51 protein-coding genes, 1 tRNA gene and 1 riboswitch (1 of these 53 only partly in view) are annotated in these 56634 nt (G+C 69.2%); of the genes, 27 read left to right on the forward strand and 25 right to left on the reverse strand.

Going from position 1 to position 56634, the window contains the following annotated elements; genetic code table 11:
- The first annotated feature begins 46 nt into the window (after nucleotides 1–46).
- From ACIRON_RS12150 to ACIRON_RS12170, 5 genes are all read left to right on the forward strand, one after another.
- Nucleotides 47–1081 carry a LacI family DNA-binding transcriptional regulator gene (locus ACIRON_RS12150; RefSeq protein WP_402992559.1) on the forward strand — a complete coding sequence of 345 codons (1035 nt, stop codon included), beginning with the start codon at nucleotides 47–49 and terminating at the stop codon, nucleotides 1079–1081.
- A 145-nt stretch (nucleotides 1082–1226) separates the two neighbouring features.
- On the forward strand, nucleotides 1227–2378 hold the full coding sequence (locus ACIRON_RS12155; protein ID WP_402992560.1) for a Gfo/Idh/MocA family protein: 1152 nt from the start codon (nucleotides 1227–1229) through the stop codon (nucleotides 2376–2378).
- A complete protein-coding gene (locus ACIRON_RS12160; RefSeq protein WP_402992561.1) occupies nucleotides 2375–3559 on the forward strand; it encodes a dihydrodipicolinate synthase family protein in 1185 nt (394 codons plus the stop codon). The genes ACIRON_RS12155 and ACIRON_RS12160 overlap by 4 nt, the downstream gene beginning before the upstream one ends.
- Nucleotides 3556–4404, forward strand: coding sequence for a sugar phosphate isomerase/epimerase family protein (locus ACIRON_RS12165; RefSeq protein ID WP_402992562.1), 849 nt, complete (start codon nucleotides 3556–3558; stop codon nucleotides 4402–4404). The genes ACIRON_RS12160 and ACIRON_RS12165 overlap by 4 nt, the downstream gene beginning before the upstream one ends.
- Nucleotides 4404–5540, forward strand: a complete 1137-nt coding sequence (locus ACIRON_RS12170; RefSeq protein WP_402992563.1) for a glycerate kinase — start codon at nucleotides 4404–4406, stop codon at nucleotides 5538–5540. Before ACIRON_RS12165 ends, ACIRON_RS12170 begins: the two co-directional genes overlap by 1 nt.
- 79 nt (nucleotides 5541–5619) lie before the next feature.
- Here the strand turns inward: ACIRON_RS12170 and rhaS are convergent, their stop codons facing one another.
- From rhaS to ACIRON_RS12190, 4 genes are read right to left on the reverse strand one after another with little or no spacing between them, the layout of a single operon-like run.
- Entirely contained in the window at nucleotides 5620–6651 is a 1032-nt protein-coding gene (gene rhaS, locus ACIRON_RS12175) for a rhamnose ABC transporter substrate-binding protein (protein ID WP_402992564.1), read from the reverse strand.
- Between the two features lie 5 nt (nucleotides 6652–6656).
- A complete protein-coding gene (locus ACIRON_RS12180; RefSeq protein WP_402992565.1) occupies nucleotides 6657–7727 on the reverse strand; it encodes an ABC transporter permease in 1071 nt (356 codons plus the stop codon).
- Entirely contained in the window at nucleotides 7724–8767 is a 1044-nt protein-coding gene (locus tag ACIRON_RS12185; RefSeq protein ID WP_402992566.1) for an ABC transporter permease, read from the reverse strand. Before ACIRON_RS12185 ends, ACIRON_RS12180 begins: the two co-directional genes overlap by 4 nt.
- Nucleotides 8764–10290, reverse strand: a complete 1527-nt coding sequence (locus tag ACIRON_RS12190; protein WP_402992567.1) for a sugar ABC transporter ATP-binding protein — start codon at nucleotides 10288–10290, stop codon at nucleotides 8764–8766. The genes ACIRON_RS12185 and ACIRON_RS12190 overlap by 4 nt, the downstream gene beginning before the upstream one ends.
- A 178-nt stretch (nucleotides 10291–10468) precedes the next feature.
- On the opposite strand from ACIRON_RS12190, the gene ACIRON_RS12195 reads away from it, so the two are divergent.
- The 5 genes from ACIRON_RS12195 to ACIRON_RS12215 all read left to right on the forward strand — a co-directional run bounded on the left by ACIRON_RS12195 (nucleotide 10469) and on the right by ACIRON_RS12215 (nucleotide 15049).
- Complete coding sequence (locus ACIRON_RS12195) at nucleotides 10469–11167, forward strand: NAD(P)H-dependent oxidoreductase (RefSeq protein ID WP_402992568.1); 699 nt, start codon at nucleotides 10469–10471, stop codon at nucleotides 11165–11167.
- A 9-nt stretch (nucleotides 11168–11176) separates the two neighbouring features.
- Nucleotides 11177–11364: riboswitch (cobalamin riboswitch) on the forward strand.
- Between the two features lie 53 nt (nucleotides 11365–11417).
- Nucleotides 11418–12452, forward strand: a complete 1035-nt coding sequence (locus tag ACIRON_RS12200) for an ABC transporter substrate-binding protein (RefSeq protein WP_402992569.1) — start codon at nucleotides 11418–11420, stop codon at nucleotides 12450–12452.
- A complete protein-coding gene (locus ACIRON_RS12205; protein ID WP_402992570.1) occupies nucleotides 12449–13723 on the forward strand; it encodes a FecCD family ABC transporter permease in 1275 nt (424 codons plus the stop codon). Before ACIRON_RS12200 ends, ACIRON_RS12205 begins: the two co-directional genes overlap by 4 nt.
- A 79-nt stretch (nucleotides 13724–13802) precedes the next feature.
- The gene (locus ACIRON_RS12210; RefSeq protein WP_402992571.1) at nucleotides 13803–14564 is read left to right on the forward strand and encodes an ABC transporter ATP-binding protein; all 762 of its coding nucleotides are present in this window, start codon (nucleotides 13803–13805) and stop codon (nucleotides 14562–14564) included.
- Between the two features lie 38 nt (nucleotides 14565–14602).
- Nucleotides 14603–15049 carry a hypothetical protein gene (locus ACIRON_RS12215; RefSeq protein WP_402992572.1) on the forward strand — a complete coding sequence of 149 codons (447 nt, stop codon included), beginning with the start codon at nucleotides 14603–14605 and terminating at the stop codon, nucleotides 15047–15049.
- A gap of 15 nt (nucleotides 15050–15064) precedes the next feature.
- On the opposite strand, the gene ACIRON_RS12220 is transcribed toward ACIRON_RS12215, so the two are convergent.
- Nucleotides 15065–15934: a family 16 glycosylhydrolase gene (locus ACIRON_RS12220; protein WP_091048708.1), complete on the reverse strand. Its 870-nt coding sequence runs from the start codon at nucleotides 15932–15934 to the stop codon at nucleotides 15065–15067.
- Nucleotides 15935–16142: 208 nt separating this feature from the next.
- On the opposite strand from ACIRON_RS12220, the gene ACIRON_RS12225 reads away from it, so the two are divergent.
- Together ACIRON_RS12225 and ACIRON_RS12230 are read left to right on the forward strand one after the other, a co-directional pair.
- Nucleotides 16143–16316, forward strand: coding sequence for a hypothetical protein (locus tag ACIRON_RS12225; protein ID WP_091048707.1), 174 nt, complete (start codon nucleotides 16143–16145; stop codon nucleotides 16314–16316).
- Nucleotides 16313–17827, forward strand: coding sequence for an amino acid permease (locus tag ACIRON_RS12230; RefSeq protein WP_402992573.1), 1515 nt, complete (start codon nucleotides 16313–16315; stop codon nucleotides 17825–17827). Before ACIRON_RS12225 ends, ACIRON_RS12230 begins: the two co-directional genes overlap by 4 nt.
- A 3-nt stretch (nucleotides 17828–17830) precedes the next feature.
- Here the strand turns inward: ACIRON_RS12230 and ACIRON_RS12235 are convergent, their stop codons facing one another.
- Complete coding sequence (locus tag ACIRON_RS12235; RefSeq protein WP_402992574.1) at nucleotides 17831–18979, reverse strand: S1C family serine protease; 1149 nt, start codon at nucleotides 18977–18979, stop codon at nucleotides 17831–17833.
- Nucleotides 18980–19170: 191 nt separating this feature from the next.
- A complete protein-coding gene (locus tag ACIRON_RS12240) occupies nucleotides 19171–19995 on the reverse strand; it encodes a class II glutamine amidotransferase (protein ID WP_402992575.1) in 825 nt (274 codons plus the stop codon).
- A 35-nt stretch (nucleotides 19996–20030) separates the two neighbouring features.
- Here ACIRON_RS12240 and ACIRON_RS12245 point away from each other — a divergent pair, with 35 nt between their 5' ends.
- Genes ACIRON_RS12245 through ACIRON_RS12265 form a run of 5 tightly spaced genes read left to right on the forward strand, consistent with a single transcriptional unit; the run spans nucleotide 20031 to nucleotide 24047 of the window.
- Entirely contained in the window at nucleotides 20031–21170 is a 1140-nt protein-coding gene (locus ACIRON_RS12245) for a glutamate--cysteine ligase (protein ID WP_402992576.1), read from the forward strand.
- A gap of 32 nt (nucleotides 21171–21202) precedes the next feature.
- The gene (locus ACIRON_RS12250) at nucleotides 21203–21853 is read left to right on the forward strand and encodes a methyltransferase (RefSeq protein ID WP_402992577.1); all 651 of its coding nucleotides are present in this window, start codon (nucleotides 21203–21205) and stop codon (nucleotides 21851–21853) included.
- A 17-nt stretch (nucleotides 21854–21870) separates the two neighbouring features.
- Entirely contained in the window at nucleotides 21871–22806 is a 936-nt protein-coding gene (locus ACIRON_RS12255; RefSeq protein WP_402992578.1) for an iron-containing redox enzyme family protein, read from the forward strand.
- The gene (locus ACIRON_RS12260) at nucleotides 22803–23021 is read left to right on the forward strand and encodes a CDGSH iron-sulfur domain-containing protein (protein ID WP_402992579.1); all 219 of its coding nucleotides are present in this window, start codon (nucleotides 22803–22805) and stop codon (nucleotides 23019–23021) included. Before ACIRON_RS12255 ends, ACIRON_RS12260 begins: the two co-directional genes overlap by 4 nt.
- Before the next feature lie 9 nt (nucleotides 23022–23030).
- A complete protein-coding gene (locus tag ACIRON_RS12265; protein WP_402992580.1) occupies nucleotides 23031–24047 on the forward strand; it encodes a DNA topoisomerase IB in 1017 nt (338 codons plus the stop codon).
- Between the two features lie 24 nt (nucleotides 24048–24071).
- On the opposite strand, the gene ACIRON_RS12270 is transcribed toward ACIRON_RS12265, so the two are convergent.
- The 3 genes from ACIRON_RS12270 to ACIRON_RS12280 all read right to left on the reverse strand — a co-directional run bounded on the left by ACIRON_RS12270 (nucleotide 24072) and on the right by ACIRON_RS12280 (nucleotide 25800).
- Nucleotides 24072–24746, reverse strand: a complete 675-nt coding sequence (locus ACIRON_RS12270) for a DUF6766 family protein (protein ID WP_402992581.1) — start codon at nucleotides 24744–24746, stop codon at nucleotides 24072–24074.
- Between the two features lie 94 nt (nucleotides 24747–24840).
- The gene (locus ACIRON_RS12275; protein WP_402992582.1) at nucleotides 24841–25236 is read right to left on the reverse strand and encodes a hypothetical protein; all 396 of its coding nucleotides are present in this window, start codon (nucleotides 25234–25236) and stop codon (nucleotides 24841–24843) included.
- Nucleotides 25237–25245: 9 nt separating this feature from the next.
- Nucleotides 25246–25800 (reverse strand): Dps family protein, encoded by a 555-nt coding sequence (locus ACIRON_RS12280; protein ID WP_402992583.1) that lies wholly within the window; start codon nucleotides 25798–25800, stop codon nucleotides 25246–25248.
- A 405-nt stretch (nucleotides 25801–26205) separates the two neighbouring features.
- On the opposite strand from ACIRON_RS12280, the gene ACIRON_RS12285 reads away from it, so the two are divergent.
- Complete coding sequence (locus ACIRON_RS12285; RefSeq protein ID WP_402992584.1) at nucleotides 26206–26667, forward strand: DUF3817 domain-containing protein; 462 nt, start codon at nucleotides 26206–26208, stop codon at nucleotides 26665–26667.
- Nucleotides 26668–26738: 71 nt separating this feature from the next.
- Here ACIRON_RS12285 and ACIRON_RS12290 read toward each other — a convergent pair whose 3' ends face one another.
- The 3 genes from ACIRON_RS12290 to ACIRON_RS12300 all read right to left on the reverse strand — a co-directional run bounded on the left by ACIRON_RS12290 (nucleotide 26739) and on the right by ACIRON_RS12300 (nucleotide 32650).
- Nucleotides 26739–29405, reverse strand: a complete 2667-nt coding sequence (locus ACIRON_RS12290; protein WP_402992585.1) for a hypothetical protein — start codon at nucleotides 29403–29405, stop codon at nucleotides 26739–26741.
- 154 nt (nucleotides 29406–29559) lie between these two features.
- Entirely contained in the window at nucleotides 29560–31992 is a 2433-nt protein-coding gene (locus ACIRON_RS12295) for an amylo-alpha-1,6-glucosidase (protein WP_402992586.1), read from the reverse strand.
- Between the two features lie 223 nt (nucleotides 31993–32215).
- Nucleotides 32216–32650 carry a winged helix-turn-helix transcriptional regulator gene (locus ACIRON_RS12300; RefSeq protein WP_402992587.1) on the reverse strand — a complete coding sequence of 145 codons (435 nt, stop codon included), beginning with the start codon at nucleotides 32648–32650 and terminating at the stop codon, nucleotides 32216–32218.
- A 100-nt stretch (nucleotides 32651–32750) separates the two neighbouring features.
- On the opposite strand from ACIRON_RS12300, the gene ACIRON_RS12305 reads away from it, so the two are divergent.
- From ACIRON_RS12305 to ACIRON_RS12315, 3 genes are all read left to right on the forward strand, one after another.
- The gene (locus ACIRON_RS12305; RefSeq protein ID WP_402992588.1) at nucleotides 32751–33446 is read left to right on the forward strand and encodes an SDR family oxidoreductase; all 696 of its coding nucleotides are present in this window, start codon (nucleotides 32751–32753) and stop codon (nucleotides 33444–33446) included.
- A gap of 47 nt (nucleotides 33447–33493) precedes the next feature.
- Complete coding sequence (locus tag ACIRON_RS12310) at nucleotides 33494–34261, forward strand: thioesterase family protein (protein WP_402992917.1); 768 nt, start codon at nucleotides 33494–33496, stop codon at nucleotides 34259–34261.
- Nucleotides 34262–34324: 63 nt separating this feature from the next.
- Nucleotides 34325–34858, forward strand: a complete 534-nt coding sequence (locus ACIRON_RS12315; RefSeq protein ID WP_402992589.1) for a PaaI family thioesterase — start codon at nucleotides 34325–34327, stop codon at nucleotides 34856–34858.
- Nucleotides 34859–34877: 19 nt separating this feature from the next.
- On the opposite strand, the gene ACIRON_RS12320 is transcribed toward ACIRON_RS12315, so the two are convergent.
- Together ACIRON_RS12320 and ACIRON_RS12325 are read right to left on the reverse strand one after the other, a co-directional pair.
- Nucleotides 34878–35432: a hemerythrin domain-containing protein gene (locus ACIRON_RS12320; protein WP_402992590.1), complete on the reverse strand. Its 555-nt coding sequence runs from the start codon at nucleotides 35430–35432 to the stop codon at nucleotides 34878–34880.
- Between the two features lie 70 nt (nucleotides 35433–35502).
- Nucleotides 35503–35901: a DUF5709 domain-containing protein gene (locus tag ACIRON_RS12325; RefSeq protein ID WP_402992591.1), complete on the reverse strand. Its 399-nt coding sequence runs from the start codon at nucleotides 35899–35901 to the stop codon at nucleotides 35503–35505.
- 201 nt (nucleotides 35902–36102) lie between these two features.
- Between ACIRON_RS12325 and ACIRON_RS12330 the strand changes: the two genes are divergently transcribed.
- Nucleotides 36103–37602: an MFS transporter gene (locus tag ACIRON_RS12330; protein ID WP_402992592.1), complete on the forward strand. Its 1500-nt coding sequence runs from the start codon at nucleotides 36103–36105 to the stop codon at nucleotides 37600–37602.
- Nucleotides 37603–37633: 31 nt separating this feature from the next.
- On the opposite strand, the gene ACIRON_RS12335 is transcribed toward ACIRON_RS12330, so the two are convergent.
- From ACIRON_RS12335 to ACIRON_RS12360, 6 genes are read right to left on the reverse strand one after another with little or no spacing between them, the layout of a single operon-like run.
- Complete coding sequence (locus ACIRON_RS12335; RefSeq protein WP_402992593.1) at nucleotides 37634–38995, reverse strand: MFS transporter; 1362 nt, start codon at nucleotides 38993–38995, stop codon at nucleotides 37634–37636.
- Between the two features lie 38 nt (nucleotides 38996–39033).
- On the reverse strand, nucleotides 39034–40935 hold the full coding sequence (locus ACIRON_RS12340; RefSeq protein ID WP_402992594.1) for an alkyl/aryl-sulfatase: 1902 nt from the start codon (nucleotides 40933–40935) through the stop codon (nucleotides 39034–39036).
- Nucleotides 40936–40972: 37 nt separating this feature from the next.
- Nucleotides 40973–41263 carry a DUF202 domain-containing protein gene (locus ACIRON_RS12345; protein WP_402992595.1) on the reverse strand — a complete coding sequence of 97 codons (291 nt, stop codon included), beginning with the start codon at nucleotides 41261–41263 and terminating at the stop codon, nucleotides 40973–40975.
- The gene (locus ACIRON_RS12350; protein ID WP_402992596.1) at nucleotides 41260–41628 is read right to left on the reverse strand and encodes a YidH family protein; all 369 of its coding nucleotides are present in this window, start codon (nucleotides 41626–41628) and stop codon (nucleotides 41260–41262) included. The genes ACIRON_RS12345 and ACIRON_RS12350 overlap by 4 nt, the downstream gene beginning before the upstream one ends.
- Nucleotides 41625–43346: an aldehyde dehydrogenase family protein gene (locus tag ACIRON_RS12355; protein ID WP_402992597.1), complete on the reverse strand. Its 1722-nt coding sequence runs from the start codon at nucleotides 43344–43346 to the stop codon at nucleotides 41625–41627. The genes ACIRON_RS12350 and ACIRON_RS12355 overlap by 4 nt, the downstream gene beginning before the upstream one ends.
- A gap of 8 nt (nucleotides 43347–43354) precedes the next feature.
- On the reverse strand, nucleotides 43355–44932 hold the full coding sequence (locus ACIRON_RS12360; protein ID WP_402992598.1) for a GMC family oxidoreductase: 1578 nt from the start codon (nucleotides 44930–44932) through the stop codon (nucleotides 43355–43357).
- A 59-nt stretch (nucleotides 44933–44991) separates the two neighbouring features.
- Here ACIRON_RS12360 and ACIRON_RS12365 point away from each other — a divergent pair, with 59 nt between their 5' ends.
- The 3 genes from ACIRON_RS12365 to ACIRON_RS12375 all read left to right on the forward strand — a co-directional run bounded on the left by ACIRON_RS12365 (nucleotide 44992) and on the right by ACIRON_RS12375 (nucleotide 49212).
- The gene (locus ACIRON_RS12365) at nucleotides 44992–46323 is read left to right on the forward strand and encodes a PucR family transcriptional regulator (protein ID WP_402992599.1); all 1332 of its coding nucleotides are present in this window, start codon (nucleotides 44992–44994) and stop codon (nucleotides 46321–46323) included.
- Nucleotides 46324–46411: 88 nt separating this feature from the next.
- Nucleotides 46412–47914, forward strand: coding sequence for a long-chain fatty acid--CoA ligase (locus tag ACIRON_RS12370; RefSeq protein ID WP_402992600.1), 1503 nt, complete (start codon nucleotides 46412–46414; stop codon nucleotides 47912–47914).
- 65 nt (nucleotides 47915–47979) lie between these two features.
- Nucleotides 47980–49212 carry a PucR family transcriptional regulator gene (locus tag ACIRON_RS12375; protein ID WP_402992601.1) on the forward strand — a complete coding sequence of 411 codons (1233 nt, stop codon included), beginning with the start codon at nucleotides 47980–47982 and terminating at the stop codon, nucleotides 49210–49212.
- A 113-nt stretch (nucleotides 49213–49325) separates the two neighbouring features.
- On the opposite strand, the gene ACIRON_RS12380 is transcribed toward ACIRON_RS12375, so the two are convergent.
- Both ACIRON_RS12380 and ACIRON_RS12385 read right to left on the reverse strand, forming a co-directional pair.
- Nucleotides 49326–51095 carry a GMC family oxidoreductase N-terminal domain-containing protein gene (locus ACIRON_RS12380; RefSeq protein WP_402992602.1) on the reverse strand — a complete coding sequence of 590 codons (1770 nt, stop codon included), beginning with the start codon at nucleotides 51093–51095 and terminating at the stop codon, nucleotides 49326–49328.
- The gene (locus ACIRON_RS12385) at nucleotides 51092–51826 is read right to left on the reverse strand and encodes a hypothetical protein (RefSeq protein ID WP_402992603.1); all 735 of its coding nucleotides are present in this window, start codon (nucleotides 51824–51826) and stop codon (nucleotides 51092–51094) included. The genes ACIRON_RS12380 and ACIRON_RS12385 overlap by 4 nt, the downstream gene beginning before the upstream one ends.
- 315 nt (nucleotides 51827–52141) lie before the next feature.
- On the opposite strand from ACIRON_RS12385, the gene ACIRON_RS12390 reads away from it, so the two are divergent.
- The gene (locus ACIRON_RS12390) at nucleotides 52142–54466 is read left to right on the forward strand and encodes a molybdopterin cofactor-binding domain-containing protein (RefSeq protein ID WP_402992604.1); all 2325 of its coding nucleotides are present in this window, start codon (nucleotides 52142–52144) and stop codon (nucleotides 54464–54466) included.
- Between the two features lie 19 nt (nucleotides 54467–54485).
- Nucleotides 54486–54965: a (2Fe-2S)-binding protein gene (locus ACIRON_RS12395; protein WP_402992605.1), complete on the forward strand. Its 480-nt coding sequence runs from the start codon at nucleotides 54486–54488 to the stop codon at nucleotides 54963–54965.
- Nucleotides 54966–55182: 217 nt separating this feature from the next.
- On the opposite strand, the gene ACIRON_RS12400 is transcribed toward ACIRON_RS12395, so the two are convergent.
- Nucleotides 55183–55255 (reverse strand) — tRNA-Asn (locus ACIRON_RS12400).
- A 66-nt stretch (nucleotides 55256–55321) separates the two neighbouring features.
- Nucleotides 55322–56634 carry the 3' portion of a DNA primase gene (gene dnaG / locus ACIRON_RS12405; RefSeq protein WP_402992606.1) on the reverse strand. It continues 571 nt past the right edge of the window, so only the last 1313 of its 1884 coding nucleotides appear in the window; the start codon falls outside the window, past its right edge; it ends in the stop codon at nucleotides 55322–55324.

Consider the following 56634-nt stretch of genomic DNA (forward strand, 5'->3'; position numbering starts at 1 on the left):
CGGTGGATGCCTTAGGCTCCTGAGGCGGAAGCCGAAGGAGAGTCAGTTGGCCGGAGAACGCGCAGCGACGCTGAGCGATGTCGCCCGTGAGGCAGGGGTCTCGCTGGCCACCGCGTCGCGCGCGCTGAACGGGAGCGACCGGGTGGTGCGCCCCGAGCTGCAGGAGAAGGTCCTGGCGGCGGCGAACAAGCTCGGCTACATGCCCAACGCCAACGCCCAGGCGATGGCGCGCGGCTCGACCGAGACGGTAGGGCTGCTGGTGAAGGACATCTCCGACCCCTACTTCTCCACCATCGCCGGCGGCCTGGCCGACGAGGCCGAGAAGCACGGCCTGCTGGTGATGCTGTGCAACACCGGCGGCCAGCCCGAACGTGAGCAGAAGTTCCTGGCCGCGCTGCGGCGCCAGCGCAGCCGGGCGATCGTGATGGCGGGAAGCGACACGGCCGACGTACGCCACACCAGCGAGGTCGCCGACCTGCTGACGTCCTACCTGGACGGCGGCGGCCGGGCGGCCGCGATCAGCCAGCCGCGCCTGCCGGTCGACACCGTCGTGATCGACAACCACGGCGGCGCCAAGGCGCTGGCCGAGCGGCTGGTCGGCCTCGGCTACCGCCGCGCCGCGGTGCTCACCGGCCCCGAGGACCTGCTGGTCTCGGCCGAACGGCACGCCGGCTTCGCTGAGGGGTGGCTGGAGGCGACCGGCTCGGAGCCGGCGTACGTCTCCGACGAGTTCAGCCGCGACGGTGGCCGCCGGGCGATGACCCGGCTGCTCGAGGAGGGCCAAGACGACGGCGCCGCGGTGGACTGCGTCTTCGCGGTCAACGACCTGATGGCGGTCGGCGCCCTGGCCGCCTGCCGGCAGGCCGGCGTCGAGGTCGGACCCGACCTGGCCGTCGCCGGCTTCGACGACATCGCCACGCTGCGCGACGTGACGCCGGGGCTGACCACCGTACGCCTCCCCCTGGCCGACATCGGTCGACTCGCGCTCGAGCTCGTGCTCGGCAAGCCGTCGGCGGAGCTCCGCAAGCGGTCCGTCCACGGTGAGGTCGTCCTGCGGGAGAGCACTCCCCCGCGTTCCTGACGGTCCCAGACAGGCCCTGACAGGCCCCCAAAGGCCTCCTTCGTCCGGCATCACGGAACGCCCTCTTGCGACGGGCGTCACATCTGTCCTACCGTACTGGAAAGCGCTTTCCCCCATCGCTCTCCAGCAGACGAGGAACGATCACATGGTCACACGACGGCTCGGCATCATCATGAACGGCGTCACCGGACGCATGGGCTACCGCCAGCACCTGGTGCGCAGCATCCTGGCGATCCAGGAGCAGGGCGGTGTCGAGCTCTCCGACGGCACCCGGATCCTGCCCGACCCGATCCTGGTCGGACGCAATGCCGAGAAGCTCCAGGACATCGCCAAGGAGCATGGCCTGGACCGTTGGACCACCGACCTCGACGAGGCCCTCGGCGACGCCGAGGACACCGTCTACTTCGACTCGCAGCTGACCAACGTCCGCGAGGTCGCCATCACCAAGGCGGTCGCGGCCGGCAAGCACGTCTACACCGAGAAGCCGATCGCCGACGACGTCGAGGGCTCGCTGCGCCTGGCCCGCCTGGCGGCCGACGCGGGGGTGAAGAGCGGCGTCGTCCACGACAAGCTCTACCTGCCGGGCCTGCTCAAGCTGAAGCGGCTCGTCGAGTCCGGGTTCTTCGGCCGCATCCTGAGCGTGCGCGGCGAGTTCGGCTACTGGGTCTTCGAGGGCGACCTGCAGCCCGCCCAGCGGCCGAGCTGGAACTACCGCAAGGAGGACGGCGGCGGCATGACCACCGACATGTTCCCCCACTGGAACTACGTCCTGGAGAACCTCTTCGGCAAGGTCGAGGCCGTCACCGCGAAGGTCGTCACCCACATCCCCGAGCGCTGGGACGAGAAGGGCGCGCGCTACGAGGCGACCGCCGACGACTCCGCCTACGGCATCTTCGAGCTCGAGGGCGGGATCATCGCCCAGATCAACTCCTCCTGGGCGACCCGGGTCAACCGCGGCGAGCTGGTCGAGTTCCACGTCGACGGCACCCACGGCTCCGCGGTCGCCGGCCTGCACCACTGCGTCACCCAGGACCGCAACCTGACCCCGAAGCCGGTCTGGAACCCCGACCTGGTCGAGTCGATCCAGTTCCGGGACCTGTGGACCGAGGTCCCCGACAACCAGCCCTTCGACAACGGCTTCAAGGCGCAGTGGGAGCAGTTCATCCGCTACGTCGAGGGCGACGGCGACCACCCCTACGACTTCATGGCGGGCGTCCGCGGCGTCCGGCTCGCCGAGGCCGGCCTCACCTCCTCCGCCGAGGGCCGCCGGGTCGAGCTCGGAGAGATCCAGCTGTGACGTCCGTACGCCTCCCGCTGCCCGACGGCGGCACCGAGCTCTACCTGCTCGCGGGCCCCCGGGAGTGGACGAAGCCGAGTGCGCCGTTCACCTCCCGCACCGCGTACGCCGCCGCCCACGTCATCCCCCGCACGCTCGCCGAGAACGTGCCCGGCGCCCCCGCGGACATCGACTGGGACCGCACCCTGGCCTACCGCCACGAGCTGTGGTCCTACGGTCTCGGCGTCGCCGAGGCGATGGACACCGCCCAGCGCGGCATGGGGGTCGACTGGACCGCCGCGGCCGAGCTGATCCGCCGCTCGGCCGCCGAGGCGGCCACCGTGGGCGGGTCGATCGCCTGCGGCGCCGGCACCGACCAGCTCGCCCTCGACGCCGTCCCCGAGGGCCGACAGGGCCTGGCGACCGTCATCGACGCCTACCGCGAGCAGATGAAGGTCGTCGCCGACACCGGCGCGACCACGATCGTGATGGCCTCGCGCGCGCTCGCCCGGGTCGCCCGCGATGCCGACGACTACGCCGAGGTCTACGCGACCCTCCTCGACGAGGCCGAGAGCCCGGTGATCCTGCACTGGCTGGGCGACATGTTCGACCCGGCGCTGGCGGGCTACTGGGGCTCCTCCTCGGTCGCAGAGGCGACGGAGACCTTCCTCGACGTCATCCGGGCCCGTCCCGGCAAGGTCGACGGGGTCAAGGTCTCGCTCCTCGACGCCGAGCACGAGGTCGGGCTGCGCCGGGCGCTGCCCGAAGGCGTACGTCTCTACACGGGGGACGACTTCAACTATCCCGAGCTGATCGTCGGTGAGGGCACCGGCGAGGGCGAGTTCTCGCACGCGCTGCTCGGCATCTTCGCCGCGATCTATCCGGCGGCCTCGGCCGCGCTGCAGGCACTCGACCGGGGAGACCCGGCCGAGGCCCGCGCGCTGCTGGAGAGCACCCAGGCGCTCGGCCGGAAGATCTTCGAGGCGCCGACCTACTACTACAAGACCGGGATCGCGTTCCTCTCCTGGGTCAACGGCCACCAGCCCGGCTTCTCCATGGCCGGCGGCCTGCACGCCGGACGCTCGGTGCCCCACCTGGCCGAGGTGTTCCGGCTGGCCGACGCGGCCGGCCTGCTCACCAGCCCCGACCTCGCGGCCGCACGCATGCGCGCCTTCCTCACCGTGCAAGGAGTGGACCAGTGACCGACACCGCCGGGCTGGAGCGGCTCTCGCTCAACACCAAGACCACCAACTCCTGGACCCTCGCCGAGGCCGTCGACGGAGCGGCTCGGGCCGGCATCCCCGCCCTCGGACTGTGGCGCGACCGCGTGCACGAGGCCGGGCTGGAGAAGGCCGCCAAGCTCGTACGCGACGCCGGCCTGCGCGTCTCCTCACTCTGCCGCGGTGGCTTCCTGACGGCGTCCGACGAGGCCGGGATCGCCGGCGCGCTCGAGGACAACAAGCGGGCCGTCGACGAGGCCGCGACGCTGGGCACCGACGCGCTGGTGATGGTCGTCGGTGGCCTCCCCGAGGGCGACGTGGACCTGGCCGGTGCCCGCGAGCGGGTCGCCGAGCGGCTCGCCGAGCTGGCCCCGTACGCCCGCGACCACGGCGTGAAGCTGGTCCTGGAGGCGCTGCACCCGATGTACGTCGCCGACCGGGCGGTTCTCTCGACCCTCGGGCAGGCGCTCGACCTGGCCGCGCCGCACCCGGTCGACGCGGTCGCGGTCGTCGTGGACACGTTCCACGTCTTCTGGGACCCCGACATCGCGACCCAGATCGAGCGGGCCGGCGCGGAGGGCCGGATCGCGGGGTACCAGGTCTGCGACTTCAACCTGCCGATCCCCGCCGACGCGCTGCTGGCGCGCGGGATGATGGGCGACGGGGTCATCGACTTCGCGTCGGTCACGCGGATGGTCTCCGCGACCGGCTACACCGGCGACGTCGAGGTCGAGATCTTCAACGAGGCGGTCTGGGCCAGCGACCCCGACGAGGTGCTCGCCACCATGGCGCAGCGCTACCGCGACCTCGTCCTCCCCCACCTGTGATGGCCCGCCAACCTCAGGGCCATCCGGTCGTCGTGGTCGCCTGCGACAAGTTCAAGGGCTCCCTGACCGCGCGCGAGGTCGACGAGGCGGTGGCCGCCGGGATCCTCGCGGCGAACCCCGAGACGGAGGTACGCATCGTGCCGATCGCCGACGGCGGCGACGGCACCGTGGCGGCACTGGCCGGCGCCGGTTTCTCCCTGGTGCCGGTCACCGTCGCCGGCCCGACGCTCGAGCCGGTCGCGGCGCACTACGCGGTACGCGGCGACCTGGCGGTCGTCGAGCTCGCCGACACCTGTGGGCTGCTGCGGCTGCCCGGAGGCCGGCTCGCACCGCTGACCGCGTCCTCGCGAGGTCTCGGTGAGGCCGTGCTCGCCGCCATCGACAGTGGTGCCCGCACGGTCGTTCTCGGCCTCGGCGGCAGCGCCAGCAACGACGGCGGCTCAGGGATGCTGCGCGCCCTCGGCGCACGGCTCCTCGACGCCTCCGGGGCCGAGGTCCCGGAGGGCGGCGGATCGCTCGGAAGCCTCTCGAGGATCGATCTCTCCGGCCTCGATCCTCGTCTGCGGGAGACCGAGATCGTGGTCGCCTGCGACGTCGACAACCCGCTGCTCGGCCCCCGCGGTGCGGTCGCCACCTTCTCCGCGCAGAAGGGCGCCGGCGCCGCGGACCAGGAGCGGCTCGAGGCGGCCCTGGTGACGTACGCGGTCACGGTCGCCGAGGCGACCGGACGCGACCATGCCGAGATCGTCGAGGCGCCCGGCGCCGGCGCGGCCGGCGGCGTCGGGTTCGCCGCCCTCGCGGTGCTCGGCGGACGGGTCGAGCGCGGCGTCGAGCTGCTGCTGGGCCTCGTGGGATTCGCCGAGGCGCTCGCGGGCGCCGATCTGATCGTCACCGGTGAGGGCTCCTTCGACCACCAGACCCTGTCCGGAAAGGCCCCGATGGGCGTGCTCCAGGCGGCCCGGGAGGCCGGGATCCCCGCCACCGTGGTCTGTGGCCGCACCACCCTCTCCCCCGCCGAGGCCGTGGAGGCGGGCGCCGCCGGCGTACGCGCGCTCCTCGACCTCGAGCCCGACCCCGCGCGTTGCATGACGAACGCCGCCGAGCTGCTCTCGCAGCTCGGCGGCGAACTCGGGTAACACAGGCGTAGATCTCGACCCGCCCGTCGCTCGATCTCTTCGCGTTGTGACCCTGCGACTCCGTCGCAGGGTCACAGGCTCAGAAGTCGAAGTCGTCGATGTTCGACTCGTCGAAGACGGTCGGCTCACCGAGGACGATGACGCCGTCGGCACCGACGGTGTACTCGCCCAGGTCACCGGCCTCGAACTTGTCGCCCTCCTTGCCCTCGATGTCACCGGACGCGAGCGCGTCGGCGGCGTACGCGGAGAGGTAGCCGAGCTGCTCGGGGTCCCACAGCGCGAAGGACTTCACGGTGCCGTCCTTGATGTACTCCCGCATCTGGTTCGGGGTGCCGAGGCCGGTCAGCGCGACCTTGCCCTTGTACTCCGAGTCGGACAGGTAGCGCGCGGCAGCGGCGACGCCGACCGTGGTCGGGCTGATGATGCCCTTGAGGTTCGGGTGGGACTGCAGCAGACCCGCGGTCTTATCGAAGGAGGTCTGATCGTCGTCGTTGCCGTAGACGGTGTCGACGAGCTTGATGTCGGGGTGGTTGGCAGCCAGCTCCTCCTCCATCAGCTTGATCCACTCGTTCTGGTTGGTGGCGTTGGCCGCCGCGGAGAGGATCGCGATCTCGCCCGCGTCGCCGATCTGCTCGGCGATCAGGTCGACCTGGCTCTTGGCGATGCCGGCGGCGTCGGCCTGGCTGACGAAGACGTCGCGGAACTGTGGCTCGGTGTCGGAGTCCATCGTGACGACCTTGGTCCCGGCGTTGCGGGCCTCCTCGAGGGCGTCGCCGATGGCGGTCGGGTCGTTGGCCGAGACCACGAGCGCGCCGGCGCGCTGCTGGGTCGCGGTGTTGATGAAGCTGACCTGGGAGTCGGGGGTCGACTCGGTCGGGCCGACCTGCTTCCACGTGGTCCCGATCTCCTCGGCGGCCTTCTGGCCGCCGGTGTCGGAGGCGTCGAAGTAGGGGTTGCCGAGGTTCTTCGGGATGAAGGTGATGCTGCTGGTGTCGCCGCCACCCTCTCCATCGCTGCCACTGTCGCTCCCGCCACCACAGGCGGACAGGGCGAGGCCGAGGGCCGCAACGATGGCGACGGCACTGCCTGCGCGTCGGAACTTGCTGGTCATGTCTCTCACTCCGATTTCTTTGAGTTCTTAGAGGATGGTTCGTCCGAGCTCTGTTGCCGGCGATAGGTGCCGACGATGCGACCGGTCCAGCCGAGAACGCTGGCCGCGATGACTGCTGCGATGAGAAGCAGGCCGGTGATGATCTGGATGAGGTTGGCGCTGAGCCCGTCGAGGCGGAGCGCGCTGCCGATCGTCCCGATCAGGACGACGCCGGCGATGACGCCGGGGATCGCCCCGCGGCCACCGAAGATGGACACCCCGCCGAGCAGCACCGCCGCGATGACCTGGAGCTCCATCCCGGTGGCGTTGTCGCCCCGCGCGCTGCCGTAGCGCAGCGTGAAGTAGATGCCCGCCAGCCCCGAGACCAGCCCGCTGAGCGTGAACAGGATCAGCTTCGTACGGTCGACGTTGACGCCGGAGAAGCGGGCCGCGTCCTTGCTGAGACCGGCCGCGAAGATGCCGCGCCCGAAGGGGGTGAAGTGCAGGACCACGGCGAAGATCAGGATCAGTACGACCAGCGGGATCGTCATCAGCGGGATCTGGGAGTCGCCGATCCGGGCCTGGACGAGGTCTTGCCAGGAGTCGGGCCAGTCGGTGATCGCGGTGGTGCCGAGCGCTCCGACCGCGATGCCGCGGAAGAGCGCCATGGTGCCGATGGTGACGGCCAGCGACGGCAGCCCGTAGCGGGTGACGAGCACGCCGTTGAGCGCTCCCGCGACCGCGCAGGCGAGCAGGGCGAGCACCATCGCGGCGACCATCGGCAGGCCCTCGCGGTGCAGCACCCCGAACAGGACGCTGGAGAGCCCGACGACGCTGGCCACCGACAGGTCGATCTCGCCGGTGATGATGATCAGCGTCATCGGCAGCGCGATGAGCAGGATCGGCGCGATGTCGAGGACCAGGAAGTAGACCGTGATCGGGTCGGAGAAGTTGAGGATCGCGATCGAGGCGTACGTCCACACCACCACGAGCAGGGCGATGATCGCCGTGTCCCTGGTCATCAGGGTGCGCTGCCACCACGGCCTGGCGTGGGCTGCGTACGTCCGGGCGGGTGCCTTCTCGGCAAGGAGGCTCATGATTCTTCCCTCTCCGCGAGGAGCTTGTCGTGCTGACGGCGGGCGAAGTAGCGGTCCAGGACGATCGCGCCGATGATCAGCGCGCCGACGACGGCCTGCTGCCAGAAGTCGGGGATGCCGAGGATCGGGAGCGCCCGGTTGATGGTGACGAGGAGGTACGCCCCCAGCGCCGCCCCGAGAACGGTGCCGCTGCCACCGAAGATGGCCACACCACCGACGACCGCGGCGCCGACGGCCTCGAGCTCGATGCCCTGGCCGACGCCGGAGCTGATGGTGCCGTAGCGGGAGACGTACAGGATCCCGGCGAGGCCGGCGAGCGCACCCGAGGTGGCGAACGCCTGCAGGACCCGGCGCTTGTCGCGCAGCCCGTAGAGGGTGGCGGCGTCGGGGTCGGAGCCGATCGCGTAGAACTCGCGGCCGACGCGCGTGGAGCGCATCAGGTAGATCACGACGGCCAGCAGCGCGAACGAGATCCAGGCGAGGTTGGGGATGAACAGGAACGATCCGGTGCCGAAGTCGAGCAGCCCGGGCGGGATGTCCGAGGCGTTGATCCGGTCGCTGCCGGCCCACTCGAGCATGATCCCGCGGTAGACGTAGAGCGTGCCGAGGGTGATGACCAGCGCCGGCACCTTGGCGAAGGCGACCAGCGCCCCGTTGATCAGCCCGAGCACCGCGCCGGCGGCGACCGCGATCAGGACGACCACGATCACCGGGAGGCCGGTGTCGAGGAAGAGCCGTCCGGCGAGGTAGGCCGTCAGCCCGAGGGTCGAGCCGACGCTGAGGTCGACGTTGCGGGTGATGATCACCATCGCCTGGCCGACCGCCAGGCAGACGAGGATCGCGGGGGTCAGGGTGAGGTCGCGCCAGCCGTCCGTGCTGAACAGGAAGTTCGGGTTGACCGCAGTGGTCACCACGAGCAGGAGGACGAAGGCGACGGCGATGCCGGTCTCGCGCTGCTTGAGAAGCCAGGTCAGCCGGTTGGCTGCTCGATGGCGTGGCTGCGGCGCGGCCGGGGCGGGCGCGTCGAGCGTGGTGGTCATGATGCCTCGCTGACGTTCAGGGTGGTGGAGTGGTGGGCCGTCGCCGCGCGCATGACGGCCTCGGGGGTCGCCTCCTCACGGCTCAGCTCGGCCGTCTGGTGGCCCTCGCTGAGGACGATCACCCGGTCGGCCATGCCGAGCACCTCGGGGAGCTCGGAGGAGATCATCAGGATCCCGAGACCCTCCTGGGCCAGGGTCGAGAGCAGCCGGTGGACCTCGGACTTGGTGCCGACATCGATGCCCCGCGTGGGCTCGTCGATGATCAGCACCTTCGGCCGGGTGGAGAGCCACTTGGCCAGGACGACCTTCTGCTGGTTGCCGCCCGAGAGGGTGCCGGCAAGGGTGTCGAGCGTCGCGGCCTTGACCTCGAGCCGGGCGGCCCAGTCGGCGGCCGAGCGGTTCTCGATGGCGCTGTTGATCAGCCCGGTGCGGGCGAGCCGTCCGCTGGTCGGCAGGGTGATGTTGCGCGAGATCGGTGCGTCCAGGACGAGACCGTGCTGGCGGCGGTCCTCGGGGACGAACGCCAGGCCCATCTCGATCGCCCGCCTCGGGTCACCCGGCGGCACCGGGCGTCCGTCGAGGGTGACCTCGCCGCTCTCGTAGGGGTCGACGCCGAAGATCGCCTGCGCGACCTCGCTGCGCCCGGCACCGACGAGGCCCGCCAGACCGACGATCTCACCTTCGCGGACGGTCAGGCTGATGTCCTGGAACAGGCCGGTGCGGGTGAGGCCCTTGACCTCGAGCAGGGGCTTGCCGACCGTGGCCTCGAGCTTGGGGTAGAGGTCGGAGACCTCGCGTCCGACCAGCCGCTGGACGATCTCGTCCTCGGTGACCTCGGCGATGGCGTCGGTGGAGATGTAGGCGCCGTCGCGCATCACCGTGATCGTGTCGCACAGCGCGAAGACCTCGTCGAAGCGGTGCGAGATGAAGACGACGGCACAGCCCTGGTCGCGCAGCGTGCGCGCCACGGTCATCAGCCGGTCGACCTCGTTGCCCGAGAGGGCAGCGGTCGGCTCGTCCATGATCAGGACCCTGGCGTCGAGCGAGAGCGCCTTGGCGATCTCGATCAGCTGCTGGTCGGCGATGGAGAGGCCTTCGGTCGGCCGGTCGGGCTCGATCGGGACGCCGAGCCTGGCGAAGAGCTCGACGACCTCGGTGCGCATCGCGGCGCGGTCGATCCTGCCCCAGCGGTTGGTCGGCTGGCGACCCATGAAGATGTTCTCGGTGACGGAGAGGTCGGGGAAGAGGGTCGGCTCCTGGTAGATGACCGCGACCCCGGCCTGCTTGGCGTCGGCGGTGTTGCGGAAGTCGACCTGCTCCCCGGAGAGCAGGTAGTCGCCGGCGTCGCGGCGATAGAGCCCGGCGACGATCTTGACCAGGGTCGACTTCCCGGCTCCGTTCTCCCCCACGAGCGCGTGGATGGATCCGGCCTCGACCCGGAGGCTTCCGGACCGGAGGGCGCGTACGGGGCCGAACGACTTGGCCACGTCCCGCAGCTCCAGTGCGGCGGGTGTGTCCGGCATGGGCAGCTCCTCGAATTGAAAGGTTTCAAGCCTGGTTTACGCTAGTGATGGCAATCACATACGTCAACACTCTGAGGCCGCTAATTTGAGCGAGATCCGGACTTTGTCATCAGACCGTGTCGGCGCCGGTGCGTATCCAGGCGGGAATCCCACCGCGTCAGACGGCGTTCAGAGCCCTATGCACGCACTCTGGGTATGGGCACATCCGCACGCGGCATCACTCAACGGACGGCTGCGCGAGGTCGGCATGAACGCGCTCGGCGCGGCCGGTTGGAGCGTCGACGAGATCGACCTCTATCGAGAAGGTTTCAATCCACTTCTGGTGGAGCGGGGAGAGGCTGACGTACGCCACCACCAGGACCGGTTGCGGGAGGCCGATCTGCTGGTCGTGCAGTTCCCGCTGTGGTGGTATTCGGTGCCCGCCATCCTCAAGGGCTGGATCGACCGGGTCTTCGAGTCGGGGTTCGCCTTCGACGTACCGGATCCGGAGACCGGCAAGCCGCTCAAGTACGGCAAGGGCGGCCTGGTCGGCAAGCGCGCGCTGACCGTCGTCACCGCCGGGGACCGGGCCGCGACCCTCGGCCCGCGTGGGATCAGCGGCGACATCGAGGACGTCTTGTGGCCGCTGCTGCACGGCACGTTCTGGTACACCGGGATGGACCCGTTGCGGCCGCACCTGATCACCGACGCCGACACCATGAACCCGCAGGTCATGGCACGGATCGAGGCCGACCTGAGCGTACGTCTCGAGGGCGTGATGACGGAGCCGCGGATCGACTACCTGCCGATGGCCGAGGAGCACTACGACCACACGATCAGGCTCCACGACTCGGTCGCACCCGGGGAGGACGGGCTCAGCGCCCATCGCGAGCGCTGAGGGCCCGCCTGCTACGGTCATCTGGCCAGCCGCTCGGGACGCAGTCCCGGCACGGGAACCCGGTGAGAGTCCGGGACTGACGCGCAGCGGTGTGGGTGACGGACGGGACACTGTGCCACTGGGCCCTCGGGCCTGGGAAGGCGTCTCGCGCCGGTCGATCCCGAGTCCGAAGACCTGCTGGCCCTGCAGCACACCGCTGCCGGTCAGCACGGGCGACGCGCACCAGCCCGCGACCCGCTCGAGGACCGACGTGCACCCCTCCCGCACCATCCGAACTCTCACCGCGAGCACCGTCCTGGTGCTCGGCTCGACGCTGGCCGGCTGCGCCTCCGACCAGCCCTCCGACACGCAGCAGGCCGCGGGCGCCGCCGGCTTCCCGGTCACCCTGACCAACTGCGGCCGCGAGATCACCCTCGAGGCACCGCCCGAGCGCGTCGTCTCGCTCAACCAGGGCTCCACCGAGATCCTGCTCTCGCTCGGCCTGGCCGATCGGATCGCCGGCTCCGCGACCTGGACCGACCCGGTGCTCGACTCGCTGGCCGCGGCCAACGAGGACGTACCCCGGCTGGCCGAGAACGCGCCCTCCTACGAGCGCGTCCTGGAGGCCGAGCCGGACTTCGTCACGGCCTCCTTCGCCAGCACGCTGGGCGAGGGCGGGGTGACCACACCCGAGGACCTGGAGAAGCTCGGCGTGGGCTCCTACCTCTCCCCCGCCGAGTGCCTCAAGGACAACGAGGGCGACGACGACGGCACCCGCCACGGCGCCCTCGAGATCGAGACGATCTTCGGCGAGATCACCGACCTGGCGCGGATCTTCGGTGTCCCCGAGCGGGGCGAGGAGCTCGTCGCCGACCTGTCCCGGCGACTGGAGACGGCCCGGACCGAGGCGCCGGACCACGACGTCAGCGCGATGTACTGGTTCGCCAACTCCGAGTCGCCCTACCTCGCCGGCTGCTGCGGCGGCCCCGGGATCATCGGCCGCACCCTCGGCGTGGAGAACGTCTTCGACGACACCACCGACGAGTGGCCGCAGATCAACTGGGAGACCGTCGCCGAGCGCAACCCCGACGTCATCGTCCTCGGCGACCTGACCCGCAAGAGCCAGACCGCCGAGACCGCCCGCGCGAAGATCGACTACCTGAAGGCCAACCCGGTCACCGCGCAGATGGAGGCGGTGAAGAACGACCGCTTCGTGACTCTCTCCGGCGCCGAGCTCAACCCGTCGATCCGCACCGTCTACGCCGTCGAGAACGTCGCCGAGCAGCTCGCCGCCCTCGGCCTATGACATCGCACACACGCAACCCCATCCAGCCGAGCCGTCACTCCGGTCGGCCGAAGCGTCAGCCCGGTCGGCCGACTTGGCGCGGCCGTGACGGCTCGGGCGACGCGGGTGACGGCTCGGGCGACGCGGGTGACGTCTCGGCCGACGCGGGCGACGCCTCGGGCGACGCGGGCGACCACTCGGGCGACGTACGCGCCATCTCGGGCGACGCGGGCGACCACTCGGCCGACGTACGCGCCGCCTCGGCCGACGCTGGCGACGCCTCGGCGATCGGCGTGGCGGGCGTGGTGCTGATCCTGGCTCCCCTGGTGGTGCTGGCGTCGGTCGCGGGGGCGATCACCGTGGGGCCCTCCGACCTGAGCGTCGCCGACGTCTACGGCGTGGTCGCCGACCGGGCCGGCCTCGGCTCCTCCGACCTCACCTTGCTCCAGCAGAGCATCGTGTGGGACCTGCGGCTGCCACGTACGTTGCTGGCGGGGATCTGCGGAGCGGGACTGGCGATCTGCGGGGTGATCCTGCAGTCGCTGCTGCGCAACCCGCTCGCCGACCCGTTCGTGCTCGGCATCTCCTCGGGGGCCTCGACCGGTGCGGTCTCGATCGTCGTGCTGGGCGTCGGGGCGGGCACGATCGGGCTCTCCACCGGGGCGTTCGCGGGAGCGCTCGTCTCGTTCGCGCTCGTGCTGCTGCTGGCCTCGCTCGCCGGGGGCACCACCGACCGGCTCGTCCTGGCCGGGATCGCCGCCACCCAGCTCTTCTCGGCGCTCACCTCGTTCATCGTGTTCACCGCGGCCGACGCCGAGCAGACGCGCGGGGTGCTGTTCTGGCTGCTGGGGTCGCTCTCCTCGGCGAGCTGGACCGACGTACTCGTCTGCGGGGTGATCGTGCTCGGTGGCCTGCTCTGCTGCGTCGCGGGCGCCGGCTGGCTGGACGCGTTCGCCTTCGGCAACGACGCGGCGGCCTCCCTCGGGGTCGACGTCGGCCGCATCCGGGCGGTGCTCCTGGTGCTGACGGCGCTGATGACGGCCGTCATCGTGTCCACCTCGGGCGCGATCGGCTTCGTCGGGCTGGTGCTGCCGCACCTGGCTCGCGCACTGGTCGGCCCTGGACACCGGCTGCTGCTGCCGGCGACCGCGCTGCTCGGCGCGATCTTCCTGATCTGGGTCGACACCGCTGCCCGGACGGTGATCGACCCCGAGGAGCTTCCGGTCGGGGTGGCGACCGCGCTGGTCGGGGTGCCCGCCTTCGCGCTGGTGCTGATGAGGGCCCGCCGATGAGCGAGCGCCAGCGAGCGAGCTGTCAGCGTTTCATCGGGCCGCATCCGTATTCTGGCGCTTGCGCTACGGAGGTGGCCCGATGACGGCGCTCGAGGCCGGGCGGGTCCGGTGGGCTCCGCGGGGACGTCTCGTCGTCGACGACGTGACCCTCCAGGTCGAGGACGGCGTCACCGTCGGGCTGCTCGGGCCCAACGGGTCCGGGAAGTCCTCGCTGATCCGCATCCTGGCAGGGCTGCGGCCCGCGGACTCCGGGGACGTGCTGCTCGACGGCAGCCCGCTCGCCGGCATGTCGCGGCGCCGGCTGGCACGCCGGCTCGCGGTCGTCGAGCAGGAGCCGGCGACCAGCCAGGACCTGCGCGTACGCGACGTCGTCGCGCTCGGCCGGGTCCCCCACCGCCCGGCGTGGGCACCCGACTGCGCCCGTGACCGCGCCGCCATCGCGGAGGCGGCCACCCACGCCGGGATCGCCGACCGCCTCGACCAGCGCTTCTCGACCCTGTCGGGCGGCGAGCGGCAGCGTACGCAGATCGCCCGGGCGCTCGCCCAGGAGCCCGAGATCCTGCTCCTGGACGAGCCGACGAACCACCTCGACGTACGCCACCAGCTGGCCCTGCTCGCGCTGGTCCGCCGGATGCCCACGACCTGCCTGGTCGCGCTCCACGACCTCAACCTCGCCGCCACCTACTGCGACCAGGTCTTCGTGCTCTCCCAGGGCCGCGTCGTGGCCGGCGGTCCCCCCGCGCAGGTGCTCACCGAGGACCTCATCAGCGAGGTCTACGGCGTACGCGCCCGGGTGCACCACGACGACGGCGTCGTCATCCGCTTCCTCGGCCCGCTGTGACGGCGGACCGTTACGCTTGGGCCCCGGACGGAGGACCCGTGAAGAGACTCGGCATCACATCAACGATCGTCACCCTTGCCCTGCTGGTCGGCGCGTGCGGAGGTGGCGGCGACCGCGACACCCCGAGCAACCCCACGGGCGGCGGCCTGAGCGCCGCGGACGGGACGGCGTACGAGGAGTGCTTCGACGCCATCTGCGAGGTGCTCGTCGAGAAGGGCGCCGAGATCGACCTGGACCCGGACCTGGGATGGGAGGGCACCCCGGGCGTGGGCACGAGCGGCTGGGAGCTGCTCACCGTCACCGACCTGAGCGAGGACGGCGTCGGGTTGACGCTCTCCGCCGCGGACGCCTCCAGCACCGGCGGGATGGCCACGATCCTTCCGGTCGGCGACAGCAAGGCCTACTACCTCAAGGGCATGACCGCGAAGGTCGTCGACGCCTCCGAGGAGCAGGCCGTGCTGTCGCTGAACTGGTCCGGCGCCTGACCGGATCCGGATCGCTCAGAGCTGCGAGTCGTAGACGCGTACGTAGTCCACGACCATGCTCTGCGGGAACTGGGTCGTGCCGTCGGGGTTGCCGGGCCAGTTGCCGCCGACCGCGACGTTGAGGATGAAGAAGAACGGCTGGTCGAAGACCCAGGGGTTGCCGCCGGTGTTGGCGGTGGTGAAGGTCTGGTAGGCGACCCCGTCGACGGACCAGGTGATCGAGCCGGGCTGCCAGTCGACCGCGAAGGTGTGGAAGGTGTCGGCGAAGGACCAGCCCTGCGGGTGCATGTACTGACCGGTGATGCCGTTGCCGCCGGAGTAGCCCGGGCCGTGCAGGGTGCCGTGGACCAGGTGGGGCTCGTAACCGACGTTCTCCATGATGTCGATCTCGCCGGAGGCGGGCCAGCCGACGTTGTCGAACTGGCCGCCCAGCATCCAGAACGCCGGCCAGATCCCCTGGCCGCGCGGGATCTGGATCCGCGCCTCCAGGCGACCGAACTTCGGCTGGACCTTGCCCTTGGTGGTGAGCCGAGCCGAGGTGTAGCCGCCCCCGCTCTGGCGGGCGGTGATGACCAGGTTGCCGTTGCCGTCGAGCGCGGAATTGTCGCGGGAGCTGGTGTAGGTCTGCAGCTCGTTGTTGCCCCAGCCCCCGCCTCCGGTCTCGAAGTTCCAGTTGGCGCCGTTCGGGGCGCTGCCGGCCGGCCCGTCGAACTCGTCGGACCAGGTCAGGGCTGCCGCCTCGACCTCTCCTGCGCGGGTCGCCGCGCCGCCGGCGTCGGGGCCGGGCACGGCGGCCGGCGCGGCCAGCGGTGCGACCAGGACGAGAGCCAGAGCGGCGGTCGCCGTGAGTGTGGTGCGGATGGTGCGGATCCTCGAGCTACGCATCGAACGCTCCTTCATGGGGATTAACTGTAAGGCGACCTTACTGTTATTTGCCCTTCGACGGAACGGAAACGCCGGGCGACGTCCGGTCACCGCGAGAACGCTCTCGATGCGCTCTAATGGGCCCCGGAGCGGGGCCATCGGGGGCCCTGCAGGTGAGGTGATCGCATTGGCACGGGATCCATACAGGCCACGGACGCCGATCATCGGCATGACGATGGTGTTCCTCGCATTGGCGATCGTCGGGGTGACGGCGTACCTGCACCTCGGCTGGTGGTCGCTGATCGGCTACGCCGTGGCGGCGGTCGTCGCCGTGGTCGGCGGGTGGCTGCTGTTCAAGGACGTGCCCGAGCCACCGCACTCCGGACCGGGAGCGAGCCGATGACCGACACCGAGGACCAGACCAGCGGGCCGGTCAGCGGCCTGACCGACGAGGACGAGGGCTACCACAAGAGCCTCAGCCCACGGCAGCTGCAGATGATCGCGATCGGCGGCGCCATCGGCACCGGGCTCTTCCTGGGCGCGGGCGGCCGCCTCCACGAGGCCGGGCCGGGCCTGTTCCTCGTCTACGCCTTCTGCGGGGTGTTCGTCTTCCTCATCCTGCGGGCGCTCGGCGAGCTCGTGCTGCACCGACCGTCATCGGGCTCGTTCGTCTCCTACGCCCGGGAGTTCCTCGGTGAGCCGGCCGCGTTCGCCGCCGGCTGGATGTACTTCCTGAACTGGGCGATGACCTCCATCGTCGACGTCACCGCGATCGCGACGTACATGCACTTCTGGGGCGCCTTCGAGGTCGTCCCGCAGTGGGTGATCGCGCTGATCGCGCTCGCGGTCGTGCTCTCGATGAACCTGATCTCGGTCAAGCTCTTCGGCGAGCTGGAGTTCTGGGCGGCGCTCATCAAGGTGGTCGCGCTGCTGGGCTTCCTCGTGCTCGGGACGATCGTGCTCGCCGGAGGCAAGGAGCTCAACGGCCAGGAGACCGGGATCGGGATGGTGATCGACAACGGCGGGCTCTTCCCGGTCGGCGTGCTCCCGCTCGTCATCGTCATCTCCGGCGTCGTCTTCGCGTACGCAGCGGTCGAGCTCGTCGGCACCGCGGCCGGCGAGACCGCCGAGCCGGCGAAGATCATGCCCCGGGCGATCAACTCCGTCATCGCCCGCATCGCGGTGTTCTACGTGGGCTCGCTGGTGCTGCTCGCGCTGCTGCTGCCCTACACGACCTACCGGGCGGACGAGAGCCCGTTCGTGACGTTCTTCGACCAGCTCGGGATCGCGAACTCCGGCACCATCATGAACCTCGTGGTGCTGACCGCCGCGCTCTCCTCGCTCAACGCCGGCCTCTACTCGACCGGCCGCATCCTGCGGTCCATGGCGATGAGCGGGAGCGCCCCGACCTTCACCGGACGGATGTCGAGGAACGGCGTTCCGTACGGCGGGATCCTGCTCACCGGCTGCATCACGCTCCTCGGCGTGGGCCTCAACGCGATCGTGCCGGGCCAGGCGTTCGAGATCGTGCTGAACATGTCGGCGCTCGGCATCATCGCGTCCTGGGCGACCATCGTGATCTGCCAGATCCAGCTCTACCGGCGCTGGAAGAAGGGCTTGATGTACCGGCCCGACTTCCGGCTGTGGGGATCGCCGTGGACCGGCTACGCCACCCTCGTGTTCCTTGCGACCGTGCTGGTCCTGATGGGCTTCGACTACCCGATCGGCACCTGGACGGTCGCGACCCTGGTCGTCATCATCCCGGCACTGATGATCGGCTGGCGGCTCGTACGCGACCGCGTCCAGCAGATCGCCCGCGATCGCGAGGGCTACACCGGTGCGATCCCGATCAGGGCGGAGCGTCCGATCTCCGACGAGGCGAGCGGGCGCTCGGACGACGACCCGACGCCCTGACAGTCAGGCGACCGGGCCCTCGCCGAGCGTCACGGTGGTGGTGTGGGCCTCGCCGGCGGGATCGGTCCAGCTGAGCGAGATCTCCTCGCCGGGCTCGTGGTCGCCGAGCACCGAGGTGATGTCGTCGATGCCGGCCACGGCGTTCCCGCCGACCGAGGTGATCGTGCTGCCCGCGGTGACCCCGGCGGCCTCGGCGGCGCCGTCCTCGACGACACCGACGACCAGCGTCGACCTGGTCGTGTCGACCTGTACCCCGAGCGCGGCGGCCGAGCCGCCGATCTCGACGTCGCCGGACTCCTCCCCTGCCAGGATCTGGGCGGCGATGTCGAGCACGGTGTCGATCGGGATCGCGTAGCCCGAGATCTCGGCCGAACCCGAGGTCGCGGCGACGTTCATCCCGATGACCTCGCCGTCCTCGTCGAGCAGCGCGCCGCCGGAGTCGCCCGAGACGACATCGGCGTCGGTCTGGATCAGGTCGCTGAGGTCGGAGGCGGTGCCGTCCTCGTTGTTGACGGTGATCGCGGTGCTGGGGTCGGTGACCGTGCCGTCGGCGGCCGAGAGCGAGCCCTGGCCCTCGGCGTTGCCGACCGCGGTGACCTCCTCGCCCTGGGTCGCGGCGTCCCGGTCGGTCGCGACCGTCGAGAGCCCCGAGGCGTCCTCGAGCTGCAGCACCGCGACGTCATGGACGTCGTCGTAGCCGAGGACCGTCGCGGCGTACGTCTCCCCGGTGCTCGGGTCGGTCACGGTGATCGAGGTGGCGCCCTCGACGACGTGGTGGTTGGTCACCACGATCCCGTCACCGGTGATCGTGAGTCCCGTGCCCGCACCCTGCCCGGAGCCGTAGCCGACCGTGGTGTTGATCAACACGACGCCGGTCGACTCGGCCTGGCTCGCGGGCTCGGAGTCGACGGTCGCGGTCGAGGTGCCGAGCCTCTGGCGGTTGGGGTCCACGGCCCCGCCGCCATAGGCTCCGCCGTAGCTCTCGACGGAACCGCCGAAGCCGTACCCGTACCCGGGGCCGGACTCGGCTGCGTACGTCCTGGTCGCGCCGACCGCGGCCACCGCGAGGGCCGGGGTGGCGATCGGGATCGCGACGAGCGGGATCGCCGCGACGGCGAGAAGAGAATGACGAAGACGGCGGGAGCGGGACATCGGGTCCTCCTTGAGGCGGTTGATGCCTCAAGAGTCCGCTCGCCCGCTGTGGGCTTCCTGTGAGAAAGGCACGGACTGGCTGGGAATCTCAGCGGTCGTCCGCGGGCGGTTCGGAATGAAAGTGCTGCGGATCGGGTACCCCTCTCGGCATGGCCGAACCCACCCCACAGCAGGCCGGCGCCGCCCCGCCGTCAATCGCGGGCCCGCGTCGCGTCGGCGCCGAGCTGAGCGATCGGATCCAGCCGAGTGACCTCGCGGGTGGCCAGGTCGACCATCACCGCGGTGTCGGCGGGAACCGGGGTCCAGCCGGGCTGCCCCAGACCGCTGGAGACGATCTCGAGGCCGTGCTCGGACCGGCGGTAGTCCATCGCGAAGTACTCGGTGGTGTGTCGAGGCGGGATGTCGCCCTCGTCGTCGAAGAGCTCGCGCAGGGCGCGCAGGGGCGAGTCGGCACGCGAGTTGATGTGGATCGCGAACATGTGCGTCCGGGTGAGCATCAGCGCGTTCAGGCTGCATCGCGGGAACTTCCGGACCAGCGTGGCCAGCGCCCGGGTGACGCCCTCCGCCTCGTCGCCGTACTTCTCGACGTTCTGGTGCACGAAGTGGAAGTAGCGCTCACTGTCGGTGTCACCGCGCAGCCGCGTACGCGACTTCGGGGTCAGCAGCGCCTCGAGATCCGCGATCGGGGAGATGTGGCCGTTGTGTGCGAACGCGGCGCCGTCGGTCAGGAACGGGTGGGTGTTCTCCGGACGTACGTCGAGGCCACCGGTCGCCCAGCGAAGGTGCACGAATCCGGCATGAGAGAGCGGTGCCTCGACGAGCCGTCGATAGGTCTCGTCGATGTCAGCGGAACGCGGGGAGTTCGTCGTGCAGGTGCCCTCGGGCGTGTGCCAGGACATCCCCCAGCCGTCGGAGTGCACGGCGCTGAGCGAGGTGAACGCGTCCAGGCCCTCCGGCCCGAGCAGATCGGCTACGGCGCACGGGGACTCGGTCACGTATCCGAACAGGCGACACATCGTCGAACTGCTCCTTCCAGAGGCAGGTGCAAGCAGTGAAGAGCCACTTGTCGAGCAGTACCCATCACGAGGTCAGGACAGTCGGCGTCGAGGAGGAGCTCCTCCTCGTCGACGCCGAGACCGGCGCGCCGCGATCGGTGGCCAGCGAGGTGCTGCGGGTGGCCCGTCGGCGCGGAGACACCGAGGTCGAACCCGGCGAGGCCGGTGGCTCGGTGGGTCCTGAGCTGCAGGAGCAGCAGGTCGAGACCGACACTCCGGCCGAGGAGTACCTCGGGCTCCTCGAGCAGGACCTGAGGCGGTGGCGCGACAAGGCACGTGCGGCCGCGACCGAGGCCGGTGCGCTGATCCTGGCCAGCGGCACGACCCCGTTGCCGGTCTGGCCCCAGACGTTCGACGACGAACGCTATGCGGCGATCACCGAGCAGTTCGGGCTGACCGCCAGCGAGCAGCTCACCTGCGGCTGCCATGTGCACGTCTCGGTCGATTCCGACGACGAGGCCGTCGGGGCCCTCGACCGGATCCGCTCCTGGCTGCCGGTGCTGCTCGCGGTGAGCGCCAACTCGCCCTTCTGGCAGGGCGGCGACTCGGGCTACGCGAGCTACCGGTCCCAGGCGATGACCAGGTGGCCGACGAACGGTCCGACCGACATCTTCGGCAGCGGCCAGGCGTACGCCGACCACCTGCGCCTGCTCGTCGACACCGGGGTGCCGCTCGACGAGGGCATGGCGTACTTCGACGCCCGTCCGTCCCGCAAGTACCCCACGCTCGAGGTCCGGGTCGCCGACGTCTGTCTCGATCCCCGCGACGCCGTCCTCGTCGCCGCGCTGACGCGGGCGCTGGTCGCGACCGGGGCCCGGGAGTGGGCCGAGGACCTGCCGCCCGACCCGGTGTCGGTGGCCGTGCTCCGGCTCGCCATGTGGCAGGCCGGACGGCACGGGATCACCGGCGACCTGCTCGACCCGCGGACCCATCGCCCGAGGCCTGCTCGCAAGGTGGTGGAACACCTGCTCGAACACGTCGGCCCGGCGTTGCGTGACACCGGAGACCTGGTGCGCGTCGAGAAGGGCATCGGCCGGATCTTCACCAGCGGCACCGGCTCCACGACCCAGCGCAGGATCCACGACGAGGAGGGTCGTCTGGACCGGGCCGTGGTCCGGCTGGCCGAGCTCACCTGAAGTCCCACCCTGAACAGGAGGCATCTGCTGTCATGATCCGATTCGGTCATCTCGACATCGACTTCGACGATCGCGTGCTCACGCCGCGTACCTGGACCGTGCGTCAGTCCGCGTGGGCGGTCAAACTGTCGGCGGACCTGCCGGACGGGCCGATGCTGGAGCTGTGCTCCGGCGCCGGCCAGATCGGTCTGCTCGCCGCCGCGCTGACCGGCCGCTCCCTGGTGTGCGTCGACGCCGATCCGGTCGCCTGCGCGTTCGCCCGGGCCAACGCAGAGCGCGCCGGGCTGGCTCACCTGGTCGAGGTACGCCAGGGCAGCATGGAGCACGCACTGGACCCGGACGAGCGTTTCTGCCTGGTGATCGCGGACCCGCCATGGGTGCCCACGGCCCAGGTCGAGCGGTATCCCGAGGACCCACGGACGGCCATCGACGGCGGCGCCGACGGGATGCTGGTCGCCGAGAGGTGCCTGGCCACGACCGCCCAGCACCTCTCCTCCGACGGCTCGGCCATCCTCCAGCTGGGCACGACAGGGCAGGCCGATCGCCTGCCGAAGCTGGTCGAGGACAGCGACCTGACGATCGAGGAGGTGCGGGACTCGCCGGGTGAAGGAGTGCTCGTGCACCTCGCCCGGGAACCGGAGCCGAGCATGTCCGCCCCGGCCGGCGGGTACTGGACGATCTGAGGGAAAGGCGGGCCGAGATGCTGCCGAAGTCGCGTGGCACCTTGAGTGCTGCTGTGTTCACCGCCCTGCAGAGTGGCGCCACCGCCGATCTGGAGCCGGATCCGGAGTCGACCGAGGACGCCCAGATCGCTCTGTGGGCGCTCTACGAGCTCAACTACCGGGGCTTCGACGGGATCGATCCCGACCTCGAGTGGGACGCGGACCTGCTGCGTCTGCGGCGCTGCTTGGAGAGGTCGTTCGAGGACGAGCTGCGCCGGCGCTGGGCACGCAGCGGTCTCCAGGAGGATCGCGAGCTGGACCTGCCCGGGCTGGTCGCCCGTGACGACGGCCCGTCGCTGGCACGGTTCGTCCAGCGCCGGGCCGACCGGGAGCAGGTGCTCGAGATCCTCAAGCATCGCTCGCTCTACCACCTCAAGGAGGCCGACCCGACCAGCTGGGTCCTCCCCAGGCTCGACACCCGCCCCAAGGCCGCGCTGATGGAGATCCTCTTCGACGAGTACGGCGACGGCGACCCGAACCGGCTGCATCACCATCTCTTCCGCCGGGGCATCGAAGCAGCCGGGCTGCGTACCGACCACGCCTGCTACGTCGACGAGGCACCGGTCGAGATCCTCGAGATGAACAACGCGCTGTCGCTGTTCGGACTCCATCGCCGGCTCCGCGGAGCGGCGCTCGGCTCCTTCGCCGCGTTCGAGTCGACGAGCTCGGTGCCGTCGCGGCAGCTCGCCCAGGGACTGCGCCGCCTGGACTTCCCGGACGAGCTGGCCGCCTACTACGACGAGCATGTCGAGGCCGACTCCGTCCACGACCAGGTCGCTGTGCGCGACGTGTGCGGCGCCTTCATGGAGGAGGAGCCGAACGAGCGCGACGAGGTCTTCCTCGGTGCGTTCACCTGCCTCGACCTGGAGGCTCGCTACGCCCGGACGATGCTCACCCGGTGGGGTGCCTCATGACGGACTTCGAGCACCCCACGGTCGTGCTGTGCCCGGGCGGACCGATGCTGCTGCGCGGGAAGCACGAGATCCTGGACCCGGACGGGAAGATCCACCGCACGGTCCGCCCGGTGAGCGCGGTGTGTCTGTGCGGTGGGTCCGCGATCAAGCCCTGGTGCGACGGTACGCACCGGCTGCTCGCCGCGAGAGCGCGCGACGACGAGACCGGTGGGTGAGGAGCCCCGGTGGTTCGGCTTCGTCGGGTCTCGACGGAGGAGCCCGGGTGGACCCGTCGTCGCGCGGGTCGTGGCTTCGTGTACCTCGACGACTCCGGTGACCGGTTGCCGGAGGATGCCACGGAGCGGATCCGCGCCCTGGCCATCCCTCCCGCATGGGAGGACGTCTGGATCTGCCCCCGTGAGAACGGACACCTCCAGGCCGTGGGGACCGACGCGGCCGGCCGACGCCAGTACCTCTACCACCCCGACTGGCGGGCCAAGCGCGACCAGCAGAAGTTCGAGCGGGTCCTGGAGCTCGGGGCGGTCCTGCCCCGCGTACGCGAGCGGACGGAGCGGGATCTTGCCACCACAGGGATGAGCGATGCCCGTGCCTCAGCGCTTGCGGTACGCCTGCTGGACCTGGGGTGCTTCCGGATCGGCAGCGACGCCTACGCCGACGACAACGGCAGCTTCGGCCTGACGACGCTGGAGCGTCGCCACGTCCGCAAGCAGGGCGACGCCTACGTCTTCACCTTCACCGGCAAGTCCGGCGTCCACCACACGATCAGCGTCGACGACCCGCTCTCGGTGGAGGCGATCGCGCGACTGCGGCGCCGGCGCGCCGGTTTCGAGCAGCTCCTCGCCTACCGGCAGGGACAGCGGTGGCAACGGCTGACACCGGCCATGGTCAACGACTACATGCGCGAGGTGAGCGGCCTGGAGGTCTCGGCGAAGGACTTCCGGACCTGGCACGCCACCGTTCTCGCGGCGCTCGCGCTGGCCGAGGACCCGGGGGCCGCCGACCGGGCGACCCCGACCGCCCGGTCCCGCCGCAAGCAGCAGGTCGCCGCGGTCAAGGAGGTCGCGGACTACCTCGGGAACACGCCGGCGATCGCCCGGAGCTCCTATGTCGACCCTCGGGTGCTGGAGCTGCACGAGCAGGGACGCACGATCCGGGTACGCGACGGGGTGGGCACGGACGCGCAGGCGCACCAGGCCGCGGCCGAGCGCGCGGTCCTGCGGCTGCTGTCGCAGGACGACTGAGGCGCCGGGTCAGGCGTACGGTTCTCAGCCCTCGATCCCGGTGGCCTCGTGGGACGCGCCTACCGGCTTGCTCTCCGGCGATCCACGCTGCCTGAGGTAGATCGCGAGGACGGCCATGGAGCCGACCGCGAGGAACTCCGACTGCCAGTTCTGCAGGGTGCGGGCCCAGAAGTCCGAGCTCGTCAGATAGGCGCCCCACGTGATCGGGTCGCGGAGCTGCTGCAGCCGGGTCTCGTTGTAGGTGGCCCACCCTGCCACCGACTGGACCAGCCAGGACATCAGGAAGATGGACCCCATGACGATGCCGAGGGAGCGGGAGTAGAGCGCGGTCCGCAGACCGCCGACACGGGCCAGCCTGGGCGAGTCAGGACGGGCGTACGGCCCGATCTTCTGCTGCTCATCGGACTCCTGCCCCGCGTCCTTCAACGACTTCGACTCCGGGGAGCCACGTTGCAGCAGCCAGACCGTCAACACGACGTAGAGCAGGAACTGGAGGTACTCGCTCTGCCAGTTCTCCGTCACGTCCACGGCGAAGTTGGCCGAGGTGAGATAGGAACCCAGCGTGATCTGGTGGAGACCGTCGGCGAACAGCTCGTCGTTGAGCTGGTGCCAGCCGGCGAACGCCTGACCGACGAGGGCGGCCAGGAAGAGCAGCCCGAACACGAGGCTGAGCGAGTTCTCCTTGAGAAACCGGCGCATCGCTGCCCCTCACCCATGCCTCAGTGCGAGGACGAACGTGTAGAGCAGTCCGATACCGATGACCGCCAGATAGGCGACGTACATGATGCGCATCTCAGCCTCCGTGCACAGCACAGTCGTACGGCTTGGGGTGCTGCGGCGTGCAGCCGGCCGCGTGGAGCCGCCAGCCGTCGGGGAACCGGGTCAGGAACAGGGTCTCGCCCGGGTAGCGCACCTCGGCCATGGTCCCGAAGACGTCGACGCCGTCAGGGGTGCCCGGAGCCGGGAGGTCCTCCTCGGCCAGCGCGCCGTCGCAGGGCAGCTCGGCGGCGGACTCCAGCTCGGATCGCGTCTCCGGCGCGAGCAGGGCGCACGCGCCCGCCCAGTCCCGTGCGGAGACCGCGTCCTGGAAGGCGGCGGCGCTGTCGCGCACCGCCTCGTCCTGCCCCGAGCCGCATCCGGTGAGGACCATCGGGAGGAGCAGCGCCGATGCCGTGCACCACCACCGCATGCGAACGCCTCAGTCGTGGGCGGCGCGCGCCGCACCCGCCTCCGTGGCCTCGCCGCTGGTCTGCAGCTGACCGCCCTGGTCCTCCAGGTGGGCGCGGACGAACCAGTGGAAGAGCTCGAGCTGCTCGGTCTGTCCGATCAGGATGTCCTGGGTCACCAGGTCGAGGTCATCGAGGGCCTTGATCGCCTCGCGGTAGGAGCCGATCACGCCCTGATAGGTGACATCGAGCGCGGCGAGGTGCTCCTGGGTGGTGGCCCGGCCGATGCTGTAGTCGTTCCACTCCCGCTCCTCGACCAGCGCGCCCGGGGTGCCTCGCGGGGCACCGCCCAGGGTCGCGATGCGCTCGGCGAGGGCGTCGGCCATCGCACGTACCGCGTCGACCTGAGGGTCGATCATCTGGTGGACCGCGATGAAGTGGGGTCCCACCACGTTCCAGTGCACGTGCTTGAGGGTGAGCTGGAGGTCGTTCGTGGCATGGAGGCGCGACTGCAGCAGGTCGATGGTCTTGCGCGCAGCGCCCTCGTCCAGCCCGGGAATCGTGTAGTGCAGCGTCTCAGTAGTCATGTCGGGTCAGGTACCCGCCTCGATTCCGGTTCATGCGGTGACCGGGATACCCGCCGGTTGCAACGAGGATCGCGAGTGTCGCTCCCCACGCGCGCGACACTCGCGACCTCGAGACCGACGAACCCATCGATCCGCGAGACGGCGTGGTTCCCCCATGCACATCGATGTAAGTGGCCGAAAAGCAGCCACTATGCCGTCTACCGAACGTCGGTGACTTTACCTTTCATCAAATCCGTGATTCTGGTAACCCCAATCAGCAAAAAACCCGGTCATCTGTCAAGAAATGGTCTTTCGACCCTACTGACACTGGGCCGAAGCGCCTGCGAACCGCGCCGCCGGTAGATCGGGACGGCGGCCGTGCGGTCCCGATCCATGCCGTGACCAGGGGCCGAATAAACTACCCGCGTGTCCGCACTTCTTCGCTCGCCGTCTCGTGTCTTCCGGATCGTCGCCACCGCCGAGGCGGTGACCTGGACCGGACTGCTGATCGGCATGTTCTTGAAGTACGTCACCGAGACCACCGAGCTGGGAGTCAGCATCTTCGGGATGCTGCACGGGATCGTGTTCATCACCTACTGCGTGACCACCGTCGCGATCGCGGTCGATCAGCGCTGGTCCTTCGGCCGCCTCGTCGCCGGCCTCGCCTCCTCGATCCCGCCGCTCCTCACCCTCTGGTTCGAGCGCTACGCGGAGCGCCGCGGCCTGCTCGCGTCCTCCTGGCGGCTGATCGACGACTCCCCCACCCGCCCGCTCGAGCGTCCGCTCGCGTGGCTCCTCCGCAACCCGGTCCGCGGTCTGGCCACCGGGCTCGCCAGCGTCGCCGCCCTGACCGTCGTCGCCCTCATCGCCGGGCCGCCGGTCGGCTGAGCTGACGCCGTCACTCCGCTATGACAGCGGGTCCGGCCTTGTGAATCCTTCACAAGGCCGGACCCACCCACCTAGGGATGCACGAGCATCCGGTCGATGCCGATCCCCCGACCCGAGTCCGAATCGTTGCCCTTGCCGGTCGCCACGAGGGTCAGCGTGTGCTCACCGGCTCCGAGGGCAGGGCTGGACCAGATCAGCTGGTTGCCGATGCGGGTGCGGCCGTAGAAGTCGGCGGTGCCGACCTCGACCCCGTCGACGAGCACGGTGGCGATGCCCTGGTTGGAGGCTCGCAGCCCGTACACCTCGACGGACGAGCCGGTGAACCTGAAGTCGACCGAGTCGCCTGCGACCGTCGTCGAGGTCACCGAGGAGTGGTAGAGGCCGGTGCGGTTGATGCAGCCGGGGCAGCTCGACCAGCCCTCGCCCTGATAGTCGAGGCGGCCCTGGCCGGTGCCCTCGCTCTGGTCGTCCACCGAGCTCGGTCCGCCGTTCCCGGGAACCACCTCGACCCGGTCGACCGAGACCCCGCCGCCCACGCTTCGCGGACCGGCGGGGACCTCGAAGCGAAGGGTGTGCGCGCCGTCCACCAGCACAGGGCTCCGCCACTCGACCTCACGTTTGCCGCCGTAGTTCAGCACCACGGGCTCGTTCCCGTCGATCGAGACCTTCGCGCTCCCGGGACGGGCACCGGACAGGCCTGCGAGCGTGGCCTGGGTCCCGTCGAACTCGAGCTCGAAGGAGCCGCGGTGGCGGCTGACGTCGATCGTCCGGACCGGCCGCAGCGCGTCGACCGCGAGGTCGGCGAACTGCACCGCGGAGTAGTCGCCCGAGAGCCCGACCATGCCGGAGATCCAGGTGTCGTCGGTGACCTCGCCGACCCGGGTGCCGTCGATCGACGCGGTGATCACCTCGTCGGCGAACGACAGCTCGAGGTCGTGCCAGCCCGCGCCGGTCGCACCGGTCGAGCCGCTGGTCAGCTCAGACCACGACTTCCCACCAGGTACGCCACGGCCCAGTGACCAGGTCCCGTCGGCGTCCAGGCTCAGCCCGTAGCCGTTCGGCACCGGCGCCATGGCGTCGTTCGAGACGCGGCCGAGCACCTGAGCCGTACCTCCTTCGGGCACGTACGCCTCGACCGAGGCGGTGTAGTCGGACCAGTTCAGGTCGCCGAGGATCCCGGCCGGCTGCTTCCAGGCGGCCCAGGAGATCGCGGGCTGCGGGGAGACCTGGGTCAGGCACGTTCCCTTGCGGCCGCCCTGGCACCGCCGCTCCTCGTAGGCGCCCTCCATCTGGGAGAAGTAGGGCGTCTGACCGCTCGCTCCGCCGTCAGCGAGGGCGTTGCGGTACGGGAACGGGAAGGCGGACTCGTGCGGTCCCTCGGCGGTGCCGAAGCCCTTGGCCGCCGTGGTCGTGACGGTGACGACCGCGTTCGCCGGCACAGTCACGGCGTACGTGCCGTCCTGGTTCCTGCGAAGGTCGGGCTGGCGGACCAACCGGTCCTCGGCCGTCGACCGCCAGACGTGCAGGTCACGCGCCTTCAGTCCGCCCTCGACCGAGAGCGTGACCGTGCGGGGCGCGGCAGCACCGATGGTCTCGATCACGGTGCTCCAGTCACCGCTCGACGGCGCCTTGCGCGTGACGAAGCTGCCCTGGGCCGTGTCGGCTGCGACGAGATAGCCCGAGGAGGTGTCGAGGTACTGCCAGCCGGGTTCGGCGAACCTCGTCGTCTGCGCGACCGCCCAGATCGCCGACTGCACCTGGTAGGCGCCCGACCACGGGGTGTTCGCCCGCATCAGGCCGGCGTCGGAGATGCTCAGACCGTCGTAGTAGGACGTGATCAGGTTCCAGAAGTTGACCCCGGTGATGCGACCGTCGATGTAGGCGTGGTTGATCAGCGACGGGATCGAGGCGGACGATCCACCCGCGCCCCACTCGGCCGACCAGGGTCCACCCTCGGAGATCCACAGCGGCTTGCCCAACGCCTGGGCGGTCGCCGAGCTGGGACCGCGCGAGTAGTGGTTGCCGAGAAGGCCGACCGCGTCGAAGAGCTCGGGGTCGTCGGTCATGTCGACGGCGATCGGCCACTCGCCCTTGCGCGCCGCCTCGTCGGAGGCGATGATCCGCACGTCCGCATAGCCGGCCTCGTCCAGGGCGGCGCGGTAGTCCTTGATCCACTGGACCTCGTACTCGCGCTCGTTGCGTACGCCGACGTTGTCGATGGTCAGGTCGTGCTCACGGGCGCAGTCGAGCCAGTCGATGAAGTAGTCGATCGTGTCCTGCGAGTAGTACTCGCCGTCGCCGAGCCAGCCCGGGGCACCCCAGGCGAGGCCGCCCAGCTTGATCTTCGGGTTGCGCTTGACCGCCTCGCGCATGAGCCACCACGAGTAGCCGGCGTGACAGCTGACCTCACCCCGTCTGTGCTCATGGCTCGACTCCGAGCCGTCGGTCGTGTTGGTGTCGCCGCCGATCTCGACCTTGAGCATCTCCAGCGAGGCGCCGTAGCCGGGCTTGAAGAGGTAGTCGAGGATCTCGGCACGCTCCTCGCGCGGGTAGTCGAGCAGAAGCCGGGATGTCGCCCCGCCGCCGGAGGTCGCCCCGACGCCGTCATAGGTACGTCCCGCGCTTGCGCCGTCGACGGTGATGGTGACGGGCTCGGCCGAGCTCGCCGTGGCGGCGACCGGGGCGGCCGCCGCGGTCCCACCGACCAGGGCGGTCCCGGCCAGGAGCGCCGCGGCCATGACCGACGCCATCGGGAGTCGGCGTTGTCGGTTCTGCCTTCGTTCTCGTGGCCCGGTGGGCTCCGGGGCATGGGTGACTCGCATCGTGGTTGCTCCTTGCATCTGAGTGCTTTCGGGGATGGGCTGGTCGTGGATCGATCGCGGCGAGACCCGGCTAGAGGCACACCTCGGTACGGCCCGCGCCCACGGTCGTTCTGCGCGGGGCGCCGCCGCCCCCGAACACCTGCAGACTTGTCGAAGCGTCGGCGTTCACCTCGAAGCAGGCGCGCCGCGCGGAGGGCACGAAGTCGCGCACCACGACCCGCCCGCCGACGGCCTGGAAGACCTTGCGGCCGTCCTGTCGCAGCTCGGTACGCGCCGGGCTCACCGTCGCGGCGTACGAATGCCCGCCCACCCGCACGTCGTCGACCGTGTTGCGGCCCTCCAGGGCGTGCGATCCGAATGTGACCGCCCCGGGCCGGCTCCACGCGTCCTCGGCAACCAGCTCGTGCACCGCCATCAACGGCATCACGCTCGACCAGGTGTAGTAGCGCCAGGCGCTGTCCACGGCGGCCGAGCTGATGGCCTGGCCCGGCTCCGGGTCGAAGTACTCGGGGAACCAGCTGTCCTCGTCCCAGCTGTCCAGCCACATCGTGGTGCTCTTCTGGGCGAGCTCACCAGCCGCTTCGTCGAGGCCGTACCGCTTGAGACCGTCATAGACCGTGGCGTTCATGGGCGGCCACACGGCTCCACGCCACTGCTCGCAGGAGTTCTCCTGGCCCCAGCCGATGTAGTAGCGATAGCCGGTCGAGGCGTTCGGTCGGTCCAGGCCGTTCGCGCAATACTCCGGTGCGCTCCGGCTGATGCTCGGCACGGCGTACTCGCCCCAGAACTTCTCGGGGTCGAGCAGATTCTCCCGCACGGTCCGCTCCGCCCGCCCGTCGGTCGCCAGTCCCCCGAAGAGCGGGTAGAAGATCGTCGGCGTGATGACCTGGCCCCAGCGGCCGTCGAGGTGCCGGTCGAGGTACATGCCCTGTTCCTGGTTCCACAGGGTCTTGTTGGCGGCCTTCTTCACCTTGTCGAACAAGGCCTGGTAGCGGCGCGCGTCGTCGTGGCGGCCCAGGGCGTCGGCCAGTTCGGCCATCGACTGCGCCATGAGGGCGTAATACGAGGTCAACGCCACGTCGGTGAGGTCGGTGTTGTCCCGCTCGTCGCCGCTGCCGCCGTCCTTCGGCACCCGGTGGGCGGCCGCGTAGAGCGGCAGGTCGTCCAGGCCCAGGTGGTTGCCGACCTTGCTCGGGTCCGGGTCGTACGGGGCCTCCAGAAGGCCGTCGCCGTCGACGTCCCACTCGGGCAGCCTGGCGATGAAGTCGGCCAACTCGGGGTAGGCCTGCTCCACGATCTCTCGGTCACCGGTCGCTGCGTAGATCCGCTTGACGGCGTAGGCGTGCATCGGTCCGGAGTGGAGCTGGTCGTAGCGCGGGCCGCCGGCGTCGAAGATGTCCTTCTCGTGCTGCCGGGCCAGCTCGGGGTCGACGGTGAGCGCGATGATCGCGTCCCACGCGGAATCCCAGCCGGTGAAGATGTTGTCGTTCTCCGCACCACCGCGCCCCCAGCCCCACACCAGGAACCTGTTGCGGTGCGTCTCGTCGTAGTTGGCGTTGAGCGCGATGGCGCTACGCATCGCCGTCGCGGAGCGGCCGGCAGGCCCGCTGCCGCTGAGCGTGCCGTGGTCGGCGCGGGCCTCGGCGCGGTCGAGCGCCGCGAGGATCTCGTCACGGGGTGCGGCGGCTGTTGTCCGCGAGGCACCTGAGACCGACGTCGTGAAGGTGATCGTCTCGTCCGCGTCGAGCGAGTACCGCAGCGCCGCGGCGGCCTCGCCCGGCTCTGCCGGCTCGCCCTCCATCGCGGCGACCAGGTCGTCCATCGAGGCGTACGCCCCACCGCCATCGGGACGCTGCGTGGGTGTCAGTGCGAAGTGCCCGGTCAGGTCGGGGTCGTCGAGGCCCGGGCTCGAGGCGCGGATGCCGTCGCCGGTGACGTGGTAGCTGCTCGGCTCGCCCCACGGGGGCGCCGTCTCGAGGAACACGGTCGTGTCGTCCTCGAGCGCGGTGACCGAGCCCACCAGGGTGTCGGGTGCCATGCGCGCGAACCTGATAACGATCGTCTGCTCGTCGCGCCGGACCTGCTCGTACTTCGCCTCCAGGCCGGGCAGCAGGTCCCCGGCCTCCTGCACCTGGTCCGGCGACCAGGCATCGGGGTTGGCGAGAATCTCGCGCAGCGCGCCGATCCGTTCCGGTGTGATCGTCCGGTCATCGCTGCTGATCCGCACCTCGTAATAAGAGCCGTCGGTGGTCACGGGACCGACGTCCGCGACGTGCGCCAGCAGACCCTGGTTCTCCCGGATCAGCCGGTTGCCCGACGTCAGCAGGTTCACCCGCAGGGCGAACCTGCTCTCCCCTTCACCGACATACAGTGCGCCGTTGTCGTCCCGCTCGGTATAACCGGGCATGGCGAACGGGCGCTCGAGCGCGCCACCGCCCCGGTCGCTCTGGTCCGCAGAGGCGGCGGCCGTAACGCTGTCGGCCGTACCTACTGCCGTATCCACTGCCGCCGCACCCGACCCTGCGGCCACTGACGCCGCGACAACGCTCGCGACGCCGGCAGCAAGGGCGAGCCGCCTACGCCCGACTTTCACATCACTCCGAGTGTTCATGCCTGCTCCTTTGTGAGCGCTAACATGCGTGCCCGGAACAGAGTAGTAAGACATATGACGAGTGACAAGTGTCACATGACGTTCTGTGACGACCCGACGCTCGCCCTCGGGCCGATCAGATCGCGGAGTCTGCGATCTCGACCTCGCCGCTGCGTACGACCTCGCCGCAGGCCCTGCAGGCCAGCACGGGGTGGTACTCCGCGCCACAGGAGTGAACGAACGTGGCCGGCGGGCCGTCGTCGCCCGCCAGGTGACGGTCGCCGAACTCGCGCATCGTCGCGATGATCGGCGCGAGCGACCGGCCGAGGTCGGTCAGGTGGTACTCGAACCTCGGCGGGCGCTGTTCGTACTGGACCCGCGTCACCAGGCCGTGGGCCTCGAGCCTGCGTAGGCGGTCGGTGAGGATGTCGCGCGGGCCTCCGGTGAACCGAGCGATCTCCTCGAACCGGCGACTCCCGAGGAACAGCTCACGAACGACGAGCAGGGTCCACTTGGAGCCGACGAGCTCGAGCGTCCGCGCCACCGAGCACTCACGTACCTGCGTCGTCATGGTTCGATCCTAATCGAGTTGGAAAACCAAACCAACCCGAGTACGTTGGAAAAACCAACTCGCACGAACCGGCGCCCGCGCCCTCGAACAGGAGAACCACATGCCCACTCTCGCGAACGCGGTCGTCCTGGTGACCGGAGCGAACGGCGGCCTCGGCACACACTTCGTCAGCCAGGCACTGGAGCGCGGTGCCACCAAGGTGTACGCCGCGGCCCGCAGGCCCCGGGAGTGGAGCGACCCGCGGATCGTGCCGCTGAGGCTCGACGTGACCGACCACGACTCGGTCGCGGAGGCGGCCGCCGCGGCCGGCGACGTCACCGTCGTCATCAACAACGCCGGCAGCTCCAACGGAGCCAGCGTGATGGGCGACCTGGGCGCCGCTCGCGACCTCTTCGAGACCAACTTCTGGGGAGCGCTCGACGTTACGACGACGTTCCTGCCCTCGCTACGTGCCCACGGCGGGGCCGTGCTCAACGTGCTCTCGGTCCTGAGCTGGTACGGCATCGGCGACGGCTACAGCGCCACCAAGGCCGCGCTGTGGTCGGCGACCAACACCCAGCGTCTCGCGCTGGCGGGCGACGGCATCCACGTCGCCTCGCTGCACCTGGGATACACCGACACCCCGATGACGGTCGACATCACCGATCCGAAGAACGACCCGGCCGACGTGGTCCGCAGCGCGTACGACGGCCTCGAGGCCGACGCGTACGAGATCCTCGCCGACCAGGTGAGCGCCGACGTCAAGGCTGGCCTCGCCCAGCCGATCGAGGCGCTCTACCCCCAGCTGACCCGCTGAACGACGTACAGGAGACGCTGGCGACCCTCGATTTCGACGCCTTCTACCTGCCGACCGACGAGGACGGGACGTTCGAGTCGACCCCGGCGACGGCCAGTCCCTGGGACCAATCGTTGCAGCATGGCGGCCCTCCCGCTGCCCTGCTCGCCCGGGCGGTCGAGTCCGTACGCTCCGACCCGGCCCTGTCCATCGCCCGGTTCACGGCCGACATGCTCGGCGGAATTCCTCAGGGAACCATGCGCGTCGAGGCGAACGTCGTCCGGCCAGGCCGCCGCGTCGAGCTCGTCGAGGCCTCGCTGTGGGCCGGCGACCGGCTCGCCGTCAAGGCGAGCGCCTGGCTGATCCGGGCCACGCCGGGGTCGACCCGCGAGCACTGGCGTCCTGAGGAGAAGGTCCCCGCCATCCCGCCGGCCTCGTCCGAGCGCTTCTTCGAGGGCGTCAGCCCGGACTGGGGCTATGGCCGCGCGATCGACTGGCGGTTCGTCAGTGGGGGTTACGAACCCGGCCCGGCGGCGGTGTGGGCGCGCCTGCGTGTCCCGCTGGTCGCCGGCGAGCAGGCCTCCCCGGTGCAGCGCCTCCTCACCCTGGCCGACTCCACCAACGGGCTGTCGGGCTCCCTGCCGATGAGCTCGTGGTACTTCATCCCGCCGACCGTGACGGTCACCATCGAGCGACCGCCCACGAGCGAGTGGATGCTGCTCGACGCCCGCAGCACCATCGGCCCGAACGGAATCGGCCTGGCCCAGGGCGACATGGCCGACGAGCACGGCACGTTCGCCAAGGTCGCGCAGCCTCTGATGGTCGCTCCCCGCTGAGCGCCTCCGGCCCGACAGCCGCCCAGTTCGCACACCGTCGCTTGAACGAGAAGGAAGGCCACCATGCCTGACGCCGTACGTCAGAACACCACCTCCGAGCACCCCCGAGCAGTGCGCGAACGCACCTACTCAAGGGCCGACCCCCAGCTCTTCGCCACCACCGCCCGGGAGCTCGACGGGCTCGACTTCTTCAAGCAGCTGGGAGACAGCGAGCTCCCGCCGCCACCCATCAACGCGACCCTCGGCATGGCTCTGGTCGAGGTCAGCGACGGCCGGGCCGTCTTCGAGCTCACGCCCGAGGAATGGCACTACAACCCCATCGGCACCGTGCACGGCGGCATCCTGGCGACCCTCGCCGACTCGGCTCTCGGCTGCGCCGTTCACACCAAGCTAGAGGCGGGCACCGGCTACACATCGCTCGACCTGACCATCAAGTTCACCCGCGCGGCCACGCTCGACAGCGGCACGCTCACCTGCGAGGGCCGCGTCGTGAGCATCGGACGCCGGACCGCGACCGCCGAGGCCGAGATCACCGACAAGACCGGCCGCGTCATCGGCCATGCCGTCGCGACCTGCCTCATCATGGCAGGGACCTGACAGCCTCCGCGGCCGCGCGTCAGCTGTCGGCGTGCTGGTCGAGCGTACGCCGAAGGGCCTCCTTGTCCTTGTCGCCGACCGGGATGTCCGCGTTGGCGGCCTGGCGGCGGAGCTCGTCGCGGGTGATGTCCTGGGGCATGTCACCGAGGTGCTCCTGCCGTGACTTCAGGAACGCCCTGCCCAGCTCGGCACGGCGAGCGTCGTCGAGACGGTCGCGAATGCCCGGCAGCACGCTGCTCTCCTCTTCCTCGACGTGGTGGGAGACCGCCTCGACCACCTCCGCCAGCTTGTCGCCGTACGCCGTCGAGTGGGGGTCGCACTCGGAGAGCTGGGTGAGGAGGCGGTCTGCCAGCAGGTGCTCCTCCTGACTGTGCGCGACGTCGTCGGCCTCACCAGCCTCGTCCCGGGCGGCCGGGTAGACCTCGGCCTCCTCGGCACGGCTGTGCGCGGCCAGGAGCGTCACCAAGATCGGGGTCAGCCCAGCTCGTACGTCGGGTTCGCGCTCGAGCTTCTCGAACAGAGTCTCCACCTCGCGGTGGTCCTGCATGATCAGGTCGGTCACATCTTCGGACACGGCAGTTCTCCTCTGCACTGGTAGGAATCGAGCCCTGTTCACCGGTACCCCCGACGGCGCAGGCTCAGTCTCAGTCCGGGAGCTCCTCGACGATGTGCACGGCCGCTTCCTCCGCCGAGGCGCCGGCACCGTCGATGCCTTCGTCATGCCCGATGAGCTTGCCCTCGTCGTCCTCGCGTACGCCTTCGTCGAGGCTGGTGAGCCGACCGGAACGGGCCTCACCCACTTCCCCGGTCACCGGCCCGTCCAGGATGTCGGCGTCGGCCTCGGCCTCGGCGTCCTCCCAGACCTCCGGCTCCTCCTGGGCGCGCCGTTCGTCGATGGTCTCTCCCTCGATCTCCTCTCGAGGCGTCACACCCTTCGCGGTCACACCCCGCGGCCGCTCGGGCGGCGAATAGCCTTCGTCCAGGACGTCGTCGACGCCACGGTCGTCGAGGGTGTCCTCCGGCTGAAGCTGCTCTCCACTCATGACTCGCCCGGTAACCCGCGACCGGCCCGACGATGCACCGCAGCCGCGCCCGCTTCAGGGGACCGCCCTCGCCGCTCCGGGCGGGCGAACGTCGGGATCATCCCTACGGGGGGAGGACACGGCCCACCGAGGCAGTCACCGTGGTGCCTGTGGTTGACGCATGGCGTCCCGCGGTCGTCCTGACGAAGGTGAGGGGTTCCGATGAGCAGCACCGAGGTGGCAAGCCGAGCAGGTGGTGTCCTTCTCGTCACCTGTCTCTCGACGCTGGTGGTCAACGCCAACACGTCTGCGGTGAGCATCCTGCTCCCCGCGATCAGCGCAGACACCGGCATGGACGTCACCACCTTGCAGTGGGCCGTCACGGGATACTCGCTGGTCGGTGCCGCGACCATCGTGACCTCCGGCTCGCTGGGCGACGTGTTCGGCAGGAAGCGCATCTTCCAGCTCGGTCTGCTGCTGTTCATCGCGTCGTGCGTACTGATCGCCCTCTCGAACTCGGGTGCGGCCGTCATCGCCGGGCGGTGCATCCAGGGCGCATCCGGCGCGACGATCCTGGCCTGTGGCCTCAGCCTGCTCACCGTCGGCACACCCGAAGAAGGAAAGCTGCGAGCGGTCTCGCTCTGGGGCGCGGCGGCAGGCGTGGGTGCTGCCGCCGGGCCCTTGCTCGGTGGTGTTCTGGTCGAGCTGACGAGCTGGCAAGGACTGTTCTGGCTCGACGCCGGCGTCGCGGCGGTGTGCATGGCGATGACCGCTCGTCTGGTGACCGAGTCCCGCGACGAGGACCGGCCGCGTTCGATCGACGTCGGTGGCAGCCTGCTGGTCGCAGGCACGCTCACCCCGATCATCCTGGCGCTCAGCGAAGGCAGCGACTGGGGGTGGGCGTCGTTGGCCACGCTCGGGTGCCTGGCCGTGTCCGTGGTGTCGGGAATCGCCTTCGTCGCGGTGGAGAAGCGGGTCGCCGTCCCCATGCTCGACCTGGCCCTGCTTCGCAACCGGATCCTGGTCGCGTCCACGATCGCCATCCTCATCGGCGCCGGCACCATCAACGCGCTGATGTATCTGGTCAGCCTCTACTTCCAGGACCCGAGCACGCTCGGGCTCAGCTCGCTGCAGGCCGGCCTGGCCACACTTCCTGCCACCGCCGGCCTCGTCGCGGTCGCTCCCCTGGTGCCACGGGTCGCGGCGCGGTTCGGCGGTCGCATCGTGGTCGGAGCCGGGTTCGCGATCACGGCGATCGGCTTCGGGTGGATCGGCTTCGTCGAGGGCTCGTGGAGGTACGGCGCATTCGTGCTGCCGCTCGTCGCGGCGGCGATCGGGATGGGCCTGTCCAACGGGCCTGCGACGTCGGCCTCGACGGCATGCGTCTCGGCAGCCCAGGTCGGGGCGGCCTCGGGTGTCTCCAACATGGCACGGTACGTCGGCGCAGCCGTGGCCACGGCCCTCGCGGCGACGATCTACGGCAACGTCATCGCCAGCCAGACCGCCGAGGGCCGGTCCACTGCCGATGCCCTGTCCTCCGGCCTCTCCGCCGCGTCCTGGGTGATGGCGGTGTTCAGCCTCGCCGGCGTCGCGATGGCCGTGGCCATGGGACGTCACCGCGTCGCCCGGGGCACCATCGCCGACTCGGGCGCCGCGGCCGCGGCCCACATGCACACCCTGCCGACCTCGGCCACGCCCACCTCGGCCCAGAAGACGCTCTGACTCCAGGACGGCCATCGGCCGCGTACGGCCGCTACCTCTGACGCTGCCCTCCAGCCTCGTCTTCATGCGCCTCGACAACTGTGCCGCGAAGCCGCTGGGCATCCCATTCCGGGCGGGCGAGCAGGAGGGAGAGGAGTCCCCCAGCCATCATCAGGGCCCCGGCCAGGACGAACGCGGAGTGGAATCCGTCGACGCTGCCCATCCCGTGGGCATCCACGAAGCGACCAGTGACGGCCGGCGAGACCATCCCGGCGAGCCCGACGGTGCCGATGACCGTCGCGAGGACCGCGGCACGCTGGGGAACGGGTGCGATCTCGGCCATCATGGTCATCCCGATCGCGAACTGCACGGTGCCGACCGAAAAGGCCAACGTCACCAGGACGAGCTTCAGCGGCGTCCCCGGAGCAACGGTGATCAGCAGCATGGAGACTCCGGCGGCCGTGACACACACTCCACCGAGCACTCCTCGCGCCAGTCGCGACGAGACACCATGACGCATGAGGCGATCGGTGACGATCCCCTGCACCGGGATAACGATCGCCGAAACCACCCACGGCAGAGCAACGAGCGTCCCGGCCCTCGCGGGTCCCAGGCCGAGGGGTTCGTCCAGATACAGCGGCAGCCACGCGACCAGGATGGCCAAGGACCAATACACCGCCGCACCAGCCACGAACACGCTGACACCCGTGCCGCTGAAGAAGATCGCCCGGTACGGCACCCGCGCACGACCCGCGCGATGACGGCCGCGGGCCGTCTCTGAGACGGGAGCGGTCACGTGACTCAGTTCGGATCCCTCTCGTCCGAGCATCAGCCACAGCGTCGACCACGCCAGCCCGAGGACAGCCATCAGCACGAAGGCCGAGCGCCAGCCATGCTCCACGATCAAGTAGGTCAGGACGGGCGAGAGGACCACGACACCGAGCGCCGCTCCGACATTGATCAGCGCGGTGGGCAGGTTCCGCCTCTCGTCCGGGAACCACTTCTGGACGGCATTGACCGCGATCGGGTTCGCCGGTCCTTCGGTCGCACCCAGGACGATGCGACTCACCAAGAGCGAGCCTGCCGTGGCAAAGACCACCACCGGGATCTGAGTCACTGCCCAAGCCACCGACATGACCAGGATCAGCCAGCGGCTGGAGATCCGGTTGGCGAGGAATCCGACGACGACCGCTGAGACGCTGAACAGAGCGTAGAAGGCGCTGGCGATCGTGCCGTACTCGTCCGCGGTGAGGTCCAGGTCCTTCATCAACGGCTTGGCGGCAAGCCCGAGCAGGGCCTTGTCACCGAAGTTGATGAGCATGAAGACCACGAGCAGGCCGGTGACCACCCAGGCGCGCCGAGGCACCGGGGCAGCGGCATGTGAGCGATGGTCGATGGGCGACGTGGATGTCATCAGGGTCCCTTTCCCTACCGGAGATCTGTCGGCCGTGCTCACTCGGGCGTGACGATCGCGAACGACGGGTCGGGTGCTTCCATGAACCCGAGAAGTCGCTCGAGTACACCGGCATCACCCTCGGCGAAGACGCCCGACTCGGCCAGCGACTCAGGAGCGGCCTGCGCACCCATGAGGAAGGCGATGAGGCGACTGGGAGCGTCGATCGTGAACGTGGCCGAAGCGAGTGCCTGTTGCCGGGACGTCGAGTGGGTGAGCACGCCGTTGCACAGGCTGAGGCGCCAGGTCAGATCCGATCCTTCGAACCGGATGTCCACGTTGAGCATTTCATCCCAGCATCGTGTGGCGTCCAGCCGAACCGCGAGCAGATCGAAGATCTGGGCGGGGCTCAGCGAGCCGACGACGTCGGCCGATGCCGTGTGGATGGGCGTCCCGAAGCTGCCGTGGCGAAGCTCGTGCGCACCCGAGAGATAGAAGCAGCGCCACGGGCCGTTCTCGCTCCCGTACCCGAGCTGTTCATAGGTGTCTGCGAGAAGGGCTGTGGCCTCGTCGTGGTTCGGCTCGGCGAACACGACGTGGTTCAGCAGCTCCGCGGCCCATCGGAAGTCGCCCGTCCCGAAGGCCTCGGCGGCCTTGGTGACCACCGCGTCCGCCCCGCCCATCGCGGCCACGTACCGCTCCCCCGCGGCGACGGGCGGATGCGCCCACAGATGGGCGGGGTTGCCGTCGAACCAGCCCATGTACCGCTGGTAGATCGCTTTGACATTGTGGCTGACCGAGCCGTAGTAGCCGCGGGCGTGCCACGCCTTCTCGAGCGCGGGAGGCAGCCGGAACGTCTCGGCGATCTCCGACCCCACCATGCCACGGTTGATCAGGCGGACGGTCTGGTCGTGGAGATAGGCATACAGGTCGCGTTGTGTGGCGATGAAGTCCACGACCCGTTCGCGACCCCACATCGGCCAGTTGTGACCGGCCAGGGCCACCTCGAGGTCATCGCCGAACATCTCGATCGTCTCGGTGAGGTACCGCGCCCAGACATGCGGGTCGCGCACGAGCGCGCCTCGCAGCGTGACCAGGTTGTGCATCGTATGGTTCGCGTTCTCGGCCATGAAGAGCGCGCGGAAGTCCGGAAAGTAGAAGTGGAACTCCGACGGCGCTTCCGCACCCGGTGCCATCTGGAAGACGATGCGTACGCCGTCGAGGATCAGCTCCTCGCCGGTCGTCGCCACCTCGATCGTCGGGACGATCAGCGAAGCCATCCCGGTGGAGGTCGTTGATCCGAGACCGGCGCTGACCTGACCGTGAGGTCCGCGCTCGAGTGCTGCGCCGTACATGTAGCCGGCGCGACGCGCCATCGCTGTCCCGGTGTAGATGTTCTCGGCCACGGCGTGCTCGAGGAAGCCCGCCGGCGCGATCACCGGGACCTCGCCCGCGTCGACCGCCTCCTGGGTGGTGACGCCCTTGACGCCTCCGAAGTGGTCGATGTGGGAGTGGGAGTAGATGACGCCCGTCACCGGCCGCTCACCCCGGTGCTCCCGGTACAGCGCGATCGCCGCGGCGGCGGTCTCGACGGAGAGGAGCGGGTCGATGACGATGACCCCGCGCTCACCTTCGACGAAGGTCACGTTGGAGATGTCGAAGCCGCGCACCTGATAGATGCCCTCGATGACCTCGTAGAGACCCTGACGGGTGACGAGCTGCGACTGCCGCCACAGACTCGGGTTGACCGTTCCTGGCGCATCACCGTCAAGGAAGCGGTACGCCTCGTTGTCCCAGACGACGCGGCCGTCATCCGCCCGGATCACGCAGTCGTCGAGCGCCTTGATCAGGCCACGGTCGGCGTCAGCGAAGTCACCGTGGTCATCGAACGGCAGTTCGCGTAGGACTGCCTCGTTCTGGGCGACCACATGGCGCGTGGCGGGCCTGGGTGTGCTGGTCATGGGTTGTTCTCCTGAGGTAGTAGACGGTGGGGATTGGTCAATGAGGGGTGAGGACCGAGACGGCGAGCAGGACCGAGGTGGCGCACGAGACGGTCGCGGTGGCGCGCAGGAGGACTGGGCTCACTCTGGTGTCCGGCGGGCGGCGCCTCCCGCCGGTGACGGCGAGCAGCACCGACCCCGAGACGGCGACAACTCCGGCGGCGACGACCCCGGGGCTTGCCTGCGTGCTGCCGACGTGAAGGAGGAACAGACCCAGCGTCGCTCCGGAAGCCGCCGTCCTTCGCCACGCCAGTGCGGTGCGCTCCGGCTGGAGCCCGGGATCGATCACGCCTGCTGTGCCACGAGCAGGAGGAGAACGAGAACCGACACCAGGCTCAGCAGTGATGCGACCAAGGGCAGGAGCACCGGGAAGGGCAGCGAGACCCGCAGTCGCATGGCGCGCTCGTTCGCTTGCCAGCGGCGGTAGGCGAACCACGAGGTGAAGCACGCGATGGCGGCGAGCACGGCACCGAGGAAGACCGTCGCGCCCGCGACCCGGAGCGGCGGGACGAGCTCGGCGAGTGCCACGCCGGCAGCGAGCAGCGCCAAGGTGGTCCTGACCCACGCGAGGAAGGTCCGTTCGTTGGCGAGGGAGAAGCGATAGTCGGGGTCAGCCCCTTCCTCGGTCCATCGAGGGGAGGTGCGTGATCTCATCCCCGCAGCGCCGACCAGAAGATCGCCGGAAGAGATCGCCACCTCGGCTTCGCGGTGAAGTAGGTGAGCAGGCGACCCGTCGTCGCCGCGCTGCGATTGTCGACGAACCACGGCGGCTTGGGAGCCAGTACGAAGCTTCCGTGCAGCCACGCCCGCGGCAGCATCCGCCACGGGCCGTAGACGACGGTCCGCTCGGTGTCGGCGAGCAGCAACGCGTTGTGGACGACACCGCGTCCGCTCTGAATATCGTCGAGCGAGTGGCCGGGGAATGCACCCCAGGTCGCCAGCGCCGACAGGTAGCCGAGACCGGTCCAGGCGTTGACGGCGATGGTGCCGTAGCGCAGCCGGCTGAGGTGCCGCTCGAAGCGCTCGCCCATCGCCTTCTTCGTCTTCGGATGGATCAGAACGTTCGCGCCGAGCGTGCCGCGGAGCTTCTCGTTGCACGCCTCGATGGCTGACTCCAGAAACTCCTCGCCTTCACCTGGAAGCTCGGCGATCCCGAGGACCGGGCCGAAGTACTCGCTCTCGAACGCGTTCGGGTCCGGCTGCGACAGGTCGAGGTCCGGGATCAGCGTCCGCTGCGGAGTACCGCCGACGCGCTCGGCGTTCGGGTGGAGGGCCCGGGCGGTCTCCACTCGGAGGTCGCAGCCCGGGTACCACGCCGGCCTCGCCGGAGCGGCGGCCAGCGCCATGCGGAGCTCGGCGAGGAAGGCATCCTTCTGGACCCAGTCGGAGCTGACGACGACGACCTGGGCGGCGATGCAGTTGCAGCCGCTGTTGTGCAGGCGCATCGTGGCCACGTGCCGGGCGTGGAAGCGCAGATCGCGCTTGGACCACTTGCCGGGTACGACCACGACAGGGGCGGCACCACCCAGCTCGCTGGTGATCGGCTTGTCGAGCACGGGGGTGCCGGCCGCCTTGTTGGCCACGCCCCGCTCCCCCGAGCCCCAGACGATGGCGTCGTGCGTGGCCTCGGAACCGGTCATGTGCACCGCGGCAACACCCGGGTGGTGGGCCAGTGCACTCCCCAGCTCGACATCGCCCGTCAGTACTTGGACGGCACCGACCTCGATGAACGGCGCGAAGATCCGGCGCATCACGCCCTCCAGGCGGTCCGCGATCGGGTTGAGTTTCAGCGCGACCACCCGGTTGTCCGCGAAGAGCACGTAGAGCACGTCGCTGGGCACGATCGAGGTGATGTTGCCGGCGCCGAGCACCAGAGCACCGCCCCGAGTCTCGTACGGACGACGCTGACCCAGGCCGGCGCGGGCACGCATCCGCGCCCGGTCGACGCCCGGCTGCATCCAGAGCTCGGCGCGGTAGCCGTTGAGCAGCAATGTGTCCCAGATGGTGTGTGGGAGCACATCGATCGCCAGACGACCGCCCGGGACGCTGCGCATCGTGAACGGCTCCAGCGGATCACCGCCCTCCTCGAGGACCGCGAGGGTATGCCGCAGTGAGTTCAGATAGCTGAGCACGGCCCACGGGCCGCTGATCCATTCCTCCCCGACGAGCGGGGAATCTTTCGGGAGACCCTTCATCTCGCAGGCGAGGTCGACCCACTCCTGGGCGTGGTCGACAACAAGCTGCTGGAAGCGATCGAGCAACTCGCAGCGTTGGGCAAGTGACGTACGCGCCCACGCGACCTCGCCGCGGGCGAGTTTCTCGACGATCCGGTCTGCGTCCGTGGCGGAGAACTGGGCGGTCATCTCGGTCATCGGACCCCTCACTTCGCGGCGCGAATCAGGTCCGCGGCCTTCTCGCCCACGAGGACGCTCGGTGCGTGGGTGTTGCCGTGGGGGATGGTCGGGAAGACCGAGGCGTCGGCGACGCGCAGACCGAGCACGCCGTGGACCCGCAGCTCGGGGTCGACCACGCCGTCCGTCTCGGTCCCGATCCGGGCGGTGCATGCGGGGTGGTAGGTATGCGCGACGTTGCGGCGGATCTCGGCCTCGAGATCAGTCCGGCTCGTGCCCACGCCCTTCCCCGGGTGGATCTCGCGCGTGGTCAGGTCGCGGAGCGGCGACGATGCCGCTATCTCCCGAGCACGCTCCAGGCCGGCCACCATGGAGTCCATCTCGGCTGCTTCGGAGAAGTAGTTGAACCGCGTCCACACCTTCGCCTTCGGGTCCGCGCTGGTGAGCCTGACGCTGCCGCGGCTCAGAGACCCGACGAGCGAGAGCGCGAACGCGTACGCCGGCTTGTCGTGGGTGGTGAAACCGTTGTCCCAGAAGTACGCCGGGGCGGCGAACATCTGCATGTCCGGAGCATCCTCGCCGGCGCGGGTGCGGAAGAACGCCTGAGCCTCGGCGACGTTGGACGTCAGAAGACCGCGACGAGCCGCGAGGTACTTGACCAGCTGCACGGGCGACTCGGCGCCGGCGAGAGTGCCCTTGGCGGTGGTCTCGAAGTTCGCCAGGTAGAACGGGTGGTCCATGAGATGCGCCCCCACGTTGGGGTTGTCGACGATCGTCATGATTCCGTGCTGACGCAGATGGTCGGCCGGACCGATGCCCGAGAGCATCAGGATCTGCGGCGTGTTGAACGCACCGGCCGAGAGCACGACCTCCCGCTCGGCGCTGATGAACTCCCAGCTCCCATCGCGCTCGACCTCGACGCCGACCACCCGGCTGCCGATGATCCGCAGACGCTGAACGTGCGTGCCGGTCATCAAGGTGAAGTTCGGACGCTTCATCGCCGGCCTCACGTAGCCGTCGGCGGTGGTCCACCGCATGCCCTTCTTGTGGGTCACCTGGCTGTAGCCGACGCCGACCTGCCAGGCTCCGTTGAAGTCGTCGTTGCGTGGCAGACCGGTCGACTCGATGCCCTCGATGAGCGTCTCCGTCAGGGGGTTGGGCGAGCGAAGGTCTTCGATGTGCAGCGGTCCCCCGACGCCGTGGTACTCGTCCGCGCCGCGGGAGTTGTTCTCCGATCGCTTGAACAGCGGCAGGACCTCGTCGTAGGACCAGCCGGTCGCCCCGGCCTTGGCCCAGCTGTCATAGTCGTGCCGGCTGCCGCGGATGTAGATCATCGCATTCATGCCGCTGCAACCGCCGAGGTACTTGGCGCGCGGGTGGTAGAGGACCCGGTTGTCCAGGTACGGCTCAGGCTCGGTGTAGTACTCCCAGTCCTGGTCCGTCTTGAACTGGGTGGCGAACGCGGCCGGGATCTTGACGTTCATCGGCTTCTTGGCCGAGCCGGCCTCGATCAGCAGGACGCGGCAGTCGGGATCTTCGGAGAGCCGACCAGCAACGACCGACCCGGCAGAGCCCGAGCCGACGACGATGTAGTCAAACGAGTTCATCTGGTTCCTCACACTTCAGTCGGTCATGTGAGTCTCGCCATAGAATCGCCGCCGCGCTTGTGCGTTGCGTCCACGCTTCGAATGTTGCATTGTTTGCGCGTCCAAACTGGAGTGGCGCACACCACATCGAGGCGAGGCGGAAGACGATGACAGCGGGGGATCGTATGGAGCTGGCGGAATGGGTGCGCGTCTTCGCCCTACAGGCCACCAGGGACGAGGCTCTCGAGGAGTTCGTCCGAGTCGTCGACGACCGGATCGCCAGCCAGGTCCCGGAGATCGCGAGCGACCCGATGCTCCTCGACGACCTCCACAACAGCACACGATCGCAGTGGCGCACCTTCGCTGCGGCCCTTCCACAGCATCACAAGCTGACGCTGCCGGCCGGGGCCGACGAGCTCGCGCGGTCGCTGGCGCGACGAGGCCTCGACCTCAGCGTCCTTCTGAAGGTCTATCGCGCCGCGCATCGGGCGGTCTTCGCGTTCATCGCCGAGGCGACCGAGGACCTCGCAGAGAGTGATCCTCCCAAGGACACGGTGCTCAAGTTCCTCTGGAGCCGAGCCGAGCAGTGGATGGACGACTCGGTCGAAGCGCTGATCGAGACCTTCTACGCCGAACGGCAGGAGCTCCTCGAAGGCGCGATGCTCCGCCGCTCTCAGCTGGTCGAGGCCCTTCTGCGCGGCGCCGTCACCGATGCCGACGCCGCCAGTGTCGAGCTGAGCCATCCGCTCAATCACTGGCAGGTGGGGTTCGTCCTGTGGGCGCCGGCCGCAGGCGAGAAGACACAACAGCACCTCGCCCAGCTCGCCACTCAGGCTGCTCGCGCCATCGGGGCCGCCCGGCCAGTCCTGCATCCCAGCAGCGGCCGGGAACTGTGCTGCTGGGCCGCCACCCCGGTCCGGCCCGACCTCGAACCGCTGAGCGATCTGATCGCCGACCTCGACAAAGCCGGTGCCCAGGTCTCCATCGGGTCCCCGGCGCGCGGCATCGCCGGCTTCCGCACCAGCCACGACGAGGCGCGTGCCGCACAGCGGCTGTGTCTGGGCGCAACCCGGCCCACCAGCTTGGTCCGCTACGACGACGTTGATCTGCTGTGCCTGGTCGGCGAGCAGAATGAAATGCTGGACCGATTCGTGGTTCGCGAGGTCGGCGCGCTGATCGGACCAGACCGCAACCTGACACTGATCCGCGAGACCTTGCTCGTCTTCCTCTCGACGGGGCTCAACTACACCGCCACGGCGTCGCGGCTCTTCGTCCACAAGAACACGGTCCGCTACCGGCTCGCCCGCGCCGAGGAACTACTGGGGCGCCCACTGACAGAACGATCCGCTCACCTCGAACTGGCCCTGCGCTACACGGCTTTCTTCGGCCCGCCGGTCTCGCGCGATTCCTAGCTCGTTTGTACTCGAGCACCAATCGGCGGACGGAAAATCGTGCGTCTGTCCGACCGTTTTCGAGGTGACGGATGTCACGCTCAGCCTCGTGAATGCGAACCTCTTCAACGACCTGGCCCGCTCCGCAGCTGCATACCCGGACAAGGTTGCTCTTCAGGCCGGTGCCTCGACGATCACCTACCGCGAGCTCGAAGTGCTCGCCTCCCGGGTGGCTACCGACCTACGCGCATCCGGGGTCCAACCGGGCGACCGGGTCGCCGTGATGCTGCCGAACGTGGTCTCCTTCGCCGTCACCTACTACGGCGCGCTCCGGGCCGGTGCCGCTGTCGTTCCGATGAACCCTCTGCTCAAGGGCCGCGAGGTCGAGCACTACCTGGGGGACCCCCAGGTCAAGCTCCTCTACGCATGGGCGGACTGCCAGCCAGTTGTCGAGGGGCCTGCTGCCGAGCTGGGCACAGAGGTCCGCTACCTCACACCGGGTGCCTTCGAGGCCTCCCTGCAGGAGCTGCCGGCCTCCGACGACGTGGCGCACCGCGTCGAGGAGGACACCGCGGTGATCCTCTACACCTCCGGCACGACCGGCATCCCGAAGGGTGCCGAGTTGACCCACCTCAACCTGCGACGCAACGTCGAGGTCTCCACCTCGCTGTTCTCGATGGTCGACTCCGACGTCGTCATCGGCGCGCTTCCGCTCTTCCACGCCTTCGGTCAGATCTGTGCACTCAACTGCTCTGTCGCCAAGGGTGCGCGGCTGGTCCTCACCCCGCGCTTCGAGCCCGGCTCGGTGCTCGCCACGATCGCCGAGAACGAGGCGACCATGTTCATGGGAGTTCCCACCATGTTCAACGCCATGCTCCACCACCCCGACGCGAAGAACACCGACACCTCCAGCCTTCGAATGTGCGTCTCAGGCGGCGCCTCGCTGCCGCTCGAGGTACTCCATGGTTTCGAGGGCACCTTCGGCTGCGTCGTACTGGAGGGTTATGGCCTGTCCGAGACCTCCGCGGTGTCCTCCTTCAACCGGCAGGGCCAGCAACGTCCGGGCTCCATCGGCATGCCGATCCCGGGCGTCGAGATCAAGGTGATCGACGACGCCGGCGCCGAGGCACCGATCGGCGCTGTCGGCGAGATCGTCATCAAGGGCGACAACATCATGAAGGGGTACTGGGGCAGGCCCGAGGCGACCGCAGCGGCCATCGATGCCGATGGCTGGTTCCGCAGTGGCGACCTCGGCCGCAAGGACGAGGACGGCTTCTTCTTCATCGTCGACCGCAAGAAGGACCTGGTGATCCGCGGCGGCTACAACGTCTACCCACGCGAGATCGAGGAGGTGCTCTACGAGCACCCCGCGGTACGCGAGTGCGCCGTCATCGGCATCCCGCACGCGGAGCTGGGCGAGGAGGTGGGCGCCGCCGTCGCGCTGGCCGAACCGGGTGCCGCGACCTTGGACGAGCTGCGCCAGTACGTCCGCGACCGGGTAGCGCCCTACAAGTACCCCCGGCACATCTGGTTCGTCGACGAGCTCCCGAAGGGCGCGACGAACAAGATCCTCAAACGGGAGATCGTGGCGCCGGTCATCACAACGCCCTGAGCCCCGGGCCACGACCAGTTCGAAGTGACGTGCCCCACACTTCCTGAAAGTTGAGGATGCAAGGCATGACGACGTCTGAGCCGCTCGGTGAGTGGCTCCGCAACTTCTCGGAGCGAGCCGTCGTGCCGCCGATGTCCGAAGAGTTCGTTGCTCGAGTCGACTCCCGGATCACGAGCCAGATTCCCGAGATCTCGTCAGACCCGATGCTGATCGACGACCTCCATGGAAGCACCCGCGCTCAGTGGAGGTCGTTCGTTCTGACGCTGTCGATCGACCACACGCTGGTGCTCCCGCCGGCCGCTGCCGACCTCGCTCGGTCGCTGGCTCGGCGGGGCATGGACCTCGGAGTGCTGCTCAAGGTCTACCGCGCCGCCCATCAGGCGGTTTTCGAGTTCTTCACCGACGTCTCGGACACGATCGGCGAGAGCGGTCCGCGGGCCGACGAGGTGCTGAGGTTTCTCTGGACCAGGGCCGAGCGCTGGATGAACGACTCCGTCGAGGCACTGATCGAGACGTTCTACGAGGAGCGCTCCCACATGAACGAAGGTGCGTTGATCCGGCGCACACGCCTCATCGAAGACATCCTCCAAGGAGCGGCGATCCGTGTCGATCACGCCTCTGCCGAGCTTTCGCATGCCTTGGCCCATTGGCAGACCGCGGGCGTCGTATGGACAACCGCCACCGATTCCGCCGACGCCGCCAGTCGGCTGCAGAACGTCGCTGGTCAGGTCGCTCGGAGAATTCGAGCACCTCGACCACTCACCCTGCTGACGTCGGGTAGCGAGCTCTGCTTCTGGGCGGCGACGCCGGCGCGACCCGATCTCGGTTCTCTCTTCGAGCTGGCGGGCACGCTCGAAGAGTCCAAGGTGCACCTCGCCTTCGGAGTCCCTTCTCCCGGACTGGGCGGCTTCCGCAGCGGCCACGGCGAAGCAAAGGCAGCGCAGCGGGTCGGTCTTGACGCCACCCCCTCTCCCCCGGTCGTCGACTACAGCCACATCGAGCTTCTGTGCTTGGTCTCCGAAAGTCCCGAACTTGTCCGCAGGATGGTCGGACGTGAGATCGGGGATCTCGGAGCTGCGGACAAGAACCTCGCTCAGGTACGGCACACCGTGCTCACCCACTTCGACAACGGTTTCAACGTTGAGAAGACCGCGCGGCACCTGTTTATCCACCGCAACACTGTCCGTTACCGGCTGAGCCGAGCCGAGGAGCTCATCGGCCACTCGCTCACGGAACGCACGGCGAAGATCGACATCGCATTACGGTACGTGGCTCTGTTCGGATCGCCTGCGGAATGACGTGGTCCGTCGTCGTGCGGTCGTCCGACCCGCCCGAGGGCAAGGGCGAGGTGAGGCCCCGCGACATATCACGCGTGCGGCCTCACCTCGCCCCGGAGCGGGACTTGCGGGTATCAGAGGTCCAGCTCGGCGAGCCTGTCAGAGATTCGCCGATCTGTGGAGACGACCAGCGAGGACCCGGCGCGTACCCATGGGTCGATCCCGAAGTACCGCCGAGCGATGTGCTCCGAGGTCCGGGTTGCCAGCGCCTGGGTGGTGATCGTGGGATTCGGACCACCGACTGAGTTGGGCAGCGCCGAGTTGTCCCCGATGAACAGCCGCTTCACCGCCCTGGTCTCACCGCTCTGGTCGACCACCGAGTTCGAGTCGGAGATACCCATCCGCATCGTCGAGTGCACGTGCAGCGGCAGTGCGGGCCAGTCGATACGGTGCACCTTCTTCGCCCCGGCGCCGCGCAGCAGCTCGACCGCGCGGCGTGCCAGGAACTCACGGTTGCGGGTGCTTCGCGGCGTACGCCCACGGTTGAGGAACCGCACCTTCGGCACCGGCCCGGCCTCGTCGGCGGGCATCGCCGAGAGCACCACGCGATTGTCGGGAGTCACGTCGTCGTCGACGACGCTGATGACGTTCAGGATCCGATCGAGGCCGTGCTGCATGACGTCCTTGAGCTCCGGTCCCACGAGGCGACCGGTGGGCCCGTCCCACGGACCGTTCATTCCGCGACCATTGGTGTACTGACCGCGGATGCCGCTGTCGGAGAACGTCATCGTGAACGCCTCGAGCGCCGGCATCAGCCCGACGTTCATGAGCATTCCATAGCCCGGATAGTCCGTACGAGCCCCCGATGCCTGGCCGCGGGAGCTGCCACAGTCCTCGTCCATCAGACCGAAGGTCCAGTCGAGCCAGTGGTCGGTGAAGCCGCGACCCACCCAGTCGTTCGGGTTCGGCAGGCCGGAGTTGAACCACAGTCGCGGGCTCTCGATCGCACCGCCGCACATGACGACCACGGCGGCGTCCTCGGAGTGCACCATGCCGGTGGCGTTGTCGATCCAGGAGACGCCCCGCGCCTCCCCGTTCTCCGTGCGGATCCTCGTCACCATCGCGTCGGTGATCAACGTGACGGCGCGACCGCCGTCGGACCATGCCTCGGCAGTGAGCGCCATCGGCACATAGCTGTTGTCGGTCGACCGTTTGGCGCGCAGGTTACGTGGCGACTTGTCCGGGAGCACGCAGCCGTTGAAGCAGTGGCCGCACATGGTGCACCCGGTCGAGGTCGGGTACGTCAGCAGCTCGAGGTCGGTCGTGCGACCTGCTTGCCCACCTGGCGGGAGGATCGCGTTCTCCTGGGGGCGGTACGACGGGCCGAGCGTGGTCTTGGTGGTCTGAACCGGGATGCCGAGCGTCTCGCACCCGCGGAAGTAGATCTCCTCCTTGGTGCCCATCGGCGCCGTGTGCACCGGCAGGGTCTGCTCCACCCACTCGTAGTACGGCACGAACTCGTCATAGGAGAACGGAAAGAGGTGCTGGACGTCGTAGAGGCTCTTGTCGGGGCCGTCGTAACCGGCGAAGACGCCGGGGTAGGCGCGCGGGTTGTTGCCGAAGTAGTGCTGCGTGGTGCCGCCTACTCCGCTCAGCTGCCACAGGAAGCCGTTCTGCGGGAACTCCCGGTAGAACGCCGGCTTGCTGCGATCCTCGGGCCCGACCCGGAAGTAGCCGTTGAGCGGGTTGTTGGAGTCGTTCTCGAGCCGACTCCACTGCTCCTCGGGCTTGGCGTGCCGCGGACCTCCCTCGATCATGAGCACGTCGAGCCCGTGAGCCGCCAGTTCCTTGGCGACGACCGGGCCGCCTGCGCCTGCTCCGATGACGATGACGTCGCGACTCATCGCGAGCTCACCTCTTCCCGTCCCTGGTAGTAACCCTTGAAGTCGTCCCAGCCGTTCATCCCGCCAGGGTCGTAGCCGGCGAGCTTCCACCCGACCGGGGTCTCGGTGACCCAGCGCTTCTCCTTGTCGAAGGTCGACCATTCCGAGAAGGCTCCGAACGCCGAGAACTCGAGCAGAGCACCGGCGATGAACTCCAAGACGCCCGACGCGGTGCCCCGCAGCGGTTGCGGCAGCTGATCGTCGATGGTGGAGATCAGAGCCGCGTCACCCTCTTCGAGGAGAGCGAACGCCTTCGCCTTCTCCTCGAAGGAGAGACGGGCGAACGGCGACAGGAACACCCCGTTGGTCGACAACGGGTTCACTCTGGTCGCCAAGGTGTTGAGCAGGAGGGCCACAACGACGGAGAGCGGGATCGTCGAGTCGTTGCGCAGCAGTCGACGAACGGCGTCGTCGAGCTGGATGAGCTGGGTCAGGGGAAGCTGGGGCAGATCACCCAGCGGCAGGGGCACGTCGGCCAGGCCCGTCGCCAGAGCGGACGCGACCGGCGCGACAATCTGGTCAGGGAACGGCACGAAGTTGTCCAAGGACTCGATCAGGAATCCAGCCGCATCCGCTTCGATGGCACCTGCCTCAGCGCGAGGGGTTCCCTGGGCTCGCGAGTAGGCGTCTTGACCGGGCACCACGAACACCACCAGGCCGTTCAGGGTGTCTCGGGCCAGCTTTGCCAGCATCTTCGAGACCTGGTCATCGATAGAGCTCGTCGTAAGTCCGGACGCTGTAGAGCCCAGTAGTCCGGGAGCCAGCGCCGAAGCGCCACCGAGGGCTCCGAGAATGCCGAGGCGCGCTAGGAACGCGCGCCGGCTGTGCGGAGGCGGGGTCTGCATTTGCCCTCCTGGGTCGGGGTCATTGGTGGCTCATGATCACCCGGCCTCGAGAACCGCGCATTGTGCGTTCGCCGCGAGTTCGTCCTCGGATATTGGGCACCTGCACATAGCGCTGAGCAGGCCGAACGCCAACCATGTGTTGCCTGATCGGAAGGACAACACATGACCGTGGACTACTCAGCACTGGGACAGCGCAAGGTCGGTCGACGCCGTCTCCTTGGGTATCTCGTCGCAGCACCCACCCTCGCGGTGGCCGTACGACTGGCGTCGGATGCAAACGTTCCGGGCCATGCGTTGACGATCCCGACCCCGGGGCTACCGGCGGACGTGTTCGACCTCAGCGACTCCCAGAACTATGCGGCGAAGCCGACCGCCCACTTGATCTGGATGGAGATCCGCGAAGACGGCACGGTGCACTTCGCCCTCCCGCGCGCCGAGGTCGGCCAGGGCATCGTCACCTCGACCGCGATGATCATCGCCGATGAGCTGGACGTGCCGTTGCGGGACGTACACGTGACCCTTGCCGACTCTCGTCCGGAACTGGTCATGAATCAGCTCACCGGGGGCTCGAACACGACCATGTCGACGTACTACCCGATCCGGACTGCCGCCGCCATCGCGCGCGGTGCCCTGCTCGAGGCCGCCGGCCTCATGCTGGGCGGGCTCACACCGACGGCTCTCCACACCGACAACGGCGCGGTCGTGGCCCCGGATGGACGCCGCATCCCGTATGGCGACCTGGCGAAGGACGCTGCCGTCGACCAGACCACCGAGGTGGAGGCGGACCTCAAGCCCGCCACAGACCTCAAGCTCGTCGGCACCACCGTCGGAAGAACCGACGCTCGCGCGGCGGTCACAGGTGCGAAGCAGTTCGCGATGGACATCGAGGTCCCGAACGCCCTGCCGACGATGGTCTGCAAGCCACCCACGATCAAGGGCACCGTGCGCTCGGTACGCAACCAGGCCGCGGTCATCGAGATGCCTGGCGTCACCCACGTCGTGACCATCCCGACCGGGGTCGCGGTCCGCGCGCGCACCTTCGGCCAGTGCATCGACGCGGTGCGTGCGCTCGATGTCGACTGGGCGCCCGGGGAGATCGGCTCGGACTCGGACGAGGACGTGCTCGCCCGCATCCGGAAGGCCGAGATCCCGATGGCCGTCCCGGAGGTTCCGCTGCTCGCCAAGACCGTCGACACGGACTTCACCTTCGCGTTCGCCAGCAACGCACCTCTCGACCCCGACTGCGCGGTAGCAGACGTACGTACAGGCTCGGCCGAGATCTGGGCCGGCCTCAAGGTGCCGATCGTCGCGCAACAGGAGCTTGCCGAGGCCCTCGGCTTCCCCATGGACAAGGTGAAGGTCCACGTCGTCCAGGGCGGCGGATCCTTCGGGCGACGTCTCTTCACCGACGCAGCGATGGACGCAGCTCTCGCTTCGCAGGCGATGGGTGCACCGGTACGGCTCATGTGGCATCGCGCCGACGCATGCCGGCATGGCCGGGTGCACCCGATGTCGACCTCGCGGGTGCGGGCGACCGTTCTCGGCAACGATGTCCTGACCTACGAGCAGCGTCACACCAGCGGGCGCACCGACTTCGGCCACGGGTTCGGTGACATCATCACCGCGTCCGCCGCGAAGCTCCCGGTCGGTGACTACAGCATCTCGCAGTTCATCTACCTGCTGACCACAGGCGCCCACTACAACTTCGGCGCGACGACGTCCCTGCTCGACGAGCTGACCGACCGCAAGCTCAACACCGGCGCGATGCGCAACATCTATTCACCCAACGTCGCGGTCGCGCGCGAGCTCACCGTGGACAAGATAGCCCGGACGATCGGCAAGGACCCCTACCAGTTCCGACGCGGCCACATCCGCAACGACCGGCTCCGTACGGTGCTCGACAGGGTCGCCGAGGCTGGTCGGTGGGGGCGGTCGATGCCGCGCCACCACGGCCAGGGTCTAGGCATCCACTCCGAGTACCACGGCCACTCCGCCTGCTTGGTCGAGATCGACGCCAGCCCGGCCACCGTCAACCGCGACGTACGCAAAGCGGTGACCGGACCGCGCGTCACCAAGGTCGTCTTCGCCGTCGACGTCGGGCTCGTGATCAACCAAAGCGGCCTGAAGGCCCAGATGATGGGAGGCATCATGGACGCGATCGCGATCGTGCTCACGTCGAGCCTCCATCTGAAGGACGGCAACTTTCTCGAGGCCAGCTGGGACAACTACGCCTATACCCGGCAATGGAACGCCCCGTTCGACATCGAGATCCATCTCGTCGACTCGGGCATCGAGGAACCCGGCGGTGCGGGCGAGTTCGGGGTGCCTGCCGCAGCGGCTGCGGTCGCGAACGCCTACTGGGCGGCAACCGGAACCATGCCGACGCACTTCCCCATCAACCACAACGCGCCGTTGCACTACGAGCCGTACCCGTACAACCCACCTGTCCCGCCGTCACCGACCAGTGGTCTCGACCACGTCCAGTGATGAGCTGAAGGAGAACAACGTGCCCACACACACCTTCCGAGTCAACGGCGAGACGGTGCGCGTCGATGTCGAGAACGATGTCCGGCTGCTCTGGGTGCTACGCGACATCCTCGGCGTCCGTGGCCCGAAGTACGGCTGCGGCATCAACGTATGCAAGGCGTGCACCAGCCACATCAACGGCAAAGCGTTCAACCCGTGTGCGGTCCCGGTCGGCGACCTCAGGCCCGAGGACGAAGTCACCACGATCGAGGGCCTCGCCGACACCGTCGAAGGCGACGGTCTGCACCCGATGCAGGACGCCTGGGTCGAACACGACGTCGCCCAGTGTGGCTACTGCCAACCCGGTCAGATCATGGCTGCGGTGGACCTGGTCCGTCGGGTCAAGGAGGAGGGCCGGGCGATCTCCGACGTGGACCTGGACACGCTCCGCAACATCTGCCGATGCGGCACCTACCCACGGATACGGGACGCGATCAGGTCTGGCTCTGAGAAGATGTAGCCAGCGCCACGTCGTGACAACCTGGACGAAGTGGGCAGCCGGCCGTCAGCTCGACCTGGCCTTGTCGCCGGCTCGGGCCCCGCGGCAGCGGCCCGCACGCACACCCTGCCGACCTCGGCCACGCCCACCTCAGCCGGCAGGACACCAAGACTCCACGACGGCGCCTGAAAAACGAACTCCGCCTGACCTGTATGTGCAGGTCAGGCGGAGTTTCTTGCTCCCCCGGTTGGACTCGAACCAACAACCCTCCGGTTAACAGCCGAATGCTCTGCCAATTGAGCTACAGGGGAATTGCACCTTGCGGCGCGGGTGAAACCTTAGCAACCCGGCGGCGGCGATCGGAAATCGGCAGGCCGTCACTCGGCGACGAGGTTGCGGAGGCCGCGGCGGTGCTGTTCGAGGGCGGCGAGCTGGGCGAAAAGACGGTTGTAGGCATCCGGGTCGGCGGCCGCGTCGGAGCGCTGCAGACGGCTCTTCACCTCGGCGATGCGGCGCTGATCGAGGAGCTCGAGGAGGCGTACGACGTACTGCAGGACGTACGCCGAATCGGGCTCCTTCGCGGACGGGATCGACTCCACGGCGAGCTCGGCGAGGATGCGGTTGACCAGCGGGTCGGAGGCGGCGGCACCGAGCTTCTGGGCCCAGCCGGCGTCGCCGGTGCCGGCGCCGGGACCACCGAGGCCGGCGATGATCTCCCACAGCGCTCGGTAGAGGGGGTGGGTGAAGGCCTCGGGGGTGATCTCGCCGGTGGTGCGCCCCAGCGCGACGGGGTGCTGCACGAAGAGCTTCAGGGTCTCGCGCTCGACCGTGAAGCGCGGCTCGCGCGGGTGCGGCATGGGCGGGCGCTGCGGCGCGGCAGGCGCCTCGGGAGCGACAGCCGCCTCGCGCCGGGACGGAGCAGGCGACGGTGCGGGGCGGCCGGCGGCGCGGCGTACCTCTCGGGCTGCCTCGTCGGGATCGACACCGAGGAAGCGAGCCAGATCGCGGGTGAAGCCCATCTTCTTGGACTCGTCCCGCACGGAGGCGACCAGCGGGGCCGCCTCGCGGAGGGCGTCGATACGGCCGTCGGCACGGTCCAGGTCGAACTTCGAGGCGACGTTGCGCAGCACGAACTCGTAGAGCGGGACGCGGTTGGCGAGGAGATCGCGGACCGCCTCGTCGCCCTTCTTGATCCGGAGGTCGTTGGGGTCGAGGCCGTCGGGCTCGACGGCGACGTAGGTCTGGGAGGTGAAGTTGCCGTCGCCCTTGAACGCCTTCAGCGCCGCGGCCTGGCCGGCGGCGTCGCCGTCGAAGGTGAACACGACCGCGCCGCGCAGCTGCTGGTCGTCGGAGATGAACCGGCGCAGCACCTTCGCGTGGTCGTCGCCGAACGCGGTGCCGCAGGTCGCCACGGCGGTGGTGATCCCGGCGAGATGGCAGGCCATCACGTCGGTGTAGCCCTCCACGATCACCGCCTCGCGGGTGCGGGCCATCTCCTTGCGGGCCAGGTCGATCCCGTAGAGGACATGCGACTTCTTGTAGATCGGCGTCTCGGAGGTGTTGAGGTATTTCGCCTCGATGCGGTCGTCGTCGAAGAGCCGGCGCGCGCCGAAGCCGATCACGTCCCCGCCCGACTCCCGGATCGGCCACATCAGCCGACCACGGAACCGGTCGTAGTGCGACCGCCCGT

It is taken from the genome of Nocardioides sp. NPDC101246 (assembly GCF_044767415.1).
In the GTDB taxonomy this organism is placed as follows: Bacteria; Actinomycetota; Actinomycetes; order Propionibacteriales; family Nocardioidaceae; genus Nocardioides.

Bases quoted from the DNA above. Each gene is read 5' to 3' on its own strand.
- ACIRON_RS12155 (WP_402992560.1), top strand. From the start codon at position 1,227: ATGGTCACACGACGGCTCGGCATCATCATGAACGGCGTCACCGGACGC.
- ACIRON_RS12170 (WP_402992563.1), top strand. From the start codon at position 4,404: ATGGCCCGCCAACCTCAGGGCCATCCGGTCGTCGTGGTCGCCTGCGAC.
- rhaS (WP_402992564.1), bottom strand. From the start codon at position 6,651: ATGACCAGCAAGTTCCGACGCGCAGGCAGTGCCGTCGCCATCGTTGCG.
- ACIRON_RS12180 (WP_402992565.1), bottom strand. From the start codon at position 7,727: ATGAGCCTCCTTGCCGAGAAGGCACCCGCCCGGACGTACGCAGCCCAC.
- ACIRON_RS12185 (WP_402992566.1), bottom strand. From the start codon at position 8,767: ATGACCACCACGCTCGACGCGCCCGCCCCGGCCGCGCCGCAGCCACGC.
- ACIRON_RS12190 (WP_402992567.1), bottom strand. From the start codon at position 10,290: ATGCCGGACACACCCGCCGCACTGGAGCTGCGGGACGTGGCCAAGTCG.
- ACIRON_RS12195 (WP_402992568.1), top strand. From the start codon at position 10,469: ATGCACGCACTCTGGGTATGGGCACATCCGCACGCGGCATCACTCAAC.
- ACIRON_RS12205 (WP_402992570.1), top strand. From the start codon at position 12,449: ATGACATCGCACACACGCAACCCCATCCAGCCGAGCCGTCACTCCGGT.
- ACIRON_RS12210 (WP_402992571.1), top strand. From the start codon at position 13,803: ATGACGGCGCTCGAGGCCGGGCGGGTCCGGTGGGCTCCGCGGGGACGT.
- ACIRON_RS12220 (WP_091048708.1), bottom strand. From the start codon at position 15,934: ATGCGTAGCTCGAGGATCCGCACCATCCGCACCACACTCACGGCGACC.
- ACIRON_RS12225 (WP_091048707.1), top strand. From the start codon at position 16,143: ATGACGATGGTGTTCCTCGCATTGGCGATCGTCGGGGTGACGGCGTAC.
- ACIRON_RS12230 (WP_402992573.1), top strand. From the start codon at position 16,313: ATGACCGACACCGAGGACCAGACCAGCGGGCCGGTCAGCGGCCTGACC.
- ACIRON_RS12235 (WP_402992574.1), bottom strand. From the start codon at position 18,979: ATGTCCCGCTCCCGCCGTCTTCGTCATTCTCTTCTCGCCGTCGCGGCG.
- ACIRON_RS12240 (WP_402992575.1), bottom strand. From the start codon at position 19,995: ATGTGTCGCCTGTTCGGATACGTGACCGAGTCCCCGTGCGCCGTAGCC.
- ACIRON_RS12250 (WP_402992577.1), top strand. From the start codon at position 21,203: ATGATCCGATTCGGTCATCTCGACATCGACTTCGACGATCGCGTGCTC.
- ACIRON_RS12255 (WP_402992578.1), top strand. From the start codon at position 21,871: ATGCTGCCGAAGTCGCGTGGCACCTTGAGTGCTGCTGTGTTCACCGCC.
- ACIRON_RS12260 (WP_402992579.1), top strand. From the start codon at position 22,803: ATGACGGACTTCGAGCACCCCACGGTCGTGCTGTGCCCGGGCGGACCG.
- ACIRON_RS12270 (WP_402992581.1), bottom strand. From the start codon at position 24,746: ATGCGCCGGTTTCTCAAGGAGAACTCGCTCAGCCTCGTGTTCGGGCTG.
- ACIRON_RS12275 (WP_402992582.1), bottom strand. From the start codon at position 25,236: ATGCGGTGGTGGTGCACGGCATCGGCGCTGCTCCTCCCGATGGTCCTC.
- ACIRON_RS12280 (WP_402992583.1), bottom strand. From the start codon at position 25,800: ATGACTACTGAGACGCTGCACTACACGATTCCCGGGCTGGACGAGGGC.
- ACIRON_RS12290 (WP_402992585.1), bottom strand. From the start codon at position 29,405: ATGGCCGCGGCGCTCCTGGCCGGGACCGCCCTGGTCGGTGGGACCGCG.
- ACIRON_RS12300 (WP_402992587.1), bottom strand. From the start codon at position 32,650: ATGACGACGCAGGTACGTGAGTGCTCGGTGGCGCGGACGCTCGAGCTC.
- ACIRON_RS12305 (WP_402992588.1), top strand. From the start codon at position 32,751: ATGCCCACTCTCGCGAACGCGGTCGTCCTGGTGACCGGAGCGAACGGC.
- ACIRON_RS12315 (WP_402992589.1), top strand. From the start codon at position 34,325: ATGCCTGACGCCGTACGTCAGAACACCACCTCCGAGCACCCCCGAGCA.
- ACIRON_RS12325 (WP_402992591.1), bottom strand. From the start codon at position 35,901: ATGAGTGGAGAGCAGCTTCAGCCGGAGGACACCCTCGACGACCGTGGC.
- ACIRON_RS12330 (WP_402992592.1), top strand. From the start codon at position 36,103: ATGAGCAGCACCGAGGTGGCAAGCCGAGCAGGTGGTGTCCTTCTCGTC.
- ACIRON_RS12335 (WP_402992593.1), bottom strand. From the start codon at position 38,995: ATGACATCCACGTCGCCCATCGACCATCGCTCACATGCCGCTGCCCCG.
- ACIRON_RS12340 (WP_402992594.1), bottom strand. From the start codon at position 40,935: ATGACCAGCACACCCAGGCCCGCCACGCGCCATGTGGTCGCCCAGAAC.
- ACIRON_RS12350 (WP_402992596.1), bottom strand. From the start codon at position 41,628: ATGAGATCACGCACCTCCCCTCGATGGACCGAGGAAGGGGCTGACCCC.
- ACIRON_RS12355 (WP_402992597.1), bottom strand. From the start codon at position 43,346: ATGACCGAGATGACCGCCCAGTTCTCCGCCACGGACGCAGACCGGATC.
- ACIRON_RS12360 (WP_402992598.1), bottom strand. From the start codon at position 44,932: ATGAACTCGTTTGACTACATCGTCGTCGGCTCGGGCTCTGCCGGGTCG.
- ACIRON_RS12375 (WP_402992601.1), top strand. From the start codon at position 47,980: ATGACGACGTCTGAGCCGCTCGGTGAGTGGCTCCGCAACTTCTCGGAG.
- ACIRON_RS12380 (WP_402992602.1), bottom strand. From the start codon at position 51,095: ATGAGTCGCGACGTCATCGTCATCGGAGCAGGCGCAGGCGGCCCGGTC.
- ACIRON_RS12385 (WP_402992603.1), bottom strand. From the start codon at position 51,826: ATGCTGGCAAAGCTGGCCCGAGACACCCTGAACGGCCTGGTGGTGTTC.
- ACIRON_RS12390 (WP_402992604.1), top strand. From the start codon at position 52,142: ATGACCGTGGACTACTCAGCACTGGGACAGCGCAAGGTCGGTCGACGC.